The organism is Bacillus sp. MYb209 (assembly GCF_002975175.1).
Lineage (GTDB): Bacteria > Bacillota > Bacilli > Bacillales > Bacillaceae_G > Bacillus_A.
This window is the reverse complement of record NZ_PCNZ01000015.1, coordinates 57,672-114,083: the sequence shown is the minus strand read 5'-3', so window position 1 is coordinate 114,083 and position 56,412 is coordinate 57,672. Positions and strand designations below refer to the sequence as shown.

The following is a 56,412-nucleotide window of genomic DNA, read 5'->3' as shown; positions in this document are numbered from 1 at the left end:
ATGCCGCTAAATCTTTGAATTCATACTTCCAACCTTTTTCCGCTGTTACTTCTTGCGTTGCGATTACTTGGCCATTTTGTAGTAAGTCTACTTTAATCATATTCGGACGATCTTTCGCATTATCATCCTTCCACGTTTTCGTTCCTTCTACTTTTGTTTGACCAACCTTTGTATTCGTAATGTCATAACCTTTTACTTCTGTTTGATATCCGTCTACTGCTTGTTCTTTCACTTCATACTTGTATGCCTTACCTTCGGCATCGTATGCCGCTAAATCTGTAAACGCATATTTCCATTCGCTTGCTACGCTCACTTCTTTTGTATCGATCACCTTGCCATTTTGTAGTAGGTCGACTTTGATTGCTTTTGGACGTCCTTCACCATTTCCGTCCTTCCATATCTTCGATCCTTCTACTTTTGTTTGACCAACCTTTGTATTCGTGATGTCATAACCTTTTACTTCTGTTTGATATCCGTCTACTGCTTGTTCTTTCACTTCGTACTTGTATGCCTTACCTTCGGCATCATATGCCGCTAAATCTTTGAATTCATATTTCCAACCTGTTGCTTCTGTTACTTCTTGCGTTGCAATCACTTTACCATTTTGTAGTAAGTCTACCTTAATCATCGTCGGACGATCTTTCGCATTATCGCCTTTCCACGTCTTCGTTCCTGAAACAGATGTAGTTTTCATCTTATTCGAAATTGGTAACTCAATTCCATTTACAGATCCTGATTTAACTTCGAAACTTACTTTTACTTGAGGATCGAAATCAACATAGTCTGGAGCTGAAACTTCTTGCACATAATATTTACCTGGTTGTAAATTAGGGATTTCAATTATCCCTTTTTCATCTGTTTTATATACATCTCCAACTTGTTCATCCGACTCTTTATACAATTTAAACGAAACATTTGGGATTAATTTTTCTTTATTCCCTTCAATATGCTTAACAATTCTTAGCGTTCCTTTTGGAACCTCGTTACCTTCGGCACCACCGCTAGCTGTCATATTTTCGACTGGATGAGTACCCGATTCAGTAACTGGTTCTTTGTTTAGAACTTGGTAATCAATCGTATAATCATTCTTAAAAAACTCTTGCTTCTTCCCAGCTTCCGTTATAGTAGATGTATAACCAATCGTAAAGGCAGCAAGACGTGCTTTATCCTTATTAAGCACAACTTTAAATGATCTGTCACCAGTAAAGGTAATCGTTCCGTAACCTTTCTTTTCAAACTCTTGTAGCGTTAAAGATCGACGACCTAGATAATCATCTACAATTATATAGAAACTATCCTTATTAAGTGTTTGACCTTCCTGTAAATTATCAGTCACAACAATATCGCGACTTAACTCTTCTTTATTTAAGTTTATATTCAAGAACCAACGTACTTCATTGTCCTTGCCTGAGTTCATATCACCAGTTTTATAAAAAAACGGTGGCTTTCCAGGCTCTGTACCACCACTGCTTGGGCCGGTAATTGTTACAGATTGCTTATCTACATTTGTACCGAAATTGGTTTCAATCTCTTTCTTTTCATCCGTTCCTACATTAGCAGCTTCCACAAAAAAGTTTAAATACCCCTTAATATTTTGATGTGTACTCAGTTTATCATTAAATGTACATACCACAGTACCTGCAGTGACTTTACAAGTACCATAGTCATCTAATGGAAACTCTTTATCTAATCCTTTTAATTCTGGAGGCAGTGTTAATGTTAGTGTGTCTCCAGGTTTCAGCCTAAGTCCATCTTTTTCACTGAAGTTTACAGTTACTTTAGTCCATTCTGTGGTACTTAGATTTGCTTTACCAATCTGAAAACTATCTACAAGTCCTGCTGTGTTTAACTCTTGTGCATTTGCTACTATAGGTAAAAGACTCTGACCTATAGTAAACATGAAAATCATTATAATCGAAAAAATTGAAGTAACTCTTTTTAAATACATATTTTATGTTATCCTCCTATAAAATTAAAAACAGATAGCTCCTGGTACAAACATACTATGACAAAGATTCTATTATTCAATGTCATTAAGCTATTTTACTTAAATATTTTTGATAGCTATTATCATCTTTTTCTCTTTTTTCAACCCTTCTATTGCTTAGAAACTTGAAGTTTGACTTTTATATAGACTCATCTAATTTCTCCGACATGTCTAAAGTATGGTATTTCTGGTCTATACTGTTTAACAAAAACAGATACAGGACAAATGTTGATAAAGAAATTCAAATTACAAATACACATGAACAGACCCTAGAACAACTTCACGTCAGAAGAAGATAATTCGAAAAGCACTCACGATAAAACTCATGACAGTCATTTGTCTTATTATGCCGTAGAGTTTCCGAAATTTCTTCATACCAAGTGCAAACGTTTGCTCTATAAATGAAAAGTTTCATTGTCGACAAGTATGGAAGAGCTACTTCACAGTAAATATGCATTTGGTCAACTTCCTTACGTATCCTCCTAAAGAATAACAAGAAGTACCATCTATAATCGAAATTAGCATATCAGCCGAGGAAAGTTCGAACTGTGAAACATACTTGGATACTCGTATTCTAAAAGATGTTATTGAAGATGCGTTTTCTGCCATTATAAGTTGCGGTGAAATTGGCCATATGTTAAAACCTTTTGTGTTTAGTTACACAGCCGACCTACACACCGAAACAAGTAGAACAAGAAGCGTTCCACCGCCAGCATTATATAATTAAAAACGCTCTGGATGAAGTATTGTTTGCCTATGCAAGATGAAAGTCATATTCTCCAAATTTGAATACAGTGGACCGAATTTGGGGGTAACTAAAAAAGAGTATGATTGTCAACTGATTTCATGTAAATCGTATAGAAATACGAAATTCAGCCTTTTCATTTTTGGAGTATATAAATGAGTGTCGAGAAAAAACCCTTTTCCTAATGGGTTCCATGGCTATGTCGAAGAATTAAAATGAGCTTATATATGATGATAATATCAAAACCGAGAAATTTATATCCTTTCATTATTTTTTATCAAATCATGAAACCTTTAATTGTACTATATGTACTATTATAAACATACCACCCCTAGTTTCTTGACTAAGTTGGAAGTTTTCAAGATTAATTACTAATTGTTTAAATACTTGGTTAGATGAATTGTTCTTTTAGTATTTGGCATAGCTGTAACAATGTTTTTTACAACAATCACACCATTTTCTAGTAACATTCCACCAACTAATAATACATATATGGATTTTTGATAATCTTACCCCCAACAGTCTATTATTCTAGAATCGTTCCTAAAAATCAATAGTTAATTGGTATTTTACTATTTTCACTCCATCACCATAACATATATTTGTCACATGTATTTAGATTAGAAAATTGGCACAGAAAAAGAGATAGCTTTGCCATCTCTTTTTCTGTTTCAACTTCCCCTTATCAAGCCACACGACTTTTCGGTGCTCTTCTTTCTTTGACTTCTGATCAGTCTATAGACTGATCAGAAGTTTATATATCAACTTGTATATCAATTCTAAACAAAAATAGACATCTTTTCTTTATTACATTTTTTCTGGTGCAGATACTCCTACGATTGCTAATGCATTTTGAAGTGTATTGCGTACTGCTTTCATTAATTCGTAACGAGCTTTACTTAATTCTAAGTTATCTTGGTTTAATACTTTTTCTGCGTTGTAGAAGCTGTGTAATGCTGCTGCTAATTCAAATGCATAGCTTGTAATGCGGTGTGGTAGACGTTTTTGCGCTGCATCTGCAACTACAGCTGGGAATTCACCAAGTTTTTTCAGTAACTCTACTTCTTTCTCTGAAGTAACAAGTTTGTAATTCACGTCTCCGCCTGTAGCTAATCCTAACTCTTCACCTTGACGAAGGATACTACATACACGAGCATGTGCATATTGTGCATAGTATACTGGGTTTTCATTAGATTTTGATACAGCTAAGTCCATATCGAAGTCTAAATGAGAATCACCGCTACGCATTGCGAAGAAGTATCGCATTGCGTCCACGCCTACTTCTTCCATAAGCTCACGAAGTGTAACTGCTTTACCTGTACGCTTACTCATTTTCATTTTTTCACCATTTTGGTACAGTTGTACCATTTGGATGATTTCTACTTCAAGTGTTTCTTTATCGTAACCTAGCGCTTGAATAGCAGCTTTCATACGAGGAATGTAACCGTGGTGGTCAGCACCCCAAATGTTGATTAGCTTATCGAAACCACGCTCTAATTTATCACGATGATAAGCGATATCTGGCGTTAAGTATGTGTAAGAACCGTCATTTTTAATTAATACACGGTTTTTATCGTCACCGTAAGTCATTGAACGGAACCAAGTTGCTCCGCCTTCTTCAAAGATTTCCTCACGTTCTTTTAATACAGCAAGAGCCTGATCAACTTTTCCGTTTTTGTATAATGATGTTTCTGAGAACCACACATCGAAGTTAACACGGAAGCTTTCTAAGTCTTTTTGAAGTTTTGCTAACTCATATTTCAAACCGTATGAACGATAGAAGTCATAGCTTTCTTCTGCATCAGCTTTTGCATAACGATCGCCAAACTCTTCTGCTAAACGTTTACCGATTCCAATGATGTCCGCACCATGGTAACCGTCTTCTGGCATTTCTTTTTCTAAACCTAAAGCTTGCATGTAACGAGCTTCAACAGAAAGAGCTAAGTTATGAATTTGGTTACCAGCATCATTAATGTAGTACTCACGAGATACATCGTATCCTGCTTTTGCTAATACGTTACATAAAGTGTCACCTACTGCCGCACCACGTGCATGTCCTAAGTGAAGATCGCCTGTTGGATTCGCAGATACGAACTCAATTTGTACTTTTTCACCTTTACCAGTATTCGTTTCACCGTATGCTTCACCAGCGTTGACGATTGTTGGGATTAAGTCTGTTAAGTAGCTATTATCCATGTAGAAGTTAATGAAACCAGGACCAGCGATTTCAATTTTTTCAATAGAAGCTTTTGCTTTATCGAAGTTTGCAACTAATTCTTCTGCAATCATACGAGGTGCTTTTTTCGCAACGCGTGCAAGTTGCATTGCCATATTTGTAGAGAAGTCACCATTTGTTTTATCTTTTGGAGATTCTAATACAACGTTTGGAATTTGTTCTTCTGTCGCTAATTCTGCCTTTAATACAGCAGCTTGAATTTCTTCTTTAATCAATCCTTTTACTTGTTCTAAAGAATTCATTATTTTGCCTCCTTCAAATTAATTGTAATTGTATATCTGCCAGCTTCTTGATCACTTAGAAGCAATGCGTACGTTAAGAAGAGTTGTCCTTTTTTCTTTTCATCCGACCATTTAAAAAGAACGTTATCAGTTTTCGTTTGCAATGCAAACGTACCAAGTTCACTCGTATACGTACCAGTTGTCCATTCACCTTTCACATGCGTCTGACGCATAGAAATAGCACCTGAACGCATAATGAGAACTTGTTCATCTTGAATTTTAATAATTGTTTTCACTTCGCCTTGTTCGTTCGGCTCTTGGAATGTTATATATGTACCTTGACCTTTTACATAGTATTGACCATTTGCTTCAAAAGCAACGGTTTCCTTCCTCGCCCCTTCACGGATTTCTGTTACGAAATGAACGTGTACCGGCAAGCCTGCAAGTTGTTTCTTCACGTCTTGCACACCTCTCAAATGTTATAGATATTAAATACTACTTATAATAAATCACTTTTCCTATCATATCAAAAAAAGACTCTGTCTGTCTGCTGAAAAATCAGGAAAACTCCTTTTCAAAAAATAATTCACCTTCACTTTATTTCATATGTTAAAATGTTTTTTAAATCTAAATATTCTTTCATTTCAAGGGGTGAATTTGGTGCTACCAACAAAATTAAAAAAAGGTGATGAAATAAGAGTTATTTCACCATCTTGTAGTTTAAGTATTGTCTCAAATACGAACCGAGAGCTTGCTACAAAAAGATTAACCGATATGGGCTTTCACGTTACATTCTCAAAAAATGCTGAAGAAATAGATCGCTTTTCTTCATCCTCTAGTTCTTCACGAGTTCAAGATCTTCATGAAGCATTTAGAGACCCTAATGTAAAAGCAATTTTGACGACACTTGGCGGGTACAATTCTAATGGTTTATTGAAACATCTCGATTATGATTTAATTCGAGAAAATCCGAAGTTTTTCTGTGGCTATTCTGATATTACCGCTTTAAATAATGCCATTTACACAAAAACAGGCATCGTTACATATTCAGGACCCCACTTCTCTTCATTTGGAATGGAGAAAGGCCTCGATTATACGACCGATTACTTTTTAAAATGCTTAACTGCTAATGAGCCTATTGAAATATTGCCGGCTGAAACGTGGAGTGATGATTCTTGGTATGTTGATCAGGAAAATCGAGAATTTATTAAAAATAAAGGATATGTTTCAATTCAAGAAGGAGAAGCTACAGGAGATATTATTGGTGGTAATATGAGCACATTTAATTTACTGCAAGGCACGCCATATATGCCTAACTTACAGGACAAAATTTTATTTCTTGAAGAGGATAGTTTAACAGGAAAAGCTACCCTTAAAACTTTTGATCGATATTTACATTCTCTTATGCAGCAACCTGACTTTGAACATGTAAAAGGCATCGTTATAGGAAGAATGCAAAAAGGAGCAGAATGTACGATAGAAGACATTCTAGACATGATTGCTTCAAAGCCTGAACTTACACATATCCCTATCATTGCAAATGCAAGTTTCGGTCATACAACTCCTATTTTTACTTTTCCAATTGGTGGACGTGCACAAATTATTTCTAGTAAAGAAAACACATCTGTTACAATTTTAACGCACTAAAAAGGAGCGAATGATTCGCTCCTTTTATACTTTTTCTATTTTTTGCAATGCTTTCTGCGGGATGGATTCTTTCGGAACTTCAGCCCAGCCCTTTCCTTGCATACCTTTTGCATAAATCTTTATAAATGCACCTGCGTGTAATTCGCGGTTTACCATCTTTTTAATGACTTGCTGTTTCCCATCTTCTGTATAACCTTTAAATGTATATAAATATTCATCATCTTTTTTCTCGCCTTTATCTATAACTGCATAATAGTCTTGTATTTCTTTATTCGAAAAGAAGTTGTCTACAAAGGCATCAACACCTTCTGTTTTTGATTGTAAATAATATGCTGTACCACCTAAAATAATGGCGAAGACAGCTAAAACTTTCATTACCAATTTCATACATGCGCCTCCTGTTTGCACTTCTTTCTCACTAACCGTATGTCTATACCTGTATTATACGAAAAAAAGCATACTATACTCTATCGAAATGTCTTACACTTCCCTTACATTATTGTAAGACTTTTTCACCTTACAGCAATTTCCGGACAAAAAGTTTTTCCGTTTAACAAACTTTTATATTATTATTGAATGATACGAATTTTTATTACAAAAATCAAAGGAGACAGTTTTCAAATGGCTATCTTGCAAGGTTTAGCACTATTACTTGTTGTACTCTGTCTATTTACACTTTTTAGTTACCGTGCTCCTTACGGAATGAAAGCAATGGGTGCTTTAGCTAATGCAGCAATCGCGAGTTTTCTTATTGAAGCATTTCACCGTTATATCGGTGGAGAAATGTTTCATAATGACTTTTTACAATCAGTAGGAGAAGCTTCTGGTAGTATGAGCGGTGTCGCAGCGGCGATTTTAGTAGCATTAGCAATCGGTGTTTCGCCCGTATACGCTGTTTTAATCGGTATAGCTACTAGTGGGTTCGGTATTTTACCAGGATTTTTCGCTGGATACGTTTGTGCTTTCGTCGTGAAATTTCTTGAAAAGAAATTACCAGCTGGTGTAGAATTTTTAGCAATTCTATTTATTGCCGCACCAATTTCACGTGGAATGGCCATGCTTATGGATCCACTCGTTAACGCAACACTCGGTAAAATCGGTTCTATGATTTCAGTTGCAACTACAGAAAGTCCTATCATTATGGGGATTATGCTTGGTGGATTAATCACAGTTATTTCTACATCTCCACTAAGTTCTATGGCACTAACTGCAATGCTTGGATTAACTGGTTTACCAATGGCAATTGGTAGTCTTGCCGTAGCAGCTTCTGCCCCAATGAACTTCATTTTCTTTAAACGACTAAAAATCTGTTCAAAGAAAGATACAATCGCTGTGGCAATCGAGCCGTTAACACAAGCCGATGTTGTCTCAGCTAATCCAATTCCTATCTATATGACAAACTTTGTTGGCGGTGCGCTTGCCGGTATTATTACGTCGCTATTCCAGCTCGTTAATAATGCACCAGGGACAGCATCACCAATTCCAGGACTTCTCGTATTGTTCGGATTTAATGATGTAATAAAAGTAACGATTGCTGCCGTATTATGCGGAATCGTTACCACTATTGTTGGATACGTTGGTTCCATTGTGTTCCGCAAATATCCAATCCGTTCTGCTGATGAAATTCGCGGAATTACTTCGGAAGAGAACGTTGCATAAGAAAAAGAGCTGTTCTCATCGTTTGAGAATAGCTCTTTTTTATGTCGCGTGGCGGTAAGTGAAATTTTATAGAACACAACTCCGCATATGTCGACGCAAATTAAAATATATCGAACATAACTTTCATTATATCGACCGCAACTTGAATTATATCGGCGATTCGGCAAAGAATATCGACTTACCGAAACATAACGACAAAAGTAAAAGCCTCCTAGTTCGCGTCTAGGGGCTTTTACTTTATCTAGCTAACGGCTAGAATGATCGGTGGCTTCACTTTTACTTTACCCAACCGAGCAGCATTTCCCGCACGAATTTGCTTGCTGCGATTGGTGTTTGATCACTATGATCGTAGACTGGAGCTACTTCTACTAAGTCTGCTCCGACTACTTTTATATTTGAATTTGCAATTGCTACGATGGACTCTAATAGTTCTTTAGATGTGATACCTCCAGCTTCTAATGTTCCTGTTCCAGGAGCGTGAGCTGGGTCTAATACGTCAATGTCAATTGTGACATAGACTGGGCGTCCTGCAAGTTTCGGTAATACTTCTTTTAACGGTTCTAATACGTCAAATTTATATAAGTTCATGCCTACTACTTTTGCCCATTCGAATTCTTCCTTCATTCCAGAACGAATACCGAAAGAATATACGTTTTCCGGACCAATTAAATCGCACACTTTACGAATTGGTGTAGAGTGCGATAAAGGCTCTCCCTCATACGACTCACGTAAATCAGTATGAGCATCCATATGGATGATTGCTAAATCCGGATATTTTTTTGCCATTGCCTTAAAAATTGGCCAAGACACTAAGTGCTCTCCGCCGAGACCTAGTGGAAACTTACCAGCATCTAATAGTTTTGCTACATATTCTTCAATCATGTCTATGCTGCGCTGTGGGTTCCCAAATGGTAATGGAATATCACCCGCATCAAAATACTTTACTTCTTCTAGTTCACGATCTAAATATGGACTGTATTCCTCTAGTCCAATCGATACTTCACGAATACGTGCAGGGCCGAAGCGAGAACCTGGACGGTAACTTACTGTCCAATCCATTGGCATCCCGTAAATAACTGCCTCTGACTCTTCAAAACTTGGATGACTTTTAATAAATACTTTACCTGAATAAGCTTCATCAAAACGCATACTCTTTTCCTCCTTATGTGGAACTTAAGGTATCCCAACCTTTCACTATTTCTCAAATTTGGAGCATACAGCTCCTCTTTCTCGATTTACCGGGGTCTTCTTTTTTAACGATAAGAAGACGATTTTCTTTACAGAAGTGTAAGTAGCTAGCATGTTCAAGCCTTCTGGACAAACACCTTAAATGAACTACTTACACCTTATTTGTTCAACCTCGATTTTCTTACTTAATTAAATCGCCAACAAATTTCGGTAGTGCGAATGCTGCATTGTGCAATTCTTTTGTGTAATATTTCGTTTCGATTTCATGGAAACGTTCTTCACTTACTTCTAATGGATCATGTTTTTTAGATCCGATTGTGAACGTCCAAAGTCCACTTGGATACGTCGGAATGTTTGCTGTGTATAGACGAGTAATTGGGAAGATCTCTTTTACGTCTTTAAATACAGTTGTAATTAGTTCTGGCGTAAACCAAGGGTTGTCCGTTTGGGCAACAAAAATACCATCTTCTTTTAGCGCTTTTGAAATTCCAGCGTAGAAGCCTTTTGTAAATAAGTTTACTGCTGGGCCTACTGGCTCAGTAGAATCTACCATAATTACGTCATATTCGTTTTCACTTTCTGCGATGTGTAGGAAACCGTCTCCTACTTTTACTTCTACACGCTCATTATCTAATGCACCTGCAATTGATGGTAAGTACTGCTTAGAGTACTCAATTACTTTTCCATCGATTTCAACAAGAGTTGCTTTCTTCACGCTTGGGTGTTTTAACACTTCACGAATAACACCACCATCGCCGCCACCTACAACTAATACGTTTTCAGGGTTTGGATGTGTAAATAAAGGTACGTGCGCTACCATTTCATGATAAACGAACTCGTCCTTTTCTGTTGTCATAACCATGCCGTCTAAAATAAGCATGTTTCCGAACTCTTCCGTTTCAACCATATCAAGTTTTTGGAATTCTGTTTGCTCCGTATGTAATGTGCGGTTAATACGCGCCGTAATCCCAAAATGTTTTGTTTGTTTTTCAGTGAACCATAGTTCCATCGTACAATCACGCCTTTCAATGCAAATTTATAATAGGGACATCATTAATGTCCCCTAACAAAAATAAAACAAAACATCCAAAAAGTATAGTTAAAAGTACAAAAATACCGAAAATATATTTTAGTCAGAGGGTTCTAACATATATGTAAAAAGGGTTTGCTCTGTAATAGGAAAGAAAACCCTTTCTTAAGAAAGGGCTTTTGTCTCTATTTCTACCGGTTTACGAATCGGAATTAAGATCATAACGCAACCAACTAACACAACAATTCCACCGACTAAAAACGGGCTTTGCGGCGAAACTGTATGACCGATAACTCCTGATAAAATTGGAGCAATCGCGCCTCCTAACCAACGAACGAAGTTATAAACACCTGATGTAACAGATCTTTCATAAGGTGAAATATCCATTACATAACTTGTAAATAACGCATTATTTAATCCTGATGCTAACCCAGATAGAACAATTAACACGATTTGTAACCACATAATTTTCACCAAGAATAGTGCAATTAATAACATCGCAAATACGAGTAAGCTACCCTTTAACACTGTTTTCGGTTCATATTTACCTTCTAGCTTATGTGCTAAAATTGCTGATCCGTAAGCTAGCGCTAATCCCCATCCACAAAATACAAAACCTAATTGAATAGCAGATAAGTGCATAATAAGTGGTGAATATGCTAAAACGACAAAAAATCCGTAGTAGTATAACATCCCTGAAATGGCACCTTGCATAAACGGTTTATACTTCACCAAGTTAAGTAATTCTCCCATGCCTGCTGCTTTACGCTTCACTTTTCGCTCCGGTTCTTTTACAAAAAAGAAAACTAAAATAAATGCTAAGGAAATTAAAATACTCGTCGCAAAAAATGGGTAACGCCAAGAATGCCCACCTAATATACCGCCTAATAATGGTCCACCTGCCATCCCTAAACCAATAGCTGCTTCATATAATCCTACTGCTTCATGAACTTCTTTACTTAATGCAATTAATAATGTCATCGCCGTCGCGAAGAACATCGCATTTCCTAATCCCCACCCAGCGCGGAAAAGAGATAATTGAGCAATCGTTTGCGATATACCACATATAAATGCAAATACAGTCACAATCGCAAGACCAATCGTCATCATTCGTTTATCACCAAATCTTGATGCAAATATTCCAGCTGGTAACATCATAATTGCCATCGTTAAAATATATGCTGTAAATAACATCTCGACTTGCCAATGCGATGCACCAATTTGTTCAGCAATACTTGGTAAAATCGGATCGACTACCCCTATACCCGAAAAGGCAAGGAAGGTAGCCACCACTGTAATCAATCTCCCTAATTTTTGTTTGCTCTCCATTTTGATTACTCTCCTTTTGTATTCTCTAAAAATGTAACTGCCCGGCTTAAACTATCCTCTAGCTCCGCCTTCACGCGCTGCATTTGCTCCATTTTCTCGTCTAACGTTTGCACTTGTTTTTCGAGCATCTCTTTAATCTCATGAATAACTTCACGGTCACGAGGATTTTCACTATTTCTTCTTTGTTCCATTCTTTCTTTTAACGATAAGAAATTTTGCATTTCTTGAAGCGTAATTCCTAGCACTTCTTTCGCTTCCACAATCTTTTTAATTCTTGCAATGTCCTCATCTGTATACAGGCGAATGTTTCCCTCACTTCGTTCTGGGGGATGAATTAAACCAATTTCCTCATAATAACGAAGTGTACGCTTTGTTAAACCAACTTGCTTTGTTACTTCATCGATTTTATACATGTTTATTCCTCCCTTCACTTGATTATTACATTTTACGTTAACGTTAACTTTTATGCAACTGTTAGACTTTTGTAAATGTTTGTCCTATTCAATTGTATTTTTTCCAAGGCAGTTTCATAATGAAGAAAAAGAGATGATAAGGAGATTTTCACATGAATAAACCACTTATTTTCGCTCACCGCGGGGTAAAAGGGACACATCCAGAGAATACGATGATTGCCTTTCAAGAAGCCGAACGCATTGGTGCTCATGGAATTGAACTTGATGTCCATTTATCAAAAGATGGTGAACTTGTCGTAATTCACGACGAAACCGTCGATCGTACAACAAATGGCATAGGACTTGTTTCTGAAAAAACTGTAGAGGAATTACAAACTCTAGATGCTGGTAGCCATAAAGACCCTTCTTTCCATGAGGCGAAAATCCCAACGTTACGAGAAGTATTTATTTGGCTCTCTACAACAAATTTACAACTTAACATTGAGTTAAAAACAGATGTTATTCACTATCCAAATATTGAAGAAAAGGTCGTTGCTCTTGTTCGTGAATATCATCTATCCAATCAAATTGCATTTTCATCATTTAACCACGATTCCGTTTCATTATTAGCAGAAATTGCTCCAGAAATTCCAAGAGCGATTTTGTACGATACACCACTTGCAGATCCTATTGCTGAAGCAAACAAACGTGGGGCAACGGGATTACATCCAAACTTTCAATTATTAACGAAAGAGTTTATCCAATTAGCACAAGGGCAAGGATACGTTTTTCGCCCTTACACCATTAATGAATATAAAGATTTACAAACTATGATTGATTATGGCGTAGATGTTATTATTACCGATTGGCCAGCGCGTGCTTTTGAGCTTCTTTCTTAAATGAAGGGGCTCTTTTTATTTTAGAAATTTCATTGTTTAAAATAAACGAAAACCCTCAATACTAATACAATAATGCTTGTATTAATGAGGGGCTGAAAAAGATGGATCAAACTATGAATCCAAAACTTAAAAAATATAAACGTCTTTTCTTCACCGTAATATTTTCTTGTGTTCTTTTTTTCGTTTTTTCCTTTTTTATTATCATTATAGCTGCAAAAATTATGGGACCTCCCCCTGTTGCGGTTCCGCAAACGAGTGTCTTTTACGCTAATGATGACACTGTTATAGGACAAAGTAATGAAATGCAAAAACGCTATAATGTATCTCTCGATGAAATTTCTCCCTATGTAAAAGAAGCGACACTATCTATTGAAGATCAACGATTCTACAAACATCACGGCTTTGATATGAAGCGCATTGCTGGTGCCATTGTTGCCGATTTAAAAGCAATGGCAAAAGTACAAGGTGCTAGTACTATTACACAACAGTATGCTCGTAACCTATACTTAGATCATGATAAAACGTGGAAGCGTAAACTATTAGAAGCAATGTATACCGTTCGTCTTGAAGTGAATTATAATAAAAATCATATTTTAGAAGGATATTTAAATACAATTTATTACGGGCATGGTGCTTACGGAATCGAAGCTGCTTCTCGCCTGTATTTCGATAAAACTGCAAAAGAATTAACATTAGCAGAAGCTAGTATGCTCGCAGGTATTCCGAAAGGACCTAGCTTCTACTCTCCCTTTTTAAAAGAAGAGCGTGCTAAAGGGCGTCAATCTCTCATACTAGATGAGATGGTAGAACAAGGTTATATTACAAAACAGCAAGCTACCTCGGCAAAAAAGGAAACACTTACTTTTGCCTCATTGGATACGAAAAAAGTTGCAGAAATTGCACCTTATTTCCAAGATGCTGTACAAGCTTCTCTTCTTCGTGACATCGGATTAGATGAGCAAGCCTTACAACGAGGTGGCTTACGTATTTATACAACGCTAGACCCTAAATTACAATCTGTAGCAGAGCAAGCTGTAAAAAATCATATACCTGAAACAACAAACATCCAAACTGCCCTCGTCTCTATGAATCCAAAAACGGGTGAAGTGGCTGCCCTTGTTGGTGGAACTGATTATAATACGAGTCAATTTAACAGAGCTACACAAGCTGCTCGTCAGCCCGGCTCTACATTTAAGCCGTTCCTATATTATGCAGCCTTAGAACGAGGATTTACCCCTGCTACGCGCTTAAAAAGCGAATACACTGTATTCACTTTAGGTGATGGTGTTTCCAAATATAAACCGAAAAATTATAAAAACTATTATGCAGACGATTTTGTGACAATGGCACAAGCACTCGCCGTTTCTGATAACGTATATGCTGTGAAGACGAATTTATTTTTAGGCGAAGACATTCTTACAAAAACAGCGAAGCAATTCGGTATTACTAGCGCCTTAAAAGATGTTCCGTCTCTTGCTCTCGGCACATCTCCTGTAAAACCAATTGAAATGGTCAATGCTTATAGCATGTTTGCAAACGGCGGGAAAGAAGTAAAACCAATCTTTATACGGCGCATCGTTGATCATGAAGGAAATATGCTATACGACGCTCATCTAGAAAGTAAACAAGTTCTCGATAAAAGCAAAGCTTTTGTGATGGAAGAAATGATGGCAGGTATGTTTAATAAAAAACTAAGCAGTTATGCCGCTGTGACCGGTCAATCAATGTTATCAAAACTATCAAGAACATATGCTGGAAAGTCTGGTTCTACAGAAACTGATAGTTGGATGATTGGCTTTACCCCGCAACTTGTAACAGGGGTTTGGGTTGGGTACGATCAACCTAAGTCCATTTCAAACGTAGCAGAACAAGGATACGCGAAAAAAATATGGACCGATACGATGGAAAAAGGATTAGATGGACAGCCTAAAAAAGAATTCAAACAACCAACAGATGTTGTTGCAGTCGATGTTAATCCTGAAAACGGTAAGATTGCTACAAAAAATTGTCCCATTTCTGTGAAAATGTATTTCGCAAAGGGCACAGAGCCAACTGAATATTGTATGGATCACGTTGATGATAAAGAAGAGTTTGAAAAGGTTAGTGAAGAGAAGAAAAAGACGGGTTGGTGGAAGAAATATCTCCCGTGGTAAGAAAGAAGGCTATTGTCATTCTTTGTCGGTAAATCGATATTCCTTGTCGAATCATTGATATATTTTGAGTTATGTTAGATATATTTTAAACATCGTTGATATATTTCAAGTTACGTTAGATATATTCTAAAAATCATTGATATACTTTCATATTCCATGGTCCTATTCACAAAATAAAAAGGATGCCTCACTAGTCAAAAATCGACTAATGAGACATCCTTTTCTTTTATTCACCTAATAATGCGTGGCGCAATTCTTCACTAGATTCGTTCCAAATTGCTTCGTTATGCTCTTTTAAGAATGTACCAAGTACTTTTTTAGATGATTCATCCATATGATCAATCATGATGTGACGCTTTAGTGATTTATCCATTTTGTTTACATGCTCTGGAAGTGATTTATATCCGCGGCGAATTTCACGGTCAACTGTCATTTCACAGGCTGTTGCACCTGCGTAATAAGCACCGTTTGGTGTTCTTTCAATTGTTACCCAAACGAGCCAAAACGGTTTCCCGTTTGGAACTTCATCTTTATTTGTTAAAAACTTAATTCCTTTTTCTACTGTACTACGCGCATGCATCGCACCGATATCAACGAACGCAGTTTTCTCTAATACATCAACAAATACAGGAGAAATATTTTCTAGGCTTAATGCCCCAACACCAAACCCACCATGTCCATCTGTTGAGTCGTTCTTTACAATATTAAAACCGATTTTTTTCTTTTTCTCTGTCATATGTAAATTCCTCCTCGCTTAATGATTATAAAAGCCCGAAAATAGGCGCAATGATACTTTGTAAAAATACTAATACATATGGAATAACAACATTGAAAATAGGCTGAATTGTGTAATTGCTAAGCGGTGTAATAACAAGAATTAATAACGCAATTGATCCATACTTTTCATACTGTGTCATTTTCACACGAATATTTGCTGGTGCTAAATCTTCCACAACGCGATATCCATCAAGTGGCGGAATTGGTAATAAGTTAAATACAAGTAAAACAATATTAAGCATAATAAAAATTTGGAAGAATTGACCCAGCGTATCTGCTACTGCAGGTGGAATCGTATCTAACACACCAAATGTTATTAAGCTATACCAAATAATTAAACCAATTGCGCTTAAGATAAGATTACTTATCGGTCCCGCGATAGAAACTAATATTCCCGCAAGACGCGGTCTTTTAAAGTTATACGGATTAACAGGCACCGGTCTTGCCCAACCGAATCCAAGAATTAATACAGCAATCATCCCGATAGGATCTAAATGAGCCATCGGTGATAACGTTAACCGTCCTTGTTTTTTCGCTGTATCGTCTCCAAATTTATATGCAACATACGCATGTGCAAATTCATGCACAGATAGCGCAATAATAATCGCCATTGCTACCAATGGAATTTGGTGCAACGGGTATCTAAATAACTGATCCATAACTCATCTCCTCTTCCATATGTCAAAAAAAGAAATTATTTGTTTTTCCGATTGTTCTTCCTCATAATCCGCTATAATAAGAGTGTAACTTACATAAAAGGAGCGATTGTACATGCCATACGTAACAGTGAAAATGCTAGAAGGACGCACAGAGGAACAAAAGAAAGCTCTTGCTGAGAAAGTAACAGCAGCAGTAAGCGAAACAACTGGTGCTCCTGAAGAAAACATCGTTGTTTTCATCGAAGAAATGTCTAAAAACCATTATGCAGTTGGCGGAAAACGCTTAAGCGACAAATAATTTCAAGTTTTTTCATAAGAAGCAGCTCTTAGCTGCTTCTTATTTCTTTCCTTCTAACAACTCGATAATTCTCTCTTTATATTTTCCTTTTCTTCCATCTTCATAGATTAAATCATGCGGATAGAATAACTTTTGATCCGTTCTCTTCTTACCCGTAATCGCCTCAACAATATCCGATTCACGTGAAAGCTCTCTAAGTTCTCCGTTCGGCATAAGAAGTAAGATTGGCAGACGCTCTTCTTCTTCTCCTGCGCGGTAAAAATCGTACGGTAAGTCTGATGTTGAATCAACAACTAAATAATACTCTGGATCGAGTCCAATCTTTTTAAATAAGCTACTTAGCTCCATCCAATTATCTAAACCGTGCTTATCAGTAAACTCTACATATTTAAATAGATTTCGATTCATAAAACGGCGGCATAAGTCACTTAAAATTGGATCTTCTTCGTCTTGCCATACTTGGAAGTAATAATACATTACGTTCTCGTCTAACTTTAAATAATCCTCTACTGTTACCTCTTCTTCAAATAAAGAATAGAAATGAACAGGATGATTTTTAAACGCATAATACTTCTCATGCAATGATTTAGCTCGGTGCAAAATCTTCGTTAAAATAACTTCTGCACTACGCGTTACCGGATGGAAATATACTTGCCAATACATTTGATAACGGCTCATAATATAATGCTCTACAGCATGCATACCACTATTCTTAATGACGACTTGATTCCCATATGGACGCATTACGCGCAGTATACGTTCCATATCAAAGTTGCCATACTTTACACCTGTGAAATAAGCATCCCTTAATAAATAATCCATACGATCAGCATCAATTTGACTTGAAATCATACTAATCGCTAGTTTATTAGTAGATGTTTTCGCAATGACATCTGCTACCTTTTGCGGGAAATCCTTATCAACACGGCTTAACACATCATTAATTTCCGTATTACCAACGATAATCTTTTGTGTAAACTTCTCATGATCTAACGAAAATACTTTTTCAAACGAGTGAGAAAACGGGCCGTGACCGACATCATGAAGCAATGCCGCACATAAACACAATAATCTATCTTCAGCATTCCAATTTGGTCTGCCATCAAACACATCATCAATCATACGACGAATAATTTCATACACACCTAACGAATGAGTAAAGCGACTATGCTCTGCACCGTGAAATGTAAAAAATGTCGTTCCAAGCTGCTTAATACGGCGCAAGCGTTGAAATTCTTTCGTTCCGATTAAATCCCAAATAACGCGATCACGCACGTGTACGTATTTATGTACTGGGTCTTTAAACACTTTTGTTTCGCTGAGTTTGTCGTTTAAATATACCACTTTCCGACATCCCCCTTTCTTTACTGCATTCTTACTATATATTATAAACGATATAGGAAACAGAAAGAAATGAAAGACTATATTAATTCCTGTTATATAAAGAAAAATCACTTTTACCGACGTAAAAGTGATTTTTCTTTATATATTATTTTCCTAAAACAAATTCAGCAACTTCGTCTAAGATCATTTCTTTACCTAGTGGGAAGTATCCTTTGTTTAGATCTTCATTGCTAATTGTGAATACGTGATTATTTTTAACAGCGTTCATGTTTTTCCAAATTGATTCTTCTTGGAATTCTTTTAGACGCTGAGAACCGTCACCAGTTGTAAATACGAATAAGTAATCTGGGTTGTAATCGATTAAAGCTTCTTTTTGTACTTGTACTAGCGGTTTATCAGTTGGTGTACCTTTAACTGCTGGTAACTTTAAGTCATTAAAGATTACGCTACCGTAACCGTAGTCACCGTATACGCGGAAAGCATTTGGATATGCAGCCATTTTCATGAATGTTGCATCGCCAGTTTTAGCGATGATTTTGTCATGTAATTTGCTTGCTTTTTCATCATACTGCTTGAACCATTCTTTTGTTTCTTTCTCTTTACCGAAGATTTGACCTACTTCTTCGAATTTTGGACGCCATTGGTCTAATGGAGTTTTTAACATAACTGTTGGTGCAATTTTAGATAATTGATCATAAATCTTTTCTTGACGATTGTTTACAAGAATTAAGTCTGGTTTTGCAGCAGCTACTGCTTCGATGTTAATTTTATCGCCCCAAGCAGAACCTACTGGTTTCACACCTTCTAATTTCTTTGCAATATGTCCATCAATTTTTTCTTGTGTTGTATTTGCAGTAATAATCGGTTTCATACCGAAAATTAATAATTCTTCTGTTGAACCACTAAGGTCAGCAATTTTCTTTGGATTTGCAGGAATTTTAATTTCCCCTTTTGCATGTTGTACAGTGCGCTCTTCAACCTTCGCATCTGCTTTCTTTTCTTCTTCTTTGTTAGAACAAGCTGCAAATAGTACAGAAGTAACAACTAGTACCATTGCTAACAGTGCCATTTTAAAATTCTTCATATCCCCACTCCTTCTAGCTGTATTTCTCTTATAATTTGCATTTAACTATAAGAAACGAAAACAACATTTAATTAATATATTTTTATTAATTGTTGTTTATAGCCCGTTCTAACGGGCGTTCAACTTCCCATCCATAGGTAAGAAGCTCAACGTCCATTAGAACTCCCCCTCTTACCTCTTTAAGAGGGGGAAATTCTATTAATTATGCTTTTTTACGCAATTGATTATTAATCATCGCTAAATCGTATGTTAAACAAATTGGTTTACAGTTTACTGGACATGGAACGATTTGAGCTTCGATCTCAAATACATTTCGAAGCGTTTCACTTGTCATAACTTCATCTGGCGTTCCTTGTTTCATTAACTTCCCAGCTTTTAATGCAATCATATGATCTGAGAAACGAGAAGCATGATTTAAGTCGTGAATAACCATAACAATCGTTCTGCCTTCTTCTTTGTTTAACTTCTTCAGTAAGTTTAATACTTCAAGTTGATGAGCCATATCTAAGTATGTTGTTGGTTCATCTAACACGAGTAAGTCTGTTCCTTGTGCAAGAGCCATCGCAATCCATACACGTTGACGCTGACCACCTGATAAAGCTTCTGCTGGACGATTTGCGAATTCTGTCATCCCCGTCACTTCAAGTGCCCAATGAATGTAGCGATAATCCTCTTCTTTCAATGTTCCAAATCCTTTTTGATGAGGAAAACGTCCATATGAAACAAGTTCAAACACAGTAAGGCCTGTTGGCACTTCTGCAGTTTGTGGTAAAATCGCCATTTTCTTTGCGATTTCTTTCGTTGGCTGTTTCTCAATTGCTTTTCCATCAAGATAAACAGTACCTCGTTTTGCTTTCAAAATACGAGAAGCCGTTTTTAATAATGTGGATTTCCCACAACCATTTGGTCCAATAATCGTTGTAATTTGCCCTTCCGGAATTTCAACTGTTAATCCATCTATAATTAACCCTTCATTATAACCAACAGATACCGCATCAACTGCTAAAGTTGCCATACAAAAAGCCTCCCTTTATTTTGTCCTCATAAGTAAATATATGAAATATGGTGCGCCAATTACAGAAATAACAAGACCGACCGGTATTTCTGAAGTTGGTAACACACTTCTTGAAATTACATCTGCAAATAAAAGCAAGAACGTTCCTATTAATGCAGCCGTTGGTAACATAATTTGATGCTTTCCACCAACGAGGCTTCTCGCTAAATGCGGAGCCATTAAACCGATAAAACCAATGCCGCCCGCAACGGCAACAGATGCACCAGCTAAACAAACTGCAATAAATAATAATTTACGTCTTTCCTTTTCTACGTTTACACCAAGGCCAACTGCTGTAGAGTCGCCTAAATTCATTACATTTAATATGTGCGCTTTACTAATGGCAAGTGGTAAGAAAATAACCATCCATGGGAGTACACTTAGTACGAACTTCCAATCTGTTCCCCATAAACTTCCTGCCAACCAAATCGTTGCAAAACGGAAGTCGTTAGATGTCATCTTCATAGAAAAAATTAAACTAACAGCACCAAATCCGGCTGCAACAGCGATACCAACAAGAATTAATCGAGTGGATGAAACGCCGTCTTTCCATGCTAGTAAATAAATAATAACCGCTGCTAATATCGCACCAACTAGCGCGAAGAATGGCAGGATAAATACAGATAAAAATGTACCAGTTCCAACTTTTCCAAAGAAAAAGTAAACGAATACAACAACTGTTAATCCCGCTCCCGCGTTAATACCTATAATACCTGGATCAGCAAGTGGGTTTCGTGATAACCCTTGCAAAATTGCACCTGACATAGCTAATGCAGAACCAACTAATATAGCAATAACCATACGTGGCATACGAAATTCAAATAAAATAACAGATTGATCTTCTGCACCTAATCCAACCAATGACTTTAATACATCTATTGGAGGTATTTTAAATGTTCCTGTATTTAAGCTTACTAAAAATACAGCAACAATTAATCCTACTAAAATCGTTAAAATAGAAACGTTCTTTTTTGTTAAGACGCTCGTCCTCACATTTTTCCTCTCCCTTCATTACGTGCTAAGTAGAGGAAGAATGGAACTCCAATTAGCGCTGTAATTGCTCCAATTGGCGTTTCAAATGGTGGATTAATAACGCGAGATAACATATCTGCACATTCAATTAACAATCCACCTAAGACTGCAGAACATGGAATAACCCATCTATAGTCTGAGCCTACAAGGAAACGAGTCATATGCGGAATTACAAGTCCAACAAATCCAACTGATCCTGCCATAGAAACCGCAGAACCTGTTAATACAAGAACAAGTACTGTTCCGATAAATTTAATTAATGTCGTATTTTGACCAAGTCCAATCGCAATTTCTTCACCAAAGCTTAAAATTGTAATATATCTCGACATCATAATTGCTATAACGAGACAAACAAGACCAATCGGTACTAACATATTAATACTTTGCCATTTCACTCCGGCAACACCGCCTGCATTCCACATACTTACCTCTTGGGCAAGGTTGAAATACAATGCAATTCCAGATGAAATTGCCCCTAATAAAGCACTAATTGCCGCACCAGCTAAAGCTAATTTCACAGGCGTTAACCCACCTGGTGAAGAAGACCCAATACCGTATACAATGCTCGCTCCAAACGCAGCTCCAATAAAAGATGCGATAACAAACATTAAATAAGGTGAATTAGGGAAGAATGCATACATAATTGCAATCCCGAATACAGCACCATCTGTAATCCCCATTAACGATGGGGATGCAAGTGGATTTCGTGTCATACCTTGCATAATTGCTCCTGATACCGCTAAAAAGGCACCTGCAACTACGCCCCCTATTGCTCTAGGCATGCGAAGTTCTTTAATTACGTTATGATGCGTTATAGACCCATCAAACTGAAATACAGCTTGCCAAACGGTCTTTAAACTAATATCTGCTGCACCAAACGAAATAGAAACTGCCATGCTTAAAGCTAACAAAATTGTGCCCGCTATTAAAATAATAGAAGCAACGAGTGGTCTGCTCTTAATCTCTTTAACATTCACATCTTGCTGCTCTATACTCCTTGCGCTCGCTTCCATCCCTCAACCATCCTAACCAACAACATATATTTAATAAAATGAAATTTATTCTCAAATAGTAATAAAAAAATTAGGTGAATTGAACTTTTTATGATAATGATTATCAGAATCATACTTTCTATTCTACCTAGCGCCCCAAAAGGCTGTCAACCATTATTTTGAAATACGAACTCATACAAAGCACTATCTCATGGGCATAAAAAAAGAAGAGTAATCTGTTCACTCTTCTTTTTCTTACTTATTTAACTTTACTTCAATTTTTGTAATTAATTCATCTTCTGTTGGAGCTGCAACTGGACGATTATTTACAAATGCGAATGATTTTTTACGACCAGGACCGCAGTAAGACTGACATCCAACTTCAATCGTTGCACATGAATCTACTTTTTTTAACTTCGGAATCAGCGTTTTAACGTTCGTCGCCTGACAATCATCGCACACACGAAATTCGTTTCCCATTATATATAACACTTCCTCTATTTTAAACTTTTCACAAGTACATTTAAAAATAAACACTAAATGGTATTTTACCGCTCTTTGAAGCTTGTTGCAAGTCTCCGGGCGTAGCTCTATTCCTATATAAGGCTACCTATTTTTTATATTTTCTCCTTCAAAAGCTTTCATCATTCATAGCCACATTTCTTCTCTTCATTGAAATCTACCATATTTTTAAAAGCTTTGTATAAAAGCTCATTTTTTTGCCCATTATAAAAATAGGAAGTTCATAAAAAGAAAGGGAGTTGAATCTATGAAAGTAAGACAAGACGCTTGGACAGACGAGGACGATTTATTACTTGCTGAAACAGTGCTTCGCCATGTTCGAGAAGGAAGTACTCAATTAAATGCTTTTGAAGAAGTAGGAGATCAGTTAAATCGCACATCTGCTGCTTGTGGTTTCCGCTGGAATGCTGTTGTTCGCTATAGCTATGAACAAGCTCTTCAACTAGCAAAAAAACACCGTAAAGATAAAATGCGTGCTGCGGGCGGTGAACAGGCAAAAAAACGTTTACTTTATACACCACCAGCTTCAGGGGCGATAACTGATTATGAAGAACACGTACCGTATGAAACAGCTGTTCAATATACAGAAGCTATTCCATATCAAGAGCCGACTGTTCCTGCTTCAAAAAACTCAATAACAATGCAAGATGTTATTTACTTTCTACAAACAGTTGGATCTTCAAATATAAAAGTAACAGCTCTTGAAAACGAGAATACGAGATTGAAACAAGAAATTAAAGCGCAAATACTGCGAAGTGAAGAACTAGAAAATAAACTAGAAAAATTAGAACAACAATCTCATACTGTACAAGAGGATTACGAAACACTTATGAATATTATGAACCGCGCTCGTAAATTAGCAGTAATGGATGATGAGGAACGCCCACAAACATCTTTCAGAATGGATCGAAATGGTAACTTAGAAAAAATTGCAGAATAAAAAGGATGCATGCAATGCATCCTTTTTATTCTTTCACTTCAAAATTCCCCTTTATCCCGCTATTTGCGGGCAGTAAAACTCCCACCTCAAAATTCAGCTGGAGCAAAGAAGTTAGGTGGGAGTCGGGCTGCCCGTAAACGCCCGATTGGTGAAGGCTAATAATCAGTGGGGGATGAACAAAACCCCCACTGATTAAAGTTTCACTTTATATCCGAGAAAACCCTTTTCTTCATTTTTTGCTATAATAGAGGTTGTCATTTTATAAATAAGGGGTTAGTTATATGAGCAATTCTCGTTCGATTTTATCTCAGCCAGAGTGGCGTATTGCGGATCAGTCTAGTTTAGGACCAACATTCCATGCACTTCAGTCATTTGCAATGGATGACACGTTATGCACAAGTATTGGAAATGGTCTATCCGCTGCAACAATGCGCTCTTGGGTTCATCACAATACAATTGTTCTTGGCATTCAAGATTCGCGCCTACCACATTTAGAAGAAGGTATTTCCTTTTTAAAAGAAAACGACTTCAATGTTATCGTTCGTAATTCCGGTGGACTTGCTGTCGTACTTGATGAAGGTGTTTTAAACATATCACTTTTATTCCAAGAAACAGAAAAAGGTATCGACATCGATCTTGGATACGATACGATGTGGCATTTAATTAAGGAAATGTTAAAAGATTACGATGTTACTATCGAGGCAAAAGAAATTGTTGGTTCTTATTGTCCTGGTAGCTATGATTTGAGCATTCGCGATCAAAAATTTGCTGGTATTTCTCAGCGTCGTATTCGCGGAGGCGTTGCTGTACAAATTTACTTATGTGCGACAGGAAGCGGATCTGAGCGTGCCGCACTCGTTCGTGATTTTTACAACGTAGCAATTCAAGGCGAAGAAACACGATTTACGTACCCTGAAATTGTGCCGAGTACGATGGCTTCACTATCTGAATTACTTGGCGAAACAATTACAGTGCAAGATTTAATGATGCGCCTTTTAAAAACGTTGCAACAATTCGCTCCAAAGTTAACACCATCTCAGCTAACAGTAGATGAAGTTCCTTTATACGAGATGAATTTACAACGTATTATTGATCGTAATAATAAAGCACTTGGTTTAGAAAAATAGAAATCAAAAAGACCACCCTCATTTCAGAAGAAATAGGGTGGTCTTTTTTCATATCAATTCGTTATAGAATTAAAGTGCTTGAGCTGCTGTAATTAAAGCTAACTTGTACACTTCTTCTTCGTTACATCCACGAGATAGGTCGTTTACAGGCATATTTAAACCTTGTAAGATTGGTCCTACTGCTTCGAAGTTACCTAAGCGTTGAGCGATTTTGTAGCCGATATTACCAGCTTCTAAGCTTGGGAATACGAATACGTTAGCATCACCTTTAATTGTAGAACCTGGAGCTTTCTTCTCAGCTACAGATGGTACGAACGCAGCATCGAATTGGAATTCTCCATCTAAAGTTAATTCAGGAGCCATTTCTTTTGCAATGCGAGTTGCTTCTACAACTTTTTCTGTTTCTGGAGATTTCGCAGAACCTTTTGTAGAGAAGCTTAACATAGCAACGCGTGGGTCAATACCGAATAGTTCAGCAGTTTTCGCACTTTCGATACCAATTTCAGCTAAATCTTGGCTGTTTGGTGCAATGTTAATTGCGCAATCCGCGAATACATACTTCTCTTCTTCACGTACCATGATGAATACGCCTGAAGTTTTTGTAACGCCTGGTTTTGTTTTAATAATTTGAAGTGCTGGACGAACTGTATCAGCTGTAGAGTGAGCTGCACCACTTACTAAACCTTGTGCTTTGCCCATGTATACAAGCATTGTACCGAAGTAGTTTTCGTCTTTAAGAATTTTACGAGCATCTTCTTCCGTTGCTTTACCTTTACGGCGTTCAACGAAAGATGCTACCATTGCATCCATCTCTTCGTATGTAGCTGGATCGTAAATATCAACGCCTGCTAATGTTAAGTTCATGCTAGCAGCTTTTGCGCTAATTTCTTCTTTATTACCAACTAAAATTGGTTTTACTAGCTCTTCTTTTGCTAAACGCTCTGCAGCGCCTAAAATTCTTTCATCAGTTCCTTCAGGAAGTACGATAGAAATGCCTTTTCCTTGAACTTTTTCTTTTACTGCTGTAAATAAATTGCTCACGAATAAACCCTCCTACAAATGTTAAAAACTCTACCTTTAAGAATACTTCTTTTCAGCTATATTTTAAACTTATAGCTCCCAAAAAATAGATAAAATGAAAATGATTATATTTTCATAAAATTCAGCCGGAAAATAAAGCCTACTTAAGCCTTATTTTCTCCCGTTTTCCAGTAAATATAAATGTGACAGTTTTATGCACCGAAACTTTATGTAGATGTTTTTAATCCTATATATGCTATAGTTAACGTGTAAAATATCATTAACTGAGGTGAATAGAATGAGTGAAGCAACAACAACGTTAGATGGCTGGTATTGTTTACATGATTTACGTTCTATTGATTGGGCAGCATGGAAAACATTATCTAGTGACGAACGCGGACAAGCAGTGTCTGAATTTTTAAATGTCGTTGAAAAATGGAACGAAGTAGCTACTGCAAAAAAAGGCAGTCATGCAATGTATACAGTTGTTGGTCAAAAAGCAGATATTATGCTTATGATTTTACGTCCAACAATGGAAGAGTTAAATGAAATCGAAACAGAATTAAATAAAACAACATTAGCTGAATATTTAGTTCCTGCATATTCTTACGTATCTGTTGTTGAACTAAGCAACTATCTTCCAGCTGATGAAGACCCATACCAAAACCCACAAGTCTTAGCTCGCTTATATCCTGAGTTACCGAAAGCAAATCACATTTGCTTCTATCCAATGGATAAGCGTCGCCAAGGTAATGATAACTGGTATATGCTTCCTATGGATGAACGTAAGAAACTTATGTACAGTCATAGCAAAATCGGTCGCCAATACGCAGGTAAAGTGCGCCAAGTTATTTCAGGATCAGTTGGATTTGACGATTTTGAGTGGGGCGTAACATTATTTGCTGACGATGTCCTTCAATTTAAGAAACTTATATATGAAATGCGCTTCGATGAAGTAAGTGCTCGCTACGGTGAATTTGGAACATTCTTTGTCGGAAACATTTTATCAAGCGAAAAAGTAACAACATTTTTACGCATATAATAAAAAAAGGAACGAAATTCGTTCCTTTTTTTATTATCCTCTACATTTACCTGCAAAAACCTTCTTTTCTCTGCAAATTTGAACAAAAATCGACAAATTCTTTTCAAATTTCTTGTAAGATTGTAACCTTTTCACATCCAAATTTATGCTAAAATGGTACGGGCTATATGCTAATAACGATGCGAAGGTGATAATGTATATGAAGAAAATCTTGTCTATTTTACTAGCGTTTCTATTGTCATTTTCTTCCTTAGGAGTAACAACATCCCATGCGGAAGAAAAAATACATATAGAGGCAGCTGCTGCACTTCTATTTGATGCAGATACAGGAAAAATACTGCATGAACAAAATCCAGATGAATTACTAGCTATCGCTAGTATGTCAAAATTAATTGTTGTTTATGCCGTATTAGAAGCAATTAAAGAAGGAAAAATCACTTGGGATACGAAAGTAAACATTTCTGATTACGCTTATGAAGTTTCACGTAATAATGAATTCTCTAACGTACCGTTCGAAAAGGGACGCCAATATACTGTAAGAGAATTATATCATTCTATCGTTATCTTCTCTGCGAATGGATCTAGTATTGCTTTAGCAGAATTACTTGCAGGAAATGAAAAGAACTTCTTAAATCTTGCAAATGAACATGTAAAAAAACTAGGGTTAAAGAAATATAAATTTGTAAACGCTACTGGGTTAAACAACGCTGATTTAAAAGGAAAACATCCTGAAGGAACTGATCCGAATGGAGAAAACTCCATGTCAGCTCGCGATATGGGTATTCTTTCAAAAACAATTATTACAAAGTATCCAGAAATGCTAGAGGATACAAAACAAAGATTTAGAAACTTCCCAGATAATCATCCAAAACCAATTCGTATGGAAAATTGGAACTGGATGTTACCAGGTGCCGCTTTCTCTTATGAAGGAGCAGATGGTTTAAAAACAGGAAGTTCTGATACCGCTGGTTATGGATTCACTATTACAGCAAAACGCGGTGACTTACGTCTTATTTCTGTTATTATTAAAACGAAATCAATGGACGAACGTTTCACAGAATCTCGCGCATTAATTGAATATGGATTTAATAACTTCGAAAAACAGAAATTAAAAGTAGATAAAAATAACAAAATTTCTGTAGTAAAAGGAAAAGAAGACTACGTAACAGTTGCACCAGAAAAAGAAGTGACAGTAGTTACTGCAAAAGGTAGCAACTCACCTTACAAAATTTCTACTGAAGCAGATAAATCACTTGCTGAAGATGGGCATTTAGTTGCTCCTATTAAGAAAGATACAAAGGCAGGTTCAATCGTCTTAGAATCAACTGATAAATATGGTTTCTTAGACGGAAATAAAAGTATAAAAGTTACTGCAAAAACGACTGAAGAAGTAGAAAAAGCAAATTGGTTCGTATTAACAATGCGTTCAATTGGCGATTTCTTCTCAAACTTATGGTCCAAAATATTTTAATGATAAAAAGCTAGCCCACGCTAGCTTTTTTATTTTCTTCTCTCAATGTAAAACTTCGTTTGGTTGTCATATCCGAGTCCTTTTTCTCATACGTATGAACTAGTAATTGTTCCACACTTCATCTAGACATAAACCTCTTTCCAAAAGGTATTCCAAAAAGAGAGGTGACACATAATGGGTGTTATTGCTTATAACGAAGAAGATGTAAAGTTATTAGCTAGACTGATGCGTGCTGAAGCCGAAGGAGAAGGGCAACAAGGAATGTTAATGGTCGGAAACGTTGGGGTAAATCGTGTCCGCGGAAATTGTTTAGATTTTAAAAAAATACGTAATTTACGTCAAATGGTTTATCAAAATCCTGGTGGTTTTGAGGCAACTCAAAAAGGATATTTTTATCAGCGAGCGAGAGAGCAAGATATCGCATTAGCAAGACGGACCATTCAAGGACAACGTTTTTGGCCCGCCAACTTTTCCTTATGGTTCTTTAGACCTGAAGGCCCTTGTCCACCAACTTGGTATGACCAACAAAATTCTGGTCGCTTTAAAAAGCACTGCTTCTTCCAGCCATCTGGTGAGGATTGTCCAGGCGTATATTAAGGAATGAAAATGAGGAGGGATTTTTGAATGGCACAGCAACAAAACCCGTATTATGGAACAGGTTTTTATCAACCATCCGGAACTTACGTACAACCGCAACAAATGACCCCACAACAACAGCAGCAACAACAACAACAGCAAGCAATGCAACAACAAGTCGCACAAGCTCAACTTGCGGTTTCTCAAGGGATGTTGCCACTAGAGCAATCTTATATTGAAAATATCCTTCGTTTAAACAAGGGTAAGCCAGCTACAGTTGTAATGACTTATGAACGTGGTAGTTCGCTCGGTACACAATCTTATACAGGGATTATCGAGGCAGCTGGCCGTGATCATATCGTTATTAGCGAACCAAAATCTGGAAAACGATTTTTACTATTAATGATTTACTTAGATTATGTAGAATTCCCAGGAGAAATTACGTATTTACCTAGTCAACAAGCAACTTATGCTCCAAGACCATAAAAAAAAGCTGGCAAATGCCAGCTTTTGTTTTTTATAACCCTTTTACAACTGCAGTTCCGACTAAAATCCACGCCACAATAAACGCCACACCACCAAGAGGTGTAATTGGGCCAAAGAATTTAATACCTGTCGTACTTAATGCATAAAGACTACCTGAGAACATAATAATCCCAGCTACCATAAGCCAACCTGCAGCGCTTAAAAGTGATGATTGCATTTTGTCCATTAATAGAGCAACTACAAATAAGCCACCTGCATGAAACATTTGATATGTAACGCCCGTCTTCCATACTTCTAACATTTTTGCAGAAATTTTATTTTCTAAACCATGTGCTCCAAAAGCCCCTAATGCAACAGATAATCCTGCTGCAATACAACCTAGTAAAAAGAAAATTTTCATCTTAATTCCCCTTTTTATTTTTATCATAAGCAATTTTCACATATAATCCAAACGATTTAATCCTTAAAAATCAAATAAAGAATTACCATTTGCACCTTCTTCTTTTATATACACAGGTTCTCCAGAAACTGGCATAACCGGTTGAGCTGTTGTTATGGGCTGAGATCCGATTATTTGTGATTGAACTTGTGGTTCTCTATACGTAGAAGGCTCAACTTGTTCATCTAATAATAAATCACATAATGCACGCACAACTAATAAATGCTCTTTTGATTTTTGTCCTTCACTACTTTTTGCCTTTGCAATTTCACTCGCCATTTTATTTAAAACCTTATCGCTAGATACTTGCATTCCTTGTCACCTCTTACTTTGTAGTTCTTTCTCAAATTGCCCCAGTTTCTCTACTGAACCAAATACTATTATCATATCATGTTCTTGCAGTTTTTCCTGCCCCGTTGGATTATGGATAATATCCCCATCTCTTAAAATCGCCAAAATCGTTACATCAAATTGATTTCTCACATTACTCTCTAGTAACGATTTACTGGCTAAGATAGAATCTTTACCAACTTGAATTTCTTCGATTACAAATGATTGCTCTATTCCATACAATACTGTATCAATATAATGAACTGTTAACGGATTCGCAATACCTTTTGCGATATGAATTCCTGCCATACTAGATGGATTAATAACCTTATTTGCACCAGCGCGCCGTAATTTTTCTTCTGTTTCTAGCTTTTCAGCTCTTGCTACAATTTTAATTGCCTCATTAAGCCCTCTTGCCGTTAATGTAATAAATACATTTTCAGCATCGTTTGCTACGATAGCCACTAGACCCGCTGCCTTCGAAATTCCGGCATTATGTAACACTTGATCTTCAGTTGCATCTCCATGTACATATAGAAGCTTTTCCTGTTCGAATATACTTTCATCTTTATCCACAACTACAAATGGAATTTTCTTTTCCTGTAATTCATGTACAACTTGAAGCCCTACTCTTCCGCAACCGCATACTATAATATGATTTTGTAACTGTGCTATTTGTTTATCCATCTTCTTCCTCCGCACTGCATGAAATAAATTCCCCTCAATGATCATAGCTGCTACTACCCCCATTGCATACGTAACGATACCGACGCCAACAGGTATAATAAGGAGCGCAAAAAATTTCCCTGCCTGTGTTACAGGCACTACATCACCATATCCAACCGTTAATACAGTAATCATCGTCATCCAAAATGCTTGAAACAAGCTAATCTCTTCAATTGTCATAAATCCTAGCGTTCCTAGAATTACAACAAAGGTCATACATATAACTGCTATCCATAATTGCTTACGTGCATTCATATTATATTTCAACTCTTTTCTCTATCTACAATCTTTGCCAAAGGAAATGAAATACCTATATACTAGAAACGGAATCTATGAAAGAGGTTGATATAATGAAGCTATTTCTTTCTGCCTTACAATGGGCACTATTTATTTTAGCTGGAAGTCTTATTGTACCAATTAGTGTCGCAACTAGTTACGGCCTCGACGGAGCTGAAGCTATCGCGTTTGTACAAAGAACATTATTTGTTCTCGGTTTTGCCGGCCTACTGCAAGCTATATTTGGGCATAAACTTCCTATTCAAGAAGGTCCCGCAGGCCTTTGGTGGGGAATTTTCTCCCTGTATGCAAGTTTAGGCGTCGTATTATTTGGATCAAGCAATGAAACACTTAAGGTCCTTCAGTACGCTTTCCTACTAAGCGGAATTATTTGTATTATTCTTAGTGTTTTTGGACTTATCGATAAACTAGTTCGCTACTTTACACCTACAGTGATTGGAACGTATTTATTCCTTCTTGTCGCACAACTTAGTGGCTCCTTCTTAAAAGGCATGTTTGGCCTTGATGGACAACATACAGAAGTACAGCCAAAGGTATTTATTCTTTCACTCATTGTTATTTTACTATCTTTTTTCATTATGAAGCTACCTATTATTGGACAATATTCCGTTCTTTTCAGTATCGTCTGCGGCTGGATATTATTCGCGTGCTTCGGATTATCTAATCCAGTAACACCTGTGACAGATATAATTCGTCTTCCATCTCTATTTGTTTTCGGAATGCCTCGCATTGAATGGAATATGGCAATTACGGTAGTTTTCGTCACACTATTACTTCTAACAAATATGTTAGCAAGCATTCGCGTTGTACAAAAGGTTGTTTCTAAGTATGAAGAAGATGCCGCTCCAGATCGCTTCAAACAAGCTGGCATTATAACAGGAATAAATCAATTGCTAGGCGGTCTATTTTCAGCCATTGGTCCTGTGGCCATTTCTGGATCGGCAGGATTTATCGCAACAACAAACATTTATAAGCGCCTTCCATTTATGTTAGGGTCAAGCTTTATCATTCTTGTTAGTATATTCCCAAATATTACTTCATTCTTTGCAGCAATTCCCGTTGCAGTTGGGTATGCTGCGATTTATCCTGTATTTGCAAGCATGATTGGTCTCGCTTTCCGCGAATATGACACTGTACAAAATAAAGAACAATTATTTAAAGTAGCAGGTCTTTCAATCTTTACAGGAATCGGCGTTATGTTCGTTCCAGCAGGAGCGTTTTCTACGCTGCCACCATTTTTAGCATCATTTTTAAGTAACGGTCTCGTTCTTGGATCTGTAATGACTATCTTGCTGGAAATACTATTTTCTCGTTCGCACGAAAAACAACTATCGTAAATTGGAAAACTTCCATTATTGCACTCTACCTTTAGAGTTGTTACGATAATGATAAATTATCATGGGCAACACGCTCATGATAATTTATACTAACAATGCAGAACTTCTCCTAATTTCATGTAAAGAGGTTCGATGTCTTACTATATATTCCCCACTATCTTCATAAAAATTTATTTCTATTTCAACAAAGAAAGGAATTTTCTATATGACTTATAAAATGATTGTTTTAGATTTAGATGATACTTTATTACGCGATGACCATACAATTTCACCTCGTACGAAAGAGGCTTTAATGACAGCACAAGAGCAAGGGGTTAAAGTTGTACTTGCTTCTGGGCGCCCAACGTTTGGTATGCGCAATGTTGCAAAAGAACTTCGTTTAGAAGAATACGGTAGCTTCATTCTATCTTTTAACGGTGCAAAAATTATTAACTGTAAAACAAATGAAGAAATCTTCAGTAGCACGCTATCTCCTGAAATCGTTCACAACCTATTTGAAATTAGTAAAACTGAAGATATATGGATTCATACTTATATTGGCGATGATATCGTAACAGAAGAAAATAATCCTTATACTGAAATTGAGGGCGAAATTACTGGTATGCCAATTATTAAAGTAGATGATTTTAAAGCTGCTGTTAAAGAGCCTGTAGTAAAAGTATTAATGAATAAAGAAGCTGAACGCCTTGTTGAAGTAGAAAAGAAACTACAAAAACAACTAGAAGGTCAATTAAGCGTTATGCGTTCAAAACCATTCTTCTTAGAATTTACCGAGCATGGTGTTACGAAAGGAACGAGCCTAAACCAACTCATCCAAACACTTGGTATTAAGCGCGAAGAAGTAATCGCAATGGGTGATAGCTATAACGACCAAGCTATGATTGAATTCGCTGGTCTTGGCGTTGCAATGGGCAATGCACCAGATGATATTAAAGAAATTGCAAACTATGTAACAGATACAAATATGAACGATGGTGTTGCTAAAGTTGTAGAGAAATTTGTACTAAAAAGCGAAGCGCTTGTTTAATATTTTCATTCATAAAACCTATTTGAAGTCAAATACTTCAAATAGGTTTTTGTTTAAATTACCGTGCTTTTGTGACTATATTTTGAACTTTGCACTATTCTCGTAGTGTAAAGTTTCTTTTTGTATATAATGAAACAAAATAGACTATTTCATTTTGAAAAAGAATACAAATTTACTATATACAAGCATACGTTAAAGGAGGCTATTTCATGTTATCTACACCAATCGGACGATTAAGAGCAATTGGACTAGTTGAGGGGATTTCTTTCCTATTACTATTATTTGTAGCAATGCCGTTAAAATATTTCGCAGGGTTTGCGACAGCTGTTAAAATTACAGGCATGGCTCATGGCGTTTTATTCATACTATTCATCTTTGCGGTAATTCAAGTAACAATCGTACACCGTAAATCAATTTTATGGGCACTTGGCGCACTTGCTGCATCAGTTATCCCATTTGGTACTTTTGTACTAGATGCAAAACTAAAAAATGAACAGTAATAGTAAAAAGGTAGTTAACAATTGTTAGCTACCTTTTTTGCGTTTATATATTTGGAATTTCCCAATCAATTTCTCTTTCACCCATATTATCTAAAATCGTATTTACTTTAGAATACGGTTTACTGCCAAAGAAACCACGTCTTGCTGATAATGGACTTGGATGCACGGATTCAATAATATGATGATTCTTATTCGTAATTAACTTTTTCTTCGCCTGTGCGTGACGTCCCCACAATATGAAAACAACCGGCTTTTCACGTTCATTTAATAGCTCAATCGCGCGATCTGTGAAATGCTCCCATCCTTTTCCTTTATGAGAATTTGCTTCACCTTGACGAACTGTTAATACAGTATTTAATAATAATACTCCTTGCTCTGCCCACTTTACTAAATAACCGTTATTCGGAATTTCATAACCGTATTCATCTCGCATTTCTTTATACATATTTAACAAAGATGGCGGCGTTTTAATACCAGGTTGTACCGAAAAACTTAAACCATGCGCTTGATTCGGTCCATGATACGGATCTTGCCCTAAAATAACGACCTTTGTATTTTCATAACTTGTATACTGAAGAGCGTTAAAAATATCTTCTTTCTTTGGATAAATCACATGCTCCTCATACTCTTCTTTTAAAAAGTTAGCTAAAGCTTGATAGTATTCTTTCTCAAATTCTGGTCCCAGTAATGGTTCCCAATCATTCTGCAAAATGTTTTCCATGCCTTCACTTCCTATCCAATTAATTCACCATATCCTGCCTTGTAAATACTACAAATGAAATGATAAGAGATACTACTGCCCAAACCGTTAAATTCATTAAAGAAAATCCCATTGATAATCCTTGTAATGCAGGCAGTTTTCCTGATAAATAATCCGTTAGCGATAAGTTGACACTAAAAATGTATTTCGCACCTTCCCAAGACGTTGCGAATGAACTTAAAATGCCGCCTGCAATTAACGCAGCTAACATAACGCCCATACCAGCTGGTGTATTACGAATTAAAACGGAAACCATAAATGATATAGTTCCAACCACAATGGCAACAAACCAAGCTAGTCCGTACGCCATTAATATGTATTGCCACTGCGGAATAAGATGTACAAAGTTCGTATTCAATGTTTCCTTATCAATAACAAATCCAGTTAAAACAGGTAAATTCCATCCAGAGTATCCAAATACAAGCCCTGATAATGCGTAAGCAAACAAACCGACAAGAAGCAATATGAGCGAAATGAAAAATAGCATCGTCACATATTTACTAAGGAGTATTTTCCAGCGCCGAATCGGCCTCGTCAGAAGCATTTTCATCGTACCATCGCTTCGTTCTCCTGAAACGATATCAATGGCGACAATCATAACGAGCAATGGAATAAATAACGTTATTCCTTGTTCAATAAACGCCCTCACAAATGTTGGTGCCCCTGGCGCAGTCGGATTAATATTATGATCTAAATAATATTGTTGCTGTTCCACCCTTACTTTTAGCCAATCTCGCCATTCTTCTGGCAATCTAGAATTGTTCAAACGGTTTTGTGAATCAACAATTTGTTGCTGTAATGATACTTTCCAATCGGTCGTACCGAGCCTTTTTTGCGTCGTTTCTATTTCGCGATACTGAGCATACACAAAAAGCGGAATCAAGATTGCTAAAATAAGAATGACAACAACAATCCGTTTCTTACGATAAATCTTTTCTGATTCATTTAAAACTAGATTCGCAAATTCACGCATGTTGCTCACCCCTTGTAAGTTCAATAAATAAATCTTCTAGCGTAAATACAAGCTCTTTGACGCTATGTACATCTATCCCGTTTTCTACAAAGTGCTTATTCCAAACATTAATAGACGCAACATCCATACGACATAGTAAACGCTCATCTTCTATACTAACTTCCTCTACCTCTTCAGCAGCGTCTAACATGTCTTTCGCTTTGGAAATCGGTGTAACGACCCATTCTACACGATCACTCGCTGTTTTGATCAACTCTTCAATAGGTGCAACTGTTATCATTTTTCCTTTATGAATAATAGCAACACGGTCGCATATCATTTGTACTTCGCTTAATAAGTGACTCGAAATAAATACACTCATATTTTCTTCTTTTACAAGCTTATGTATAAATTCTCGCAGTTCCCTAATCCCAGCTGGATCTAAACCATTCGTCGGTTCATCTAATATGAGCAATTTGGGGTTTCCAAGAAGCGCCTGTGCAATTCCGAGGCGCTGCTTCATACCAAGGGAATATGTTTTTACCTTATCGTGAATACGCTCATCTAAATGAACCATTTTTGCAATTTCAATAATACGTTCATCTGATATATCACCAAGCATGCGCGCAAATTGCTTTAAGTTTTCCCATCCCGTTAAATATGTATAAAGCTCTGGGTTTTCAACGATACTTCCAATTTGACGCATCGCTTCTCTGAAATTTTCCTTAATAGAATAACCACCAATAGAAATAGTACCTTCTGTCGCTTTAATCAGTCCGACTAACATTCGAATTGTTGTCGTTTTCCCGGCTCCGTTCGGCCCTAAAAAGCCAAACACTTCTCCTTGTTTTACATCAAATGAAATGTCTTCTACAAGTGTCTTCTTTCCAATTACCTTCTTCACGTCTCGCACGGAAAGTATCATCGTCATTTTATCCCTCCTTGTTCTAGTTTTAGTTTACTTACGACGTTTTGGACTAATCGCTCTGCCATATATGTGTAGCCTACTTCATTCGGATGAAAATGATCAGAGTATAATAAATCTTTACCGCGGTTTTGGAATAAATCAAATGTCGGTGTAATATATACACTTTTATTATTTAATGCTAACTTCTCTAAAGATGCATTCCAGTCTACAACAATGTTTGAAGACCCTTTTAAATCTTCTACATCTTCAAAAGGATTGTATAAACCTAGCCAAAAAATAGGGCTATCTGTATTTAATTTACGAATTTCTTCTATAATTTTCTTTGCTTCATTTTGAAACGTTTCCGTATCAGGACGATATGTCTCTAAATCTATCTTTCCGAGCGATTCCCATCCTGGGAACAAATCATTTCCTCCAATTGTTAAAACAATTACATCTGCTTGCTTAATTGAATATTGAGCTCCGCTGCTCTCAATTTGTTTTAATAAATCGGGCATTTTCGCACCACTAACTGCCAAATTGGTTAGTGCAACTTTTTGTTTATAATCTTTTTGTAAATCCTCTTTCATTCGTCCAATATAGCCAATTCCTTCTTTATCACCAACGCCGCGCGTTAATGAATCACCTAAACTAACTATTTGTAACGTTCCCGTTTTCTTTTTCTCTTTTGCCACTACGTCAGTCTTCGTAATTAATTTTGAAGCTTTCGGATTTAATACATCATTCACACCCGAAACAAAACCGTATGCAAATAAACAGAAAGACGCAATTGTAATGAGTAGAATTACTTTTACTAATTTTGATCTCATATCAAAACCCCTTTAGCTCCTATAGATTGTCCATAATTATACCAAACGAATTTTCGAAAAGCGATTCTCGCACCTTCTCTATTATGTCGTTTCCCTATCTACCAAATTTGGTAATAACTCTACATGTTTCACATCTATTTCCTCATCATTAATCTTTTCATATAATAATTCAAATGCCTTTACACCAACATTTTTACTAGAATGCGAAATCGTCGTAATACCTAATATATCTGCCACCTCTTGATCATCACATCCGATAATCGTAATATCCTCTGGGATACGAATTCCTTGTTTTTTCGCCTCCGTTACCATTCCTGCAGCAATATGATTGCAAGATACAAGAAACGCCGTCGGTTTTACAGACATACGAGCCCATTCCCTGACTACATTGCGCCCATCTTCCACCGTAAAACATCCTTTAAACTTCCAGGCATCTAACGGTGTTACAGCAATCTGTTGAAGTGAATCCTCATAAGCTTGTTTCCTTCTTTGACTATTAATGCTGTTACTTCTTCCAATGCAATATCCGATACGTGTATGACCAGCATCTATTAAGCTTTTCATCCCGCGCAAAAATACTTTGTAGTAATCAATATGTACACTCGAAATGAAATTCGAATCCATTTCCTCACACATCACAATTGGACCAAACTTCGTATACTCTTCAAGTTTTTCCTTACTATTTGTCCGTGAACATATAATTACTCCATCAAGCTTTTTCATTTTTAACATATGTAAAATTTCAAGCTCTTTTTCTTCACTATAATTTGTCTGGCAAAGCATCATATTATAATTGTTCTTTGCGGTTTCCTTTGATATCCCCCCAATAATAGCACTATAATATTGATCATTTACGTGCGGCAATAATACGCCAATTACATTCGTTTTTCCTTTCACTAAATGAATAGCATTCACATTTTGCGTATAATTTAATTCTTCTATAATCGTCAAAATTTCTTTTCGTTTCTGTTCATTCACGTACGGATGATTATTGAGTACACGTGAAACAGTTGAAACAGATACCCCAGCAAGTTCAGCAATCTTTCTTATATTAGTCATCTCATTCTCCCCTATTCGCAGAAATTCTCTCTTGACCTGGTAAGCTTTCCACAATATATCCTTTCCTAGCAAATACATTTTGAAAGGATATACAACTATGCTTCGATTCAAATTAGAATATATATTTTTTATTGGCGGTCTACTCATTCTCGCCATCGGTATTAATATGATGACGACAATTACTTCCTTTGGACTTAGCCCTTATGATTCCTTCTTTATTGCACTATATCAAAATTTTGGGATAAGTATTGGTTTTTGGATTTTCATGATTAACTTTGTTTTTACCCTGATCGTACTCTTTTGGGACAAAAAACAAATTACAATCGGCACAATTGTCACAATGATTCTTATTTCTCTTTTTGTTGATTGGGTTGGTTCTATTACGACTATTATGGACGCTATCCGCTCTCTTCCAAAATATATAACACTTATTTGCGGAAATCTATTCGTCGGAGCTGGGATCGGTCTTTACGTCTCTACAAACCTTTGCGCGGCACCTCAAGAGGCTTTCGTTTTAACTGTTGCTGAAAAAAAGAAATGGACATTTAGAAGAACGGAAATTTCATTAGCTTTTTTATTTTTAACATTAAGCTTCTTATTAGATGGACCAATCTATTTTGGAACAATTATCTTATCCTTTACAACAGGTTGGATTATTCAAGCATTTATTCAAGTTGGTACGCAAATTTTAAATAGAAAAAACCCTATTAAGCAAGCCGCTTAATAGGGTTTTTCGTTTTATTAGAAGAGATACTACTTAGCATCTCCTTCAATTCGATAGTTTGCTTTCACACAATCTATTTCTTCATACGATTGCAATGTATGTAGAATGTACTCATAATCCGCAAGAGAAGCACGATGCGTCACAATTACGATTTCTGCTTTCCCTTTCTCTTCAAGTGGCATTTGAATAATCTTTTCAAAACTAACACCGCGCTCAGAGAACAATGATGTAATTTTTGCAAATACACCAATTTCGTCTTTCACATGAAGCCTTAAAAACTTTTTCACAACAATTTCATCTGGCTCTTTTAGTACCTTTTTATACTGCGGGGATACCGCACTATTTCCGTTTACACCTAGCCTAATATTTTGCATTACAGCAACTAGGTCAGAAACAACAGCTGTCGCTGTCGGTAAGCTTCCTGCTCCCGGACCATAAAACATCGTTTCTCCTACCGCTTCACCATACACATAGACAGCATTATATTCATTTTGCACTGCCGCAAGAGGGTGTGCATTTGGAAGTAAAGTCGGCTCAACTGTAACCTCTAATTTCTCGCCATCTCGCTTTGCAAGACCAATTAATTTAATTGTATAGCCTAAGCTCTTACTATATTCAATATCTTCTGCTGTAATAGAAGTAATTCCTTTTACCTTCACATCTCCAAGCTCTACATTTGTAGAGAAACCGAGAGTAGCCAAAATCGTCATTTTTCTTGCTGCATCTAAACCTTCTACGTCTGATGTTGGATCTGCTTCTGCAAATCCAAGCTGCTGAGCTTCTTTTAACACGTCGTTATATGCTCTCCCTTCGTCTGACATTTTCGTCAAAATAAAATTTGTCGTTCCATTTACAATTCCCATTACTTTCGTAATAAGATCTGAAGAAAGTCCTTCTACGATGCTTCGTAAAATTGGAATCCCTCCAGCTACACTTGCTTCGTAAAATAAATCAGCCTTGTTATCTTTTGCTACCGCTAAGAGTTCCGCTCCGTGTAACGCCATTAAATCTTTATTTGCAGTCACAACGTGCTTTCCGCCTTTTAAAGCTTGCAAAATATATACTTTTGCATCATCGATCCCGCCCATTACTTCGATGACAACATCAATATTAGGATTATCTAAAATTTCATTCACATTTTGTGTTAATAGAGTAGGAGGCACGTCGACCTCTCTCTCTTTCTCAATGTTTTGCACCAATACTTTCGTTACTTTCACTGGACAACCTACTTGGTGTATAAGTCGTTCTTGATGATCTGTAATAATACGAACTACACCACTACCAACTGTCCCAAGACCTAATAACCCCACTTGAATTTCTTTCATAATACTGTCCACCCCTCAAAAATTGTGTTTAGATGAATTATATAGACGAAAAATCAGAAAAACAATTAATTTAGAACATTCGGAAAAATAAAGGTTAATCTTTACAAGAAAAACGCTACCACGTGTTACACAATCTTTATCCCGCATTAACGGGCAGTAAGACTCCCACCTCGAAATTCGGCGAATGCGAGGAAGTTAGATGGGAGATCAACTGCCCGTAAAAGCCCGATTGGTGAAGGCTAATAATCAGTGGGGGATGAAAAAAAAACCCACTGATTAAAGTTTCACTTTATTTACAATATATAAGGGGTTTCTTGATACACATAATAATTCAGCCAATTAGAGAATAATAAGTTCCCATGACTCCTCCACCTAACAAGTGGCTTCTCATCTGGATTATTATGTTTAAAATAATTTTTTGGCACATCAATGTTTAACCCTTTTTGGCAGTCCCGCTCGTATTCTTGCTTTAACGTATCACAACTATATTCACTATGTCCGAGTGCGAAAACTTGCCTTCCCTCTTGCCCAATAGCAAGATGAACACCCGCTTCTTCAGAATTGGCTAATAACGTTAATTCTTTCACTTTTTCAATGTCGCCCTCTCGTACTTCTGTATGACGAGAATGCGGAGCAAAAAACACTTCATCAAACCCTTGTAACAATTTCACATGTTGCTCGCGAACCTCATGTTCAAATACACCAAACATTTTTTCCGCAAGAGAATACTTCGGCACACCATAGTGATAATACAAACCTGCTTGTGCCCCCCAGCAAATATGAAGCGTCGATGTTACATTCGTTTTTGAATACTCCATAATACGTCCAAGCTCTTCCCAATAATCTACCTCTTCAAAAGAAAGAGTTTCAACTGGTGCTCCTGTAATAATGAGTCCATCAAATTTTTCATTCTCAATATCACGAAATGTTTTATAGAAGCTCGTTAAATGGTCCTGCGCTACATTGCGAGACAGATGCGATTCCATATGAAGTAAATGAACATCTAATTGCAACGGTGTATTTCCAATTAAACGAAGTAATTGCGCCTCTGTTTCTTGCTTTGTAGGCATTAAATTTAATATAGCAATTTTCAAAGCACGTATATCTTGTGTTACTGCTCGCTCCTTCGTCATTACAAAAATATTTTCCTTCTGCAATACTTTGCGAGCTGGTAAATCTTTATCAATTATGATCGGCATGTTGTTTGCCTCCGACTAGCGCCGCTTCTAAATCTGCAATAATATCAGAAACATCTTCTATACCGACCGATAAACGGATTAAATCAGATGTAACGCCAGCTAAACGCTGATTTTCTGCGCTTAATTGTCTGTGCGTCGTACTAGCAGGATGTATTACACAAGTTCTTGCATCAGCTACATGCGTTACAAGAGTTGCAAGTTTTACATTTGCGATAAATTCTTTTGCTGCTTCTAATCCGCCTTTAATACCGAAAGTTAAAACTCCACTAGCACCTTTTTTCAAATATTTTTGTGCTAACGAGTAATTTTCATTACTATCTAACCCCGGATAATTCACCCATTCAATACGATCATGATTAGCAAGCCACTTAGCAACTTCGAGAGCATTTTCACTATGACGCTCCATTCGTAAATGCAATGTTTCCAGGCCAATGTTGCTAATATATGCATTGAATGGGCTCATACAGTTTCCGTAGTCTCTTAATAATTGAACACGCGCTTTCACAATATACGCTGCTGCTCCAAAATTTTGAACATAGCTTACGCCGTGATAACTCGGATCAGGTTCGACAAGCTCAGGATATTTTCCATTTGTCCAGTCGAAGTTCCCTCCATCTATTACAATGCCGCCTAGAGAACTTGCATGGCCATCAATATATTTCGTTGTAGAATGGACAATGATATTTGCCCCATGTTCAAACGCCTGGCATAAATAAGGCGTCGCTAATGTATTATCAACGATAAAAGGTACTTCTAATTCTTTTGCTGCCGTTGAAAGTTCTTTGAAATTCAAAACGTTCATTGCTGGATTTCCTAACGATTCTGCATAAACGAGTTTTGTCTTATCATTAGCAAGTGCCGCAATTTCATCTGCCGTTAAATTAGGATTAAAGAACGTAACATCGATGCCAAGCTTACGCAAACTCACTCCAAATAAATTAAACGTTCCTCCGTAAACAGTTGAAGAACAAAGTAAATGGTCTCCACTACTGCAAATATTTAAAACCGCAAGCATAATAGCTGCCTGCCCAGAAGCTGTTGCAACAGCCCCTACACCGCCTTCTAAATCTGATAACTTCTGCTCAAATGCAGCTAGAGTAGGATTTCCAATACGCGTATATATATATCCTTCTGCCTCTAAATTAAATAGTGCTGCTAAATCATCTGACGTATCGTATTTATACGTTGTACTTTGATAAAGTGGCAAAACACGCGGCTCACCATTTTTTGGCGTATAGCCACCTTGCACACAAATCGTTCCTTTCCCCCATGATTCTCCCATCTCTCATTCTCCTTTCTTTTATCCCCCTATTTGCGGGCAGTAAGACTCCCACCTCAAAATTCAGCGAATGCGAGGAAGTTATGCGGGAGATAACTGCCCGATTGGTGAAGGCTAATAATCAGTGGGAGAGGGACAAAACCCCCACTGATTAAAGTTTCACTTTATGCAAAATAAAAAACTACCCCTTTCCTGAAAACAAGAAAGGAGCAGTTTGAAAACACGCTCTAAAGGCTCTTTCTTATCTCTCAGGATTATTACCTGCAGGATTTGGCACAATTCCGTTATTCGGCTGTTGCCAAGGTTTCATCGGGCCTGTCCCTCCACCTTTTCTTGATAAGACTATGCAATTACCGTTGATTTTATAGCAATAATTTCCTGATGTCAAATGGTTTTTCTGAATGTTCTAAATTAAATGTAAGGAATTTAATATAAACAACAAAAGAAATATATTCCATATTTATTTGAAAAAGACCTTTTAAAAACTCCGATCAATATATAGAATTAAATAAGTGGTTTAACCGCGTTGGTTTCAAATTTTCATGAGATCTCAATATATTGAATAAGCCAACCCCTCAAAAAGATACTATATATATTCAATTCATTTCACACTAGCATATTCAATCCTTTCTACATTAAAACTTACATAACGGAGGTACAACATGACAAATAAAAAGGACATGCACTATATACTCGTCCTATATGGCATTCTTTTAGGCTCTATAGTAGGAGCTACAGTCTGGTTATTTTTAGTTACAATAAATATCGGAATTCACTTTATTTGGGGATACTTACCTACTATTTTCTCTTCTCCCCCTTATTACACCGTTTGTGTAACAATCATCGGTGGTATCCTCGTTGGTTTAACACAAAAATACTTCGGTACATATCCACGCCTTATGCCGGAAGTGATGGCTGAATATAAAAAAACAGGTAGAATTGAATACAGTTTTGTACATAAAGCTACTTTAACTGCGATTATCGTTTTAATATTTGGAGCTAGTTTAGGCCCAGAAGCAGCACTTGTTGGAATTATCGGTGGACTTTGTACATGGGTAGGAGATCGCTTTAAATTTGCTTTAAAAGGGATGAATGAACTAACAGAAGTTGGAATTGGTGCTACTTTAAGTGTAATTTTTAATGCACCATTATTCGGTTTCTTAGCTCCGAATGAAAATGAGGGTGAACAAATTAACGAATTTTCTAAAGGAAAAAAAGCAATTGTATATTTAGCTACCACTTTTGCTGGTTTTTCCGTTTATTTATTGCTTAGTAAACTCGATAATCGTGGATCCTTTATTGTTGATTTCGGGGAAGGTTCCCTTTCTCTTAATGAATGGATCGCCTTTCTACCACTTGCTAGCATTGGTGCTATAGTTGGTTTCTTTTATTTCAAATTAGAATTCACATTAGAGAAATTAATCCACCCCTTCAGGGAATACAAGGTATCACTTGGAATTATAGGCGGTATTTTATTAGGAGTTACAGGAACTTTTCTCCCGTATACGTTATTTTCAGGGGAACATCAATTAAAAGATTTAGTCGTTGAATGGAGCCATTTATCTTTCTGGGTACTACTTCTTTCAGGGGTTTTAAAATTATGTATTACTGCCGTTTGTTTAAATACGGGTTGGCGCGGCGGACATATTTTCCCAATTATATTTGCTGGATCAAGTATCGGATATGCTATAGCTTCTATTATCCCTATAGATCCAATAGCTTCTGTAGCCATCGTCACGACAGCTATTTCAAGCTATGCATTAAGAAAACCAATAGCTATAACATTACTATTACTCATGTTTTTCCCGCTCAATTTATTATTACCGATGCTCGGGGCGGCGGCAATTGGTAATGCATTTCCGCTTCCTAAACATAACGAAACTAAAAATTAATACAAATAGGCAGTGGGGACAAAAGTTCCACTGCCTATTTGTATTATACATGCTGCTTTAATAGTGCGTATAATTCTTCAAACTTATGCACTTCATATGTTGGCACCATCTCGCTATCATTTGATTTCTTTTCTGGATTAAACCAACAAGTATCAATTCCTGCTACATATCCACCTTTAATATCGGCGCTTAACGAATCCCCAATAATGAGCCCTTCTTCAGAAGCGAAGTTAGGAATACGTTCAAAAACATAATCAAAATACTCTTTCATCGGCTTTTGGAATCCCGTATCTTCAGAAACAAAAATATCTTTAAACAATGCATGTAATCCTGCATTACGCAAACGTTTATCTTGCGTCTTAAAAATACCGTTTGTCACTATATATAAATCATACTTACTTTGAATTTGATTTATAAATTCAAACGCACCCTGCATGAGTTGGTTTCCTTCTTCTAAGTAGCTACGATAATTATTTTCGAATAATATTCCATCTACTTCTTCCCCGTACTCTTTAAACAAAATGGAAAATCGTGTATTTACAACTTCATTTCGCGTTATTTCACCTTTTTCAAAAGAACCCCAAAGACTTTTATTTATTTTGTTATAACGATCCTCTATCTCATCAGTTAAAAGAAGCTCCTTCTCTTCAAAAAGCATCCGTAAAGCAATTTTCTCAGCCTTTTGAAAATCTAGTAACGTATCATCCACATCAAATAGCAATGTTTTATATTTTTTCATAAACCCCTCACACCCTCTTTTCTACAAAAACAAATTTACATAAATCGTATCATTCTTCCTTGTAAAAATAATAGGAGATATCTCATACTACAAACAGGGGTGAAAATATGAAAACCAGCAAAAATGAGAAAGAAATTTATCAACACATGCAAATTCACCAATTTCATACTCTTTTTTCCTTTAATGTCTTACCATATGTAGAACTGCATTCTTTTCAAAAGAAAGAGATGATATGTAATGAGGGAATCGACCTCTCTTATCTCTATTACTTAATTTCCGGGAAAGCAAAAATATATATGAGTCATAAAAACGGGAAGGTTTCATTAATTAATTTTATTCAAGCACCTTCGTTCATTGGGGAATTATGATTAATTGGCGTAGAATCCGTTACAAAAGCAGTTGAAGTGATTGAAGATTGTATTTGCTTAGCGCTTCCTCTTAAAGATTGTCAGCACCTTTTATTGCAAGATGCTACCTTTCTACAGAAACTATGCAAATTTATTGGAGAAAAAACAATTACCCGAACGGAAAATTACGCCAAAAACTATAGTTATCCGTTCGAAAATCGATTAGCTGCGTTTATTCTATTAACGGAACAAAATAATTGCTATATGGAAAAACATACTGAGGCCTCAGAATACTTGAACGTCAGTTACCGCCATCTTTTATATGTATTAAACCAGCTTTGCCAGCAAAACTACTTAAAAAAAGAAGGAAGAACCTATTACATACAAAATCGAATTCAATTAGAGAAACTGGCTGACGAACTTAAAATATAAAAAAAGCAGCATTAACGTTTACATGTTAATGCTACTTTTTTCGAGTGACGATTATGTTTTTAATTAAAATTTACTTGCTACTTTAGCCGCTTCTTCAAGACCTGCTGTAATGATTTCTTCTGCTTTATCTGGGAATTGGTTATGTCCTTCAATAACTACCGTTTCCATATTTGTTGCGCCGAAGAAGCCCATCATGCTTGCTACATATTTAACAGCCATTTCTACTTCAGCTGCTGGTCCTTCAGAATATACGCCGCCGCGTGCATTTAATAAAGCAATCTTCTTATCTCCAATAAGCCCAACTGGACCTTCTGGTGTATATTTAAACGTTTTACCAGCACGGTTTAAATAATCAATATACGTGTGTAATACGGCCGGAATCGTTAAGTTCCATAATGGGAAACCGAAAACTACTTTATCAGCTTCTAAGAATTGATTTAAATACTTATCAGCAACTGCTACCACTTTTGCTTCTTCTTCTGTTAAATCAAATCCTCTACTTGCTTTGAATGTACCATTAATCATATCTACGCCTACATATGGTAATTCTTCTTTATATAAATCAAGTTCTACTACTGTATCATTTGGATGTGCTTCTTTATAGTTTGCTAAAAATGCCTCGTATAATTTCACACTAACTGCTTGTTCCGCCGGACGGTTGTTTGCTTTTACAAATAAAACTGTTGCCATTGTTTTTCCTCCTACTACTCACTCTTATGTTGTTATATATCACTTACGAAAAAGGGTACTCCCTTATAATTGTTGTTGCTTACAAATACATTTTATCTTTATATCAAGACAATTTCGTCCTCACATAGACGTATTTTTCCATAAAAAAAGTCCACCTTCTAAAGGCGAACTAGGTCTTACGACTTTCGTCTTATACAATTCCATTTTTCACTGCATATAATGCTGCTTGTGTGCGATCAGATAAATGTAACTTACTCAAAATACTACTCATATGAGCTTTTACCGTTTTTTCTGTAATAACTAAAACAGAAGCGATTTCTTTATTACTCATCCCTTTCGCCAATAGCTGCAATACTTCATTTTCTCTCGCTGTTAACACATCCACTTGAACGGAAGGTTCTTCTTCTTTTTCTTCCTCCGGTAAAGTTTGAGAAAGAAGAGCATTTGCTATATCTGGATGTAATTGAATATTACCTTTATACGCGCTTCGAATCGCTTCAACAAGTTGATCTGGTTCCACATCCTTTAAAATATATCCACTTGCCCCAGCTTTTAATGCTGGCAATACATGTGCTTGATCAGAAAAACTAGTTAATACAATTACTTTCACGTTTGGATATTCTTTTTTAATACAAGCTGTTGCCTCAATTCCATCCATCTCAGGCATATATAAATCCATTAATACAACATCTGGACTCGTTTCACTTACTTTTACTAACGCTTCTTTCCCATTGTTTGCTTCCCCGACTAATTCGAAGTCTTCCTGTGTACTTAGAAAAAATGCTAATCCTTTTAACACAACTGTATGATCATCAACTAATAATACTTTTATTTTCACAAACTTCCCTCATTTTCACATCATAATGGTACATTTACTTTTACACTCGTTCGTTTTTTACTACTTACAATTTTAATCGTTCCACCAACTAACTCTACTCTTTCGCGCATCGTAGTCATACCGAGCGATTTCTTCTCTTTTACATCCTTTTCTACAAACCCATTTCCTTGATCCACTATTTCTAATGATACATTCTTCTCTGTCACTTTGAAATAAATCGTTGCTTCTCTTACATCAGCATGCTTACTTACGTTATTTAAAGCTTCTTGTCCAATTCGCCATAGCGCTTCTTCTACTACGCGCGGCAAATCACGCACACCTGTAACTTGTTCCCGAATTTTCAACCCTAAACTTTCACCATATTGCTTTAAAGCTGGTAATAACCCTTTCTCTAATCCAGCCGGACGGAGTTGCCAAATCAATGTCCTCATTTCTTTCAAGGCGCCTTGTGCTAATTCACGCATCTCATGCAAAGACTGGTCTACCTTTTCATTTTTACCCTTTAAAACAGCTTCAGCGCCTTTCGTCATAAAGGTTAATGAAAACAACTTTTGTGACACAGAATCATGTAAATCTCTAGCTAAACGATTACGTTCTTCCATTCGTACAAGTTCACGACGTTTTTCATTTAATCTTAAGTTCTCTATCATTAACGAAATATGATTTGCTAACGCTTGTACTACATCTATCGTATTTATATCAAATTCTCCATTATTAGAACTTACACTTAATACTCCAAATATATGATTTTGAATATGTATCGGAATAGCGATAACTGCCCTATTGGGATGCTCTATATTACCAACCTGACGCTTCAACAAGACAGACTCTTCTTTTTCCAACGCTTCCTGTGCTGCTGCCCTCAAATCATCTTGTAGTTCACCCTTCTTATAAGAAGCTCTCACAGCTAGTTCATTTTCTTCTCTAATAAAGAATGCAACTTGCTCCCATAGAAATAAACTCCCTATTTGCTTTACAATCTCTTCTGGTAATGCATTAAATTTATGAATTGTCCTTAAAGCTTGAATAAAGCGTTCTAACTTTACATAATAATGAGCTCTTCTCTTTTCATTTTCATACAGTTTTGTACGCTTTAATGCCGTTCCAATTTGAAAGGCAACTGATTGTAATAGTACTAATTCTTCTTCAGAAAAATGCGTTTTACCTGGGCTAGCTACATTTAATACGCCAAATTCGTCTCCACCTGCTTTGAGCGGTACTGTCGCATGATGTACAATCCCTTCTGTATCTCCCCAGTTGTATTCAATTGCATTATTAATTCTCTTACATTCAATAATATTAACTGCTCGCTCTAATTTCCCTTCCACAAAGCTGTGTAGGCACCAGCAATTCCCTTCACACATTGGTCGTTTATTTTCGAATTTCAATCCCTCTGGTAATTGGTAATCAATTAATTTTGTATATCTACCATTTTCATCCGCAAGGAAAATCCATCCTGTCGTTAAACCAGTTACATTCAATAGTTTTTCTAACACAGCTTGAAGTACGTGATATGTATCATTTGAGGTATTCAACGTTTCTGCAATCTCTTTCAATATAACTAATTCATTTGTACGATTCTCTTGAAACATAATTCGTCTCCTACATACAAGATTTTAAATAGTACTTAACATAAATCATCTACTTTTCACTTTGTACTTATTCGTAACATTGATATAATAGTGAAAACATAGTTTTCATTATATCACTTGAGGGGGCTTTCATAATGACATTAAATAAAGCACTTACAATCGCTGGTTCTGATACAAGTGGCGGTGCTGGTATACAAGCAGATTTAAAAACATTCCAAGAACTTGGCGTATATGGGATGACATCACTTACGACAATCGTAACAATGGACCCACATAACGGTTGGGCACATAACGTATTCCCAATCGCAGCTTCTACATTAAAACCACAATTAGAAACAACAATTGAAGGCGTTGGCGTAGATGCTTTAAAAACGGGTATGCTTGGATCAGTAGAAATTATCGAAATGGTTGCGGAAACAATTGAAAAGCACAATTTCGAAAATGTAGTAGTTGATCCTGTTATGGTATGTAAAGGAGCGGATGAAGCGTTACATTCTGAAACAAATGACTGCTTACGTGACGTTCTTGTTCCAAAGGCATTAGTTGTAACGCCAAACTTATTTGAAGCATACCAATTAAGTGGTGTGAAAATTAATTCTCTTGAGGACATGAAAGAAGCTGCAAAGAAAATCCACGTTTTAGGTGCTAAATACGTACTAATTAAAGGTGGTAGCAAACTAGGAACAGAAACTGCTATTGATGTATTATATGACGGAGAAACATTCGATCTTCTAGAATCAGAAAAGATTGATACGACAAATACACACGGTGCAGGTTGTACATATTCTGCTGCAATTACAGCAGAACTTGCAAAAGGAAAAACTGTGAAAGAAGCAGTAAAAACTGCGAAAGAATTCATCACAGCTGCAATTCGTCATTCATTTAAGATTAACGAATATGTAGGACCAACACATCACGGTGCATACCGCAAATTCGTTGCACCGAAAGAACTTGTCTAACATAAAGCTTTTTATTCATAAATTTAAACATATATTAAAACCCACAGAACATTTATTGTTCTGTGGGTTTTAATTATTTTGCAGAAATGTTTTAAAGTACTTCCCGAATTTCTATGATGCTGAACTAACTTTGTTTCTACCATTTCTTTTTGAATAATATAACGCATCATCCGCTGATTGAATAAATTGATCAGGTGATTTTTTATACTCTGAAATCCCGACAGAAACTGTGATTTTAATTTTCTTTCCATTTTTCATTTGGAATGAATGCTTTTCAACAGCTAATCGAATTTGTTCCCCTATACGAATTCCAAATGCTAATCCCTTTTTTGGTAACAACAGGGCAAACTCTTCGCCACCCTTTCGAAAGACTAAATTTGGGAATGGTGCATTCTTTAGCAAAATACGTCCTACTTGTTTTAATACTTCATCCCCAGCAGGATGGCCGTATGTATCATTTACATACTTAAAGTGATCAATATCGATAAGTAATAAACAAAGTGAATCATTTTTCATATACTCGTTACCAATATGGCGATTCATCTCTAAATCAAACTGCCTTACATTTCCTAGATTCGTTAATGCATCTATCGTTGCATAATGCCTCATCGTTTGAAATAATTCATTCGATTGCAATACGTAACTTGTACTTACAAATGTGATGTATGCCGCTACAATACAACAAATTAAATATAATGCCACTACATATAGATCCTTAAATAAAATATAAAGTGGTAGTATTAAAATAGACAAACTGTACACATTAAACCATATCCATTTTGTAAATATAGAAATCTTCATCCGCCAAATGGGGGTAATACCAATCCCTATTGCCACGATAGTATAGCAAGCCAATTCAGATGCTAAAGAATACTCAGTAAAAAATACCCGCGTTATTAAAATGATCACAACTGTTATACTACTAGCTATTGGGCCACCAATTATAATTGCCAAAACAACAGCTAAATAACGTAAGTCCAACATAATATCTTCAATATGTACACCAAAATGCATCAATAATATACTTAATATTCCAGTTAAAATACCGACCAAACATTTCTGCAAAAAAGAGAATCCTTCTTTTAATGGCTTATCTCTTAAAAACTGAGCACCCACAAAGATAAAGGAAAGAATGATTGTCCTATTTACAAATAGATCTCTGAACATAAACTAATCTCCCTACTTTTTCTTTTCCATCTATCCCTTTCTATATGTTATTGTATTACGAAATCCCTATAATTCCCAAACTTTTTTGTTTTATTGTTCCACGTGGAACAGCAAAAAGCAAAATAAAAAAGGAGACGAAATTTCGTCCCCTCCATTAACAACATCGCGATATCTTTCCGCCTTTTGCATTAAATCTAGCTTCTTGTGCCTCAGCAAAAAATTGCTTTTGACATAGAATTTTCTCTTCTGGATGATGTACTTTCATGTGATTTACATACGTTTCATAACTTGGAACTCCGACAAGTAAACTAATAAATTGCTTTCTCTTTCCCCATACGTTCCGTAAACTTTTAAGCATAGTTCCTCGACTCACTTTCATCTCTTGGAATATATGGTGCCTCTTTTAACGGCATTGGCTTATTTCTTAATACCTGAATCCAAATTCGAAGTGCAGAAATTAACACAGCAATTACAACTATCATAAAAATTCCACAAAGTGCCGCATCAATATAGTCATTAAAAATAATTTGTTTCATTTGCGCAACATTTTTAGCTGGAGCTAATACCTTCCCATCATCTAACGCTCCCTGAAATACTTTCGCATGTGATAGAAATCCTATTTTAGGATTTTCATGAAATAACTTTTGATAACCAGCTGTCATCGTTACAATAAGTAATCCTACAGTCGGAATAAGCGTTACCCATACGTATGCCTTTTTCCCCATTTTGAATAAGATTGTCGTTCCAAGTAATAATGCAATCCCCGCTAACATTTGATTTGCAATACCGAAAAGTGGCCATAGCGTATTAATTCCACCAAGAGGATCTACCACCCCTTGATATAAAAAGTACCCCCACCCTAGTACGCATAGTGTTGTAGCTACCACATTTGCTAATGTTGAATCTGTTTTCGCAAACGGCTTATATACATGACCTAAAATGTCTTGAATCATAAATCGCCCTACGCGTGTTCCGGCATCAATCGTTGTTAAAATAAATAGTGCTTCAAAAAGAATAGCAAAATGGTACCAAAATGCCATCATCGCCGTTCCGCCTATTACTTGCGAAAATATATACGCCATACCAATTGCCAATGTTGGTGCACCACCTGTACGTGATAAAATGGTCTGTTCTCCGACATTAACAGCAAGTTCTTTTAATTCATTCGGTGTAATAGCAAATCCCCATGAAGAAATAACTTGAGCTGCTTGTGATACATCCGTTCCAATTAGCGCTGCTGGGCTATTAATTGCAAAATAAGTTCCCGGTGTTAATACACAAGCTGCAATCATAGCCATTGCCGCTACAAACGACTCCATTAACATCGCTCCATAACCGATTGGCCTTGCGTGGCCTTCTTGCTCAATCATTTTCGGCGTCGTGCCTGATGAAACGAGAGCGTGGAATCCCGACACAGCACCACAAGCTATTGTAATAAATAAGAACGGAAATAAATTCCCCGAGAAAACAGGCCCTGTTCCATCAACAAATTGAGATACTGCCGGCATCTGCAAATCTGGAGCTACAATTAAAATACCAATTGCTAACCCAAGTATCGTCCCTATTTTTAAAAATGTACTTAAATAATCACGTGGCGCAAGAAGCATCCAAACTGGTAATGCTGATGCAATGAATCCATATACGATAAGCATAATAGCAATTGTCTCACCACTAAAAGTAAACATACTTGCAAGTGTCGGATTTTCCGCCACATATTGTCCTCCAATAAGAGATAAGACTAGTAGAACAATACCGATTACTGATCCTTCTCCTACTCGTCCTGGCCTAATGTAACGCATGTAAACTCCCATTAAAATAGCAATTGGAATCGTTGCTGCGATTGTAAACATTCCCCATGGGCTTCCAACAAGTGCCTTCACAACTACTAAAGCTAATACCGCTAATAAAATAATCATAATACCTAAAATACCAATCATTGCAATTAATCCTGTAACAGGACCAATCTCATCTTTAATCATTTCTCCTAATGATTTACCATTACGTCTCATTGAAGCAAATAAAATTACAAAATCCTGTACAGCTCCAGCAATGACTACCCCAACAATAATCCAAATTGTCCCAGGTAAATACCCCATCTGTGCCGCCAAAATCGGTCCTACTAAAGGACCTGCCCCTGCAATCGCTGCAAAGTGATGTCCGAATAAAACCCATTTATTTGTCGGAACATAATCCTTGCCATCATTTAACGTATGAGCAGGTGTTTGTCTATTATTATCTAGGCCAAAAACTTTCCTCGCTATAAATCTACTATAAAAGCGATAAGCAATCGCATACACTGATACAGCAGCAACTAATAGCCATACAGCATTAATTGTCTCACCTTGCGATAACGCTATTACACCAAAAGCCGATGCTCCTAGCGCTGCAATAACTCCCCAAAGTAAAATTGATTTCAATGTTTTCACATACAATCCCCCCATTACTACTTCTTAGTGGAGATTGTACTAAATTTTCTGAATACTTTACTTAAATCCTCCTTATCATGAAGGATTTTTAGATTATCATGTTAAAATTCTCTCATTACTTGTCACAGTTCAATTTTATTTCGAAGTCGTTTTACATAATTGCGGCTTACTGGAATCGGTTGCTCATCGTACCTGTCTAAATGCAAATTATACGTGCCATTATAATAAGGTTTAAGTTCTTGTACATATGACATATTAATTAAATAGCTTTTATGTACACGTAAAAAATCATATGCATTTAGTTTATTTTCTAATTCCTGGAGTGTGTATGTTGAAATATACTGATTATTCGTTGTATAAATTGAAACGGTTTTGTTTTCCTTATTTTTACTTACATATACAATATCCTCCGGGAAAATATATCTAATCCCCTCATGGCCTTCTATCGGCAGTTTACGCAAATGACTCTTTGCTTTCTCACCTTGTTCTTTTCCCATTTTATATAAAATGAATTGTAAATCTTCTTCACGAAATGGTCGTAATAAATAATAAAACGCTTGGAAACGAAAAGCTGTAATTGCCTCTTCTATATCCTCACCAATAAAAATAAATTTCGTATAACAATTCACTTCTCGTAACAAACTCGAATATTCAAAACCAGTACCATCCATTAATTGCGAATTTAAAAAAACAAAATCAGGTGTATGTTTTTTCATTATTAGCAAAGATTCTGTTCCAGTTTCCGCTTCAAAACATTCTACATTTCGAATGTTTTCAGTAAAGTTCTCAACTAATTTTCTTCGCTCTTCTGTTTCTTCCATGATAAGTAAGATTTTCATTTATCCAGCCACCTAATTCCTTTGTCCATATGTCTTGTTGTATACATTCGCTTTAGTAAGAAACAATCCCTTTTTCTTACTATACCATTATTTATCTAAAAAAACAGAAAAAAGGAAACCACTTTGATTCCCCTTTTCTTTGATCCCGATTGGTGCGGGCTAATAATCAGTGGTTGATGGACAAAACACCCACTGATTAAAGTTTCTCTTTATACTAATTCCCTCTGTTTCGTTTCTTGACCAAGTATAACTACAGCAAGTGCCCCAATTAAAATTGATCCACAGAAAATCGTAAATATTAGCGATAGTGAACCTTGTGAAGCAACTAAATACCCTACTAATAGTGGTCCAAGAATACCACCAATACGTCCAAATGCCGCTGCCATTCCTGCACCTGTACCGCGAATAGTTGTTGGATACTGTTCCGGTGTATAAGCGTATAATGCACCCCAAGCACCTAAATTAAAGAAGGATAGTAACATACCTGCCACTATTAATGCTGTTAATGACTCCGCAATTCCGAACACATAAGCACTACATGCTGTACCAATTAAATACGTAACCAATACAAATTTACGACCAAGACGTTCAATAAACCATGCAGCTGTGAAATATCCTGGAAGTTGAGCTAAGGTCATAATGAGTACGTACTGAAAACTTTTTATTAAACTAAAGCCTTTCAGTACCATTACACTAGGTAACCAAAGGAACATTCCATAATAGGAAAAGACAACACAAAACCATAGAATCCATAACATAATTGTTGCTTTACGATACTCTCCAGACCAAACCGATTTTATATTTTCAATAACAGATGGCCTTTTTGCAACCTTTTCAAATCGCGGAGAATCGGGTAAATTCCATCTTAAATATAAAGCATATAACGCTGG

Annotated in this window: 54 protein-coding genes, 1 pseudogene and 1 riboswitch (1 of these 56 cut by a window edge); of the genes and pseudogenes, 18 read left to right on the top strand and 37 right to left on the bottom strand. The window is 36.5% G+C overall.

All coding sequences use genetic code 11. The features are described from left to right. The 3 genes from CQZ94_RS20150 to CQZ94_RS20140 all read right to left on the bottom strand — a co-directional run. Positions 1-1,948 (bottom strand): Cna B-type domain-containing protein (locus CQZ94_RS20150; protein WP_142395880.1); only part of this gene is annotated, 1,948 nt, incomplete at its 3' end. A gap of 1,591 nt (positions 1,949-3,539) precedes the next feature. Beyond that, a complete protein-coding gene (gene argS / locus CQZ94_RS20145) occupies positions 3,540-5,210 on the bottom strand; it encodes an arginine--tRNA ligase (protein WP_105586790.1) in 1,671 nt (556 codons plus the stop codon). Then, the gene (locus CQZ94_RS20140) at positions 5,210-5,647 is read right to left on the bottom strand and encodes a YwiB family protein (RefSeq protein WP_105586789.1); all 438 of its coding nucleotides are present in this window, start codon (positions 5,645-5,647) and stop codon (positions 5,210-5,212) included. Before CQZ94_RS20140 ends, argS begins: the two co-directional genes overlap by 1 nt. 148 nt (positions 5,648-5,795) lie before the next feature. Here CQZ94_RS20140 and CQZ94_RS20135 point away from each other — a divergent pair, with 148 nt between their 5' ends. Continuing rightward, positions 5,796-6,836 carry a S66 family peptidase gene (locus CQZ94_RS20135; RefSeq protein WP_105586788.1) on the top strand — a complete coding sequence of 347 codons (1,041 nt, stop codon included), beginning with the start codon at positions 5,796-5,798 and terminating at the stop codon, positions 6,834-6,836. Between the two features lie 24 nt (positions 6,837-6,860). Here CQZ94_RS20135 and CQZ94_RS20130 read toward each other — a convergent pair whose 3' ends face one another. Continuing rightward, positions 6,861-7,223, bottom strand: a complete 363-nt coding sequence (locus CQZ94_RS20130) for a YxeA family protein (RefSeq protein ID WP_105586787.1) — start codon at positions 7,221-7,223, stop codon at positions 6,861-6,863. Between the two features lie 234 nt (positions 7,224-7,457). On the opposite strand from CQZ94_RS20130, the gene CQZ94_RS20125 reads away from it, so the two are divergent. Beyond that, the gene (locus tag CQZ94_RS20125; RefSeq protein WP_002159743.1) at positions 7,458-8,495 is read left to right on the top strand and encodes a PTS sugar transporter subunit IIC; all 1,038 of its coding nucleotides are present in this window, start codon (positions 7,458-7,460) and stop codon (positions 8,493-8,495) included. Positions 8,496-8,771: 276 nt separating this feature from the next. Here the strand turns inward: CQZ94_RS20125 and speB are convergent, their stop codons facing one another. The 4 genes from speB to CQZ94_RS20105 form a co-directional block, all read right to left on the bottom strand. After that, positions 8,772-9,644: an agmatinase gene (speB, locus tag CQZ94_RS20120; protein WP_105586786.1), complete on the bottom strand. Its 873-nt coding sequence runs from the start codon at positions 9,642-9,644 to the stop codon at positions 8,772-8,774. A gap of 220 nt (positions 9,645-9,864) precedes the next feature. Continuing rightward, positions 9,865-10,692, bottom strand: coding sequence for a polyamine aminopropyltransferase (gene speE / locus CQZ94_RS20115; protein WP_000424696.1), 828 nt, complete (start codon positions 10,690-10,692; stop codon positions 9,865-9,867). Positions 10,693-10,878: 186 nt separating this feature from the next. After that, the gene (locus tag CQZ94_RS20110; protein ID WP_105586785.1) at positions 10,879-12,042 is read right to left on the bottom strand and encodes an MFS transporter; all 1,164 of its coding nucleotides are present in this window, start codon (positions 12,040-12,042) and stop codon (positions 10,879-10,881) included. Between the two features lie 5 nt (positions 12,043-12,047). Further along, a complete protein-coding gene (locus CQZ94_RS20105) occupies positions 12,048-12,455 on the bottom strand; it encodes a MerR family transcriptional regulator (RefSeq protein ID WP_105586784.1) in 408 nt (135 codons plus the stop codon). A gap of 152 nt (positions 12,456-12,607) precedes the next feature. Between CQZ94_RS20105 and CQZ94_RS20100 the strand changes: the two genes are divergently transcribed. Both CQZ94_RS20100 and CQZ94_RS20095 read left to right on the top strand, forming a co-directional pair. Next, positions 12,608-13,333 carry a glycerophosphodiester phosphodiesterase gene (locus CQZ94_RS20100; RefSeq protein ID WP_105586783.1) on the top strand — a complete coding sequence of 242 codons (726 nt, stop codon included), beginning with the start codon at positions 12,608-12,610 and terminating at the stop codon, positions 13,331-13,333. Positions 13,334-13,434: 101 nt separating this feature from the next. Then, the gene (locus tag CQZ94_RS20095) at positions 13,435-15,486 is read left to right on the top strand and encodes a transglycosylase domain-containing protein (RefSeq protein ID WP_105586782.1); all 2,052 of its coding nucleotides are present in this window, start codon (positions 13,435-13,437) and stop codon (positions 15,484-15,486) included. A gap of 226 nt (positions 15,487-15,712) precedes the next feature. Here the strand turns inward: CQZ94_RS20095 and CQZ94_RS20090 are convergent, their stop codons facing one another. Both CQZ94_RS20090 and CQZ94_RS20085 read right to left on the bottom strand, forming a co-directional pair. Next, positions 15,713-16,222 carry a YwhD family protein gene (locus CQZ94_RS20090; protein ID WP_002016357.1) on the bottom strand — a complete coding sequence of 170 codons (510 nt, stop codon included), beginning with the start codon at positions 16,220-16,222 and terminating at the stop codon, positions 15,713-15,715. Between the two features lie 25 nt (positions 16,223-16,247). Further along, the gene (locus CQZ94_RS20085; RefSeq protein WP_105586781.1) at positions 16,248-16,922 is read right to left on the bottom strand and encodes a site-2 protease family protein; all 675 of its coding nucleotides are present in this window, start codon (positions 16,920-16,922) and stop codon (positions 16,248-16,250) included. Positions 16,923-17,034: 112 nt separating this feature from the next. On the opposite strand from CQZ94_RS20085, the gene CQZ94_RS20080 reads away from it, so the two are divergent. After that, entirely contained in the window at positions 17,035-17,220 is a 186-nt protein-coding gene (locus CQZ94_RS20080) for a 2-hydroxymuconate tautomerase (RefSeq protein ID WP_001147171.1), read from the top strand. A gap of 39 nt (positions 17,221-17,259) precedes the next feature. Here CQZ94_RS20080 and CQZ94_RS20075 read toward each other — a convergent pair whose 3' ends face one another. From CQZ94_RS20075 to CQZ94_RS20050, 6 genes are all read right to left on the bottom strand, one after another. After that, the gene (locus CQZ94_RS20075; RefSeq protein ID WP_105586780.1) at positions 17,260-18,564 is read right to left on the bottom strand and encodes an HD domain-containing protein; all 1,305 of its coding nucleotides are present in this window, start codon (positions 18,562-18,564) and stop codon (positions 17,260-17,262) included. Between the two features lie 145 nt (positions 18,565-18,709). Further along, positions 18,710-19,648, bottom strand: a complete 939-nt coding sequence (locus tag CQZ94_RS20070; RefSeq protein ID WP_002113112.1) for an ABC transporter substrate-binding protein — start codon at positions 19,646-19,648, stop codon at positions 18,710-18,712. A gap of 202 nt (positions 19,649-19,850) precedes the next feature. Further along, positions 19,851-20,663 (bottom strand): ABC transporter ATP-binding protein, encoded by an 813-nt coding sequence (locus CQZ94_RS20065; protein ID WP_000212073.1) that lies wholly within the window; start codon positions 20,661-20,663, stop codon positions 19,851-19,853. Positions 20,664-20,678: 15 nt separating this feature from the next. Beyond that, the gene (locus CQZ94_RS20060; protein WP_105586779.1) at positions 20,679-21,695 is read right to left on the bottom strand and encodes a FecCD family ABC transporter permease; all 1,017 of its coding nucleotides are present in this window, start codon (positions 21,693-21,695) and stop codon (positions 20,679-20,681) included. Next, positions 21,692-22,747, bottom strand: a complete 1,056-nt coding sequence (locus CQZ94_RS20055) for a FecCD family ABC transporter permease (protein WP_002123699.1) — start codon at positions 22,745-22,747, stop codon at positions 21,692-21,694. Before CQZ94_RS20055 ends, CQZ94_RS20060 begins: the two co-directional genes overlap by 4 nt. 234 nt (positions 22,748-22,981) lie before the next feature. Further along, positions 22,982-23,206, bottom strand: coding sequence for a YuzB family protein (locus tag CQZ94_RS20050; RefSeq protein ID WP_000526076.1), 225 nt, complete (start codon positions 23,204-23,206; stop codon positions 22,982-22,984). Positions 23,207-23,495: 289 nt separating this feature from the next. Between CQZ94_RS20050 and CQZ94_RS20045 the strand changes: the two genes are divergently transcribed. Further along, positions 23,496-24,188 (top strand): RsfA family transcriptional regulator, encoded by a 693-nt coding sequence (locus CQZ94_RS20045; protein WP_105586778.1) that lies wholly within the window; start codon positions 23,496-23,498, stop codon positions 24,186-24,188. 281 nt (positions 24,189-24,469) lie between these two features. After that, positions 24,470-25,315 (top strand): octanoyl-[GcvH]:protein N-octanoyltransferase, encoded by an 846-nt coding sequence (gene lipL / locus CQZ94_RS20040; protein WP_105586777.1) that lies wholly within the window; start codon positions 24,470-24,472, stop codon positions 25,313-25,315. A gap of 69 nt (positions 25,316-25,384) precedes the next feature. Here the strand turns inward: lipL and pta are convergent, their stop codons facing one another. Continuing rightward, entirely contained in the window at positions 25,385-26,356 is a 972-nt protein-coding gene (gene pta / locus CQZ94_RS20035) for a phosphate acetyltransferase (protein ID WP_002016367.1), read from the bottom strand. Positions 26,357-26,633: 277 nt separating this feature from the next. On the opposite strand from pta, the gene hemQ reads away from it, so the two are divergent. From hemQ to gerQ, 4 genes are all read left to right on the top strand, one after another. After that, positions 26,634-27,377: a hydrogen peroxide-dependent heme synthase gene (hemQ, locus tag CQZ94_RS20030; RefSeq protein WP_105586776.1), complete on the top strand. Its 744-nt coding sequence runs from the start codon at positions 26,634-26,636 to the stop codon at positions 27,375-27,377. Positions 27,378-27,570: 193 nt separating this feature from the next. Beyond that, positions 27,571-28,848 (top strand): serine hydrolase, encoded by a 1,278-nt coding sequence (locus tag CQZ94_RS20025; RefSeq protein WP_142395879.1) that lies wholly within the window; start codon positions 27,571-27,573, stop codon positions 28,846-28,848. A gap of 174 nt (positions 28,849-29,022) precedes the next feature. Then, positions 29,023-29,445, top strand: coding sequence for a cell wall hydrolase CwlJ (gene cwlJ, locus CQZ94_RS20020; RefSeq protein ID WP_000538162.1), 423 nt, complete (start codon positions 29,023-29,025; stop codon positions 29,443-29,445). A 27-nt stretch (positions 29,446-29,472) separates the two neighbouring features. Next, entirely contained in the window at positions 29,473-29,910 is a 438-nt protein-coding gene (gerQ, locus tag CQZ94_RS20015; protein WP_105586774.1) for a spore coat protein GerQ, read from the top strand. Positions 29,911-29,941: 31 nt separating this feature from the next. Here the strand turns inward: gerQ and CQZ94_RS20010 are convergent, their stop codons facing one another. The 3 genes from CQZ94_RS20010 to CQZ94_RS20000 all read right to left on the bottom strand — a co-directional run bounded on the left by CQZ94_RS20010 (position 29,942) and on the right by CQZ94_RS20000 (position 31,660). Further along, entirely contained in the window at positions 29,942-30,310 is a 369-nt protein-coding gene (locus tag CQZ94_RS20010; protein ID WP_000688314.1) for a DUF423 domain-containing protein, read from the bottom strand. Positions 30,311-30,373: 63 nt separating this feature from the next. After that, a complete protein-coding gene (locus tag CQZ94_RS20005) occupies positions 30,374-30,661 on the bottom strand; it encodes a YwdI family protein (protein WP_105586773.1) in 288 nt (95 codons plus the stop codon). 6 nt (positions 30,662-30,667) lie between these two features. After that, positions 30,668-31,660 carry a potassium channel family protein gene (locus CQZ94_RS20000; RefSeq protein WP_142395878.1) on the bottom strand — a complete coding sequence of 331 codons (993 nt, stop codon included), beginning with the start codon at positions 31,658-31,660 and terminating at the stop codon, positions 30,668-30,670. A gap of 95 nt (positions 31,661-31,755) precedes the next feature. Between CQZ94_RS20000 and CQZ94_RS19995 the strand changes: the two genes are divergently transcribed. The 3 genes from CQZ94_RS19995 to CQZ94_RS19985 all read left to right on the top strand — a co-directional run bounded on the left by CQZ94_RS19995 (position 31,756) and on the right by CQZ94_RS19985 (position 34,566). After that, positions 31,756-33,039, top strand: coding sequence for a purine/pyrimidine permease (locus tag CQZ94_RS19995; protein WP_142395877.1), 1,284 nt, complete (start codon positions 31,756-31,758; stop codon positions 33,037-33,039). Positions 33,040-33,244: 205 nt separating this feature from the next. Further along, the gene (locus tag CQZ94_RS19990) at positions 33,245-34,066 is read left to right on the top strand and encodes a Cof-type HAD-IIB family hydrolase (RefSeq protein WP_105586770.1); all 822 of its coding nucleotides are present in this window, start codon (positions 33,245-33,247) and stop codon (positions 34,064-34,066) included. 209 nt (positions 34,067-34,275) lie between these two features. Further along, positions 34,276-34,566 carry a DUF3817 domain-containing protein gene (locus tag CQZ94_RS19985; RefSeq protein WP_071770537.1) on the top strand — a complete coding sequence of 97 codons (291 nt, stop codon included), beginning with the start codon at positions 34,276-34,278 and terminating at the stop codon, positions 34,564-34,566. Positions 34,567-34,609: 43 nt separating this feature from the next. Here CQZ94_RS19985 and CQZ94_RS19980 read toward each other — a convergent pair whose 3' ends face one another. The 5 genes from CQZ94_RS19980 to CQZ94_RS19960 form a co-directional block, all read right to left on the bottom strand. Next, entirely contained in the window at positions 34,610-35,287 is a 678-nt protein-coding gene (locus tag CQZ94_RS19980; protein ID WP_105586769.1) for a uracil-DNA glycosylase, read from the bottom strand. Between the two features lie 19 nt (positions 35,288-35,306). Next, complete coding sequence (locus CQZ94_RS19975; RefSeq protein ID WP_105586768.1) at positions 35,307-36,299, bottom strand: ABC transporter permease; 993 nt, start codon at positions 36,297-36,299, stop codon at positions 35,307-35,309. Next, the gene (locus CQZ94_RS19970) at positions 36,292-37,209 is read right to left on the bottom strand and encodes an ABC transporter ATP-binding protein (RefSeq protein ID WP_105586767.1); all 918 of its coding nucleotides are present in this window, start codon (positions 37,207-37,209) and stop codon (positions 36,292-36,294) included. Before CQZ94_RS19970 ends, CQZ94_RS19975 begins: the two co-directional genes overlap by 8 nt. Further along, a complete protein-coding gene (locus CQZ94_RS19965) occupies positions 37,206-38,015 on the bottom strand; it encodes an SGNH/GDSL hydrolase family protein (protein WP_105586766.1) in 810 nt (269 codons plus the stop codon). The genes CQZ94_RS19970 and CQZ94_RS19965 overlap by 4 nt, the downstream gene beginning before the upstream one ends. A gap of 81 nt (positions 38,016-38,096) precedes the next feature. Beyond that, positions 38,097-39,074, bottom strand: coding sequence for a LacI family DNA-binding transcriptional regulator (locus tag CQZ94_RS19960; protein ID WP_105586765.1), 978 nt, complete (start codon positions 39,072-39,074; stop codon positions 38,097-38,099). Between the two features lie 97 nt (positions 39,075-39,171). Here CQZ94_RS19960 and CQZ94_RS19955 point away from each other — a divergent pair, with 97 nt between their 5' ends. Beyond that, on the top strand, positions 39,172-39,798 hold the full coding sequence (locus CQZ94_RS19955) for a YczE/YyaS/YitT family protein (protein ID WP_002159723.1): 627 nt from the start codon (positions 39,172-39,174) through the stop codon (positions 39,796-39,798). 29 nt (positions 39,799-39,827) lie between these two features. Here the strand turns inward: CQZ94_RS19955 and CQZ94_RS19950 are convergent, their stop codons facing one another. The 3 genes from CQZ94_RS19950 to CQZ94_RS19940 form a co-directional block, all read right to left on the bottom strand. Then, positions 39,828-41,123: a homoserine dehydrogenase gene (locus CQZ94_RS19950; RefSeq protein ID WP_105586764.1), complete on the bottom strand. Its 1,296-nt coding sequence runs from the start codon at positions 41,121-41,123 to the stop codon at positions 39,828-39,830. Positions 41,124-41,416: 293 nt separating this feature from the next. Next, positions 41,417-42,322 carry a homoserine O-acetyltransferase MetA gene (metA, locus tag CQZ94_RS19945; protein ID WP_105586763.1) on the bottom strand — a complete coding sequence of 302 codons (906 nt, stop codon included), beginning with the start codon at positions 42,320-42,322 and terminating at the stop codon, positions 41,417-41,419. Beyond that, complete coding sequence (locus tag CQZ94_RS19940) at positions 42,306-43,604, bottom strand: bifunctional O-acetylhomoserine aminocarboxypropyltransferase/cysteine synthase (RefSeq protein ID WP_105586762.1); 1,299 nt, start codon at positions 43,602-43,604, stop codon at positions 42,306-42,308. The genes metA and CQZ94_RS19940 overlap by 17 nt, the downstream gene beginning before the upstream one ends. A gap of 235 nt (positions 43,605-43,839) precedes the next feature. Continuing rightward, positions 43,840-43,944, bottom strand: a riboswitch (SAM riboswitch). 319 nt (positions 43,945-44,263) lie between these two features. Between CQZ94_RS19940 and CQZ94_RS19935 the strand changes: the two genes are divergently transcribed. After that, positions 44,264-45,493, top strand: a complete 1,230-nt coding sequence (locus tag CQZ94_RS19935) for a chloride channel protein (protein ID WP_105586761.1) — start codon at positions 44,264-44,266, stop codon at positions 45,491-45,493. 43 nt (positions 45,494-45,536) lie between these two features. Here CQZ94_RS19935 and CQZ94_RS19930 read toward each other — a convergent pair whose 3' ends face one another. Further along, a complete protein-coding gene (locus CQZ94_RS19930) occupies positions 45,537-46,232 on the bottom strand; it encodes a YjjG family noncanonical pyrimidine nucleotidase (RefSeq protein WP_105586760.1) in 696 nt (231 codons plus the stop codon). Positions 46,233-46,339: 107 nt separating this feature from the next. Here CQZ94_RS19930 and CQZ94_RS19925 point away from each other — a divergent pair. Further along, positions 46,340-47,011: pseudogene (locus tag CQZ94_RS19925) on the top strand (transcriptional regulator YeiL). A gap of 63 nt (positions 47,012-47,074) precedes the next feature. Here the strand turns inward: CQZ94_RS19925 and CQZ94_RS19920 are convergent. From CQZ94_RS19920 to CQZ94_RS19910, 3 genes are all read right to left on the bottom strand, one after another. Beyond that, positions 47,075-47,701, bottom strand: coding sequence for an FMN-dependent NADH-azoreductase (locus CQZ94_RS19920; RefSeq protein ID WP_000246731.1), 627 nt, complete (start codon positions 47,699-47,701; stop codon positions 47,075-47,077). 190 nt (positions 47,702-47,891) lie between these two features. Further along, a complete protein-coding gene (locus CQZ94_RS19915; protein WP_105586759.1) occupies positions 47,892-48,539 on the bottom strand; it encodes a response regulator in 648 nt (215 codons plus the stop codon). Between the two features lie 20 nt (positions 48,540-48,559). After that, a complete protein-coding gene (locus CQZ94_RS19910) occupies positions 48,560-50,131 on the bottom strand; it encodes a GAF domain-containing sensor histidine kinase (protein WP_105586758.1) in 1,572 nt (523 codons plus the stop codon). Between the two features lie 134 nt (positions 50,132-50,265). On the opposite strand from CQZ94_RS19910, the gene pdxK reads away from it, so the two are divergent. Further along, on the top strand, positions 50,266-51,090 hold the full coding sequence (gene pdxK / locus CQZ94_RS19905; RefSeq protein WP_105586757.1) for a pyridoxine/pyridoxal/pyridoxamine kinase: 825 nt from the start codon (positions 50,266-50,268) through the stop codon (positions 51,088-51,090). 111 nt (positions 51,091-51,201) lie between these two features. Here the strand turns inward: pdxK and CQZ94_RS19900 are convergent, their stop codons facing one another. The 5 genes from CQZ94_RS19900 to CQZ94_RS19880 form a co-directional block, all read right to left on the bottom strand. Continuing rightward, on the bottom strand, positions 51,202-52,257 hold the full coding sequence (locus CQZ94_RS19900; RefSeq protein WP_105586756.1) for a diguanylate cyclase: 1,056 nt from the start codon (positions 52,255-52,257) through the stop codon (positions 51,202-51,204). A gap of 154 nt (positions 52,258-52,411) precedes the next feature. Continuing rightward, positions 52,412-52,615: a YbdD/YjiX family protein gene (locus CQZ94_RS19895; protein WP_002113158.1), complete on the bottom strand. Its 204-nt coding sequence runs from the start codon at positions 52,613-52,615 to the stop codon at positions 52,412-52,414. Beyond that, on the bottom strand, positions 52,608-54,683 hold the full coding sequence (gene cstA, locus CQZ94_RS19890) for a carbon starvation protein CstA (RefSeq protein WP_105586755.1): 2,076 nt from the start codon (positions 54,681-54,683) through the stop codon (positions 52,608-52,610). Before cstA ends, CQZ94_RS19895 begins: the two co-directional genes overlap by 8 nt. A 122-nt stretch (positions 54,684-54,805) precedes the next feature. Continuing rightward, complete coding sequence (locus CQZ94_RS19885) at positions 54,806-55,522, bottom strand: LytR/AlgR family response regulator transcription factor (protein ID WP_105586754.1); 717 nt, start codon at positions 55,520-55,522, stop codon at positions 54,806-54,808. A 209-nt stretch (positions 55,523-55,731) separates the two neighbouring features. Next, positions 55,732-56,412, bottom strand: the 3' portion of a protein-coding gene (locus tag CQZ94_RS19880) for an MFS transporter (protein WP_105586753.1). Its footprint extends 519 nt past the window's final position; 681 of the gene's 1,200 nt are visible here — the last part of the coding sequence; its start codon lies off the right edge, out of view; its stop codon occupies positions 55,732-55,734.

Coding starts and splice junctions, on each gene's coding strand:
- argS (WP_105586790.1), bottom strand. CDS start 5,210: ATGAATTCTTTAGAACAAGTAAAAGGATTGATTAAAGAAGAAATTCAA.
- CQZ94_RS20135 (WP_105586788.1), top strand. CDS start 5,796: ATGTTAAAATGTTTTTTAAATCTAAATATTCTTTCATTTCAAGGGGTG.
- CQZ94_RS20130 (WP_105586787.1), bottom strand. CDS start 7,223: ATGAAATTGGTAATGAAAGTTTTAGCTGTCTTCGCCATTATTTTAGGT.
- CQZ94_RS20125 (WP_002159743.1), top strand. CDS start 7,458: ATGGCTATCTTGCAAGGTTTAGCACTATTACTTGTTGTACTCTGTCTA.
- speB (WP_105586786.1), bottom strand. CDS start 9,644: ATGCGTTTTGATGAAGCTTATTCAGGTAAAGTATTTATTAAAAGTCAT.
- speE (WP_000424696.1), bottom strand. CDS start 10,692: ATGGAACTATGGTTCACTGAAAAACAAACAAAACATTTTGGGATTACG.
- CQZ94_RS20110 (WP_105586785.1), bottom strand. CDS start 12,042: ATGGAGAGCAAACAAAAATTAGGGAGATTGATTACAGTGGTGGCTACC.
- CQZ94_RS20105 (WP_105586784.1), bottom strand. CDS start 12,455: ATGTATAAAATCGATGAAGTAACAAAGCAAGTTGGTTTAACAAAGCGT.
- CQZ94_RS20100 (WP_105586783.1), top strand. CDS start 12,608: ATGAATAAACCACTTATTTTCGCTCACCGCGGGGTAAAAGGGACACAT.
- CQZ94_RS20095 (WP_105586782.1), top strand. CDS start 13,435: ATGGATCAAACTATGAATCCAAAACTTAAAAAATATAAACGTCTTTTC.
- CQZ94_RS20090 (WP_002016357.1), bottom strand. CDS start 16,222: ATGACAGAGAAAAAGAAAAAAATCGGTTTTAATATTGTAAAGAACGAC.
- CQZ94_RS20085 (WP_105586781.1), bottom strand. CDS start 16,922: ATGGATCAGTTATTTAGATACCCGTTGCACCAAATTCCATTGGTAGCA.
- CQZ94_RS20080 (WP_001147171.1), top strand. CDS start 17,035: ATGCCATACGTAACAGTGAAAATGCTAGAAGGACGCACAGAGGAACAA.
- CQZ94_RS20070 (WP_002113112.1), bottom strand. CDS start 19,648: ATGAAGAATTTTAAAATGGCACTGTTAGCAATGGTACTAGTTGTTACT.
- CQZ94_RS20065 (WP_000212073.1), bottom strand. CDS start 20,663: ATGGCAACTTTAGCAGTTGATGCGGTATCTGTTGGTTATAATGAAGGG.
- CQZ94_RS20055 (WP_002123699.1), bottom strand. CDS start 22,747: ATGGAAGCGAGCGCAAGGAGTATAGAGCAGCAAGATGTGAATGTTAAA.
- CQZ94_RS20050 (WP_000526076.1), bottom strand. CDS start 23,206: ATGGGAAACGAATTTCGTGTGTGCGATGATTGTCAGGCGACGAACGTT.
- CQZ94_RS20045 (WP_105586778.1), top strand. CDS start 23,496: ATGAAAGTAAGACAAGACGCTTGGACAGACGAGGACGATTTATTACTT.
- lipL (WP_105586777.1), top strand. CDS start 24,470: ATGAGCAATTCTCGTTCGATTTTATCTCAGCCAGAGTGGCGTATTGCG.
- hemQ (WP_105586776.1), top strand. CDS start 26,634: ATGAGTGAAGCAACAACAACGTTAGATGGCTGGTATTGTTTACATGAT.
- CQZ94_RS20025 (WP_142395879.1), top strand. CDS start 27,571: ATGTATATGAAGAAAATCTTGTCTATTTTACTAGCGTTTCTATTGTCA.
- cwlJ (WP_000538162.1), top strand. CDS start 29,023: ATGGGTGTTATTGCTTATAACGAAGAAGATGTAAAGTTATTAGCTAGA.
- gerQ (WP_105586774.1), top strand. CDS start 29,473: ATGGCACAGCAACAAAACCCGTATTATGGAACAGGTTTTTATCAACCA.
- CQZ94_RS20010 (WP_000688314.1), bottom strand. CDS start 30,310: ATGAAAATTTTCTTTTTACTAGGTTGTATTGCAGCAGGATTATCTGTT.
- CQZ94_RS20005 (WP_105586773.1), bottom strand. CDS start 30,661: ATGCAAGTATCTAGCGATAAGGTTTTAAATAAAATGGCGAGTGAAATT.
- CQZ94_RS20000 (WP_142395878.1), bottom strand. CDS start 31,660: ATGAATGCACGTAAGCAATTATGGATAGCAGTTATATGTATGACCTTT.
- CQZ94_RS19995 (WP_142395877.1), top strand. CDS start 31,756: ATGAAGCTATTTCTTTCTGCCTTACAATGGGCACTATTTATTTTAGCT.
- CQZ94_RS19990 (WP_105586770.1), top strand. CDS start 33,245: ATGACTTATAAAATGATTGTTTTAGATTTAGATGATACTTTATTACGC.
- CQZ94_RS19985 (WP_071770537.1), top strand. CDS start 34,276: ATGTTATCTACACCAATCGGACGATTAAGAGCAATTGGACTAGTTGAG.
- CQZ94_RS19980 (WP_105586769.1), bottom strand. CDS start 35,287: ATGGAAAACATTTTGCAGAATGATTGGGAACCATTACTGGGACCAGAA.
- CQZ94_RS19975 (WP_105586768.1), bottom strand. CDS start 36,299: ATGCGTGAATTTGCGAATCTAGTTTTAAATGAATCAGAAAAGATTTAT.
- CQZ94_RS19970 (WP_105586767.1), bottom strand. CDS start 37,209: ATGACGATGATACTTTCCGTGCGAGACGTGAAGAAGGTAATTGGAAAG.
- CQZ94_RS19965 (WP_105586766.1), bottom strand. CDS start 38,015: ATGAGATCAAAATTAGTAAAAGTAATTCTACTCATTACAATTGCGTCT.
- CQZ94_RS19960 (WP_105586765.1), bottom strand. CDS start 39,074: ATGACTAATATAAGAAAGATTGCTGAACTTGCTGGGGTATCTGTTTCA.
- CQZ94_RS19955 (WP_002159723.1), top strand. CDS start 39,172: ATGCTTCGATTCAAATTAGAATATATATTTTTTATTGGCGGTCTACTC.
- CQZ94_RS19950 (WP_105586764.1), bottom strand. CDS start 41,123: ATGAAAGAAATTCAAGTGGGGTTATTAGGTCTTGGGACAGTTGGTAGT.
- metA (WP_105586763.1), bottom strand. CDS start 42,322: ATGCCGATCATAATTGATAAAGATTTACCAGCTCGCAAAGTATTGCAG.
- CQZ94_RS19940 (WP_105586762.1), bottom strand. CDS start 43,604: ATGGGAGAATCATGGGGGAAAGGAACGATTTGTGTGCAAGGTGGCTAT.
- CQZ94_RS19935 (WP_105586761.1), top strand. CDS start 44,264: ATGACAAATAAAAAGGACATGCACTATATACTCGTCCTATATGGCATT.
- CQZ94_RS19930 (WP_105586760.1), bottom strand. CDS start 46,232: ATGAAAAAATATAAAACATTGCTATTTGATGTGGATGATACGTTACTA.
- CQZ94_RS19920 (WP_000246731.1), bottom strand. CDS start 47,701: ATGGCAACAGTTTTATTTGTAAAAGCAAACAACCGTCCGGCGGAACAA.
- CQZ94_RS19910 (WP_105586758.1), bottom strand. CDS start 50,131: ATGTTTCAAGAGAATCGTACAAATGAATTAGTTATATTGAAAGAGATT.
- pdxK (WP_105586757.1), top strand. CDS start 50,266: ATGACATTAAATAAAGCACTTACAATCGCTGGTTCTGATACAAGTGGC.
- CQZ94_RS19900 (WP_105586756.1), bottom strand. CDS start 52,257: ATGTTCAGAGATCTATTTGTAAATAGGACAATCATTCTTTCCTTTATC.
- CQZ94_RS19895 (WP_002113158.1), bottom strand. CDS start 52,615: ATGCTTAAAAGTTTACGGAACGTATGGGGAAAGAGAAAGCAATTTATT.
- CQZ94_RS19885 (WP_105586754.1), bottom strand. CDS start 55,522: ATGAAAATCTTACTTATCATGGAAGAAACAGAAGAGCGAAGAAAATTA.